This window comes from Cohnella mopanensis, from assembly GCF_022352055.1.
Lineage (GTDB): Bacteria > Bacillota > Bacilli > Paenibacillales > Paenibacillaceae > Cohnella > Cohnella mopanensis.
Genome location: NZ_JAKRWM010000014.1, coordinates 57,672 through 115,342 on the forward strand (window position 1 = coordinate 57,672; position 57,671 = coordinate 115,342).

Here is a 57,671-nt window from a genome sequence, read left to right on the forward strand (position 1 = left end):
GCCTGCTTATAATTTTGCGTAAATGCCTTCTCGACTAGAATAGGCTTATCGTGTTGCAAGCACTTCATCGCCCACTCATGGTGCTGTGCATGTGGAGTCGCAATATAAATCACATCAATGTCAGGATCTCTCATCAGCTCTTCATAAGAACCGTACGCTTTGTCTATTGACGGAAACTCGTGTTGAAACGCTATTGCTTTTATTAAGTCACGCGAACCAACGGCAGCAATGTTTCCGCCGGCTTTGATCACTTGCGCGGCAAAACAGCTTGCGATCCAGCCAGAACCAAGGATCCCCCACCTATGCGTATTAGGCATTTTTTCGTCTAGCTGAACAGGATAAGACCTAGCCGGCAAAAATTCTTTTTTTACGTTTTCCATAGGTTACAAAAACCCTTCCTGTAAAAAAGTTTCCTTAAACACGATTTATGCCGCTGTAATCAAGCATCTCTTTCGCCGAGCGACCAATTTTCAGCACTGTTTTCAACAACGCAAACCAAAATATCATCGCGCCTGATTCCAATGTCGACTAGCCTCTTTGTTAGTTCTTTATATGTTTTTTTCTTTTGCTCAAGCGAAAACATACGAACCATTGTAATTCTAATAATGATCAAATCTTGTCTATCGCGATTGTCATAAGTCGGCGAAAAAATAATCTCCCCCTCATCATGCGGTCTAAACACCTGGAATAGATCGGTCGTATCCATACCTAGACCCGCGACCAACGAATGATGAATGGCATTTGATATTTCTTTTCCTTTATCCGCAAACACCGACCTCATTAAGTCAACTTGAATCAACGGCATCATGATCCCCTGCTTTTCACTAGTAATCTGCTTTTGTTTCGATTATTTTATGGCACCGGCACTCATGCCTTTTTCAAAACTCTTCTGCATGAACAAATAAACAATGATAACGGGAATAGCGGTGAGTACGGCTGCCGCTAAGATCTTCGTCTGATCATTCGTAAACTCGCCTTGGAAGTATTGCGGAAGCAGCGTTACCGTCTGCATATCCGGGCTTTGCAAGAACAATAGCGGCAGGAGATAGGTGTTCCATGAGTTGATGAGCGTCAAAACAATAATCGATGCCGCAATTGGCCTTGTAAGTGGAAGGATGACATACCAGAATGTCGAAAAAACACTCGCACCGTCAATTCTTGCTGCCTCCATTAACTGGCTAGGAATGCCGCTGTTAAAATTTCTAGCAAGCAGAATGGTAAATGGCAGTTGCAATGCTGCAGTAGGTAAAATGACAGCCCAAAAGGTGTTAAACATATGCAACTTTTGAAACGTTACGAACAATGGAGATAACAAAATGACTTCAGGTAAAGTTAACGCAACAAGAATCAACCAGAAGAACACTTCTTTACCGAATATGCGTAATTTCGCGAAACCGAAGCCGGCTGTCATACTGAATATATAAACCAGCAAAATGACGCCAGTCGATATGATGAGCGAGTTTCTAAAATAGACTAGAACGACGCCCGTGTCCCAAACCGCCTTATAATTTAAAAATCCCGTTCCGCCGATAGAGCCAAGAAACATTTGAACAAGCGGAATCGCATAAGGTATCGTTAGTATAAGTAGAACGATTTGCAATACGACTTTGCTTTTTAAACTTCTCGTTTCGAACATCTCATTTCTCGCCTCCTTTATTAGCTCTATTTATAAGTATTGCACAGCAGATTGCGAGTAGAAGGAGCATGACGGATATTGCAGCCGCATAGCCAAGATGAGACTGCCTTATTCCCTGTTTGAAAATATACGTCCCTAAAAATTCCGTTGCGTGATTCGGCCCGCCGGTCGTAATCAGATAAGGAACATCAAATGTTTTCAAAGAACCTATGATCCCAAGCATGGCAAGAGAAACCGTCGTGCTTTTGCAGTTTGGCAATACGATGCTCAATAAAATTCTGAACTTACCTGCTCCATCTAAGTGCGACGCTTCAAGCATTTCTTTATCGATTTGGCTCATCGCCGCATAATATAGAATGAAACTCATTCCCGTGAACTGCCAAATCGTAACCATCATGAGAATGAAAAGCGCCGAATCCGGTCTTGCCAACCAATCAACGGTTATGCCTAAATGAAGCGTGTCGAATAGATCCTGCAGCATTCCCTGAGGCGAGAATAGCAATCTGAATACCGGTGCCATAGTCGCGGGCGCTAAGATCGTCGGTATAAAAATCAAGCACTTGTGCAATGTCGCCAACTTTACGTTTGAATGCAAAATGGCGGCAAATATAAAGCCTAAAAAGTTTTGAATTAAAAAGGTAACTAGGAAAAAAACAACCGTGTTTTTGATCGCTTTCCAGAAAATCCAGTCAGAAAGCGCTTTATCATAATTGCTCATCCCTACAGTTGTCTGAATGGGATCAAGCCCATTCCAATCTAAAGTAGACAATTTGAACGTATAAAATATCGAATAATAGATAAGCCCCGCAACAAAAACAAATGCTGGAAGAATCCACGGAAGTCCGTTCATCATCGTGGATCTCGATGTATTTTTCTTCTCCATGTTTACAGGTCTCCTAAACTCTAAATAATAGGGGCGCTAGCATAACTAGGCCCCTATCAGAATATGATCCCCTACTCGCTATCCGCTTGAGTCTTTGCAAGCTGAGCAGCGCCGTTGGAAGGAGTGATCGTTCCTCCTGCCACGCCGGCCAATACATCCGTCAACGCTTGGTTCATATCTGCGTTTATTCCTCCAAAACGAGGGTTATCGCCGCTATTCACTGCGTTTTTAAGATATTCTTTGATTGGTTCGTTTTGTTTTTCGGGATTTACGAGTTTTACATTGTCCCAATCCGGAGTTGCCGATTTTAGAGAAGGAACGACGTTTAAGGAATCCGCAATGATCTGTTGACCGCTCTGAGAGGTTCCAAGCCAAACAGCAAACGTAGTTGCAGCTTTAATATTGTTCGATTTGGCAGACACTGCAGTTGAATAGTCTAAATCGCCGAACATAGATCCCGTATTTCCTGTTCCTGCAATGTCGGGGAATTGAATTGGAATCATTGTGAACGGCTCTTCTTTGGAAGCTGCGGACTCAATAGCAGACTTCATCGCGTCTGGCAAAGCGTTAGATGTATACCAAGAGCCCATCATAACCATAGCAGCCTTCTGAGACATAAATAAATTGTTTGCCTCTGGATATTGTTGAAGACCAAGAGCACCCTTTTGCATAATTCCGTCATCGAACAACCCTTTCCATAGCTCTAATGCTTTGACGATCGAATCATCATCCCATTGAACTTCGCCTCTGGTTGCTTTCGTGAAATTACCAGGACTTACATTGTCAGCGATTGCATGAAAAGTATCGATGTTAAACGCACCTTGACCTGCTCCTTGCACAAAACCATAGATACCGTTTTTTTCGAAAATCTCGCAAGCTTTTTTCCACTCGTCAAGATTAGTAGGAATTTTTACGTTATATTTATCGAATAGATCTTGGTTGATCCACAGATTTCCAGAATATACCGTTCCGACGCCTAGTGCTTTCAACTGACCGTTGACAGTCATTGTGGTGATTGATGCCTCGTTGAGCTTGTCTTTATAGTCATCGCCTAACGCCTTTTTGACAGCGTCAGTCAAGTCAATGGCTTGCCCTCCGAAAACTTGGATGCCGCCATTTCCCGAACCCGCCGAAACCTCGAAAGCGTCGACGCCCTTGCCGTTTGCCAAAGCCGGCTTGAGAGCCGCGTCATAAGCGTCAATCGATGTTTGTTTCCATGTAACTTTGATGTCCGGATATTCTTTGTTAAATTCCGCAATGTATTTTTCATTCGTTGGGGAACCGGGCGTCCATCCCCACCACACGACTTCGCCTTTCATTTCAGATGAAGTATCTTCTGTCTTTTTACTGCTGCCACATCCTGTTAGCACAGCTGTCATCATTAGCATTAAAGCAAGTAAGCCGACAACTACCACTTTTGTTTTTTTCATTGTATTTCCCCCTTTTCATAATATACTTGCTATTAATGAACGCTTAGAGCGTCATTAGTGACTTTATGTACGCGACACTATTCAAATATTGTTCATCTGTATGAAGATGCTCTATGATAAACGGCATATTTTCATCAAAGGATAATCCTTTTTCGATTAGGTGCTTGGTATTTATTCCCCCGTTTTCGGCACTGGTTTCCCTAAAGAACAGCGTATATTCGTCCTCCATCTTGACACCTTTCAGATGGCAACTCTTTATATACTTGCCTAGTTTCTCGAAGCATTCGCATATAAATTCCTCATTGAAGAAATACCTTCTTGGTGTCGTTATCCAGTTAAAAATGTCCATATGAACCGCGAATCTATCTCTGCCCACAGACTCAAGCAACTCCAGATATTCGTCTGGTCCGGTCGGGAACATCCATGGCATGGACTCGATTGTAAAGTACGTATTTTTAGGGTTTACCTCATCGATGATCTCCTGAATCGTCTTTACAGCCAGTTCCCACGTTTCCTTCGTGAAATTATCTTTATAAGCACCGTCCCAGCGAGAGCCTCTGGCGCCAATAATATTCACACAACAGCTGGAACCTATCCGATCAGCAAGTTCAAGCTGTCCGACGGCGTACTTAATAGCCTTTTTACGTGCATCTTCATTTAAATCCAATGTATTGCGCCAAACCCCAACCTCTGCGATCACTAGGTTGTTTTTTTGGGCTTCTTTAACATACTCGTCAATAAGTGCATCGTCATTTTCGTAAGAGAGCGGGAAATTTACAGCTCCAAGTCCTAAGGCTTTATGTTTCATAGCCCATTCCTTTGGACTACTGTGGTTTAATGGCGAAGATGTCCCAAGTCTCATCTTACTTTTTGTAACTCTCAAGGATTTCAATGACACATTTTAGATCTGGAGCATCAAAATAATTATATTCACCGCTGCCATCGCCATAAACGCCCCTTTGAACCAGCTTTAAACCAGCGGCTTCAGCACTTGCAGTTGCAGTCTTTGAATCCTTAACTTGAAATGCAATGTGATGAATGCCCTCGCCCTTCTCCTCAAGATAGTTTCTCCATGTTGAAGGTTCATCGTTAGGCTGAATCAGTTCAAGCTGTAGTCCCGGACCGACGTCAAAGAAAGCCATCCAACAATATGCATTTGGAGCGGGTTCGCCCTTAAACTCTGTTCCTGTAACCGCATAGTCACCAATAGGTTGCGTCTCGGGAACGTCAACACCTAAAAACTCGGCCCACTTTTTCTTTGTTTCCTCTACATCCTTAACGATTAATCCAACCTGTGCCACCAAATTCGTTCCTAGTACTCCAGACATTTGAAGTCTCCTTTCAGGACTAAAATTCAATTTGTTTTTCTTGTCTATAAATTATCAATTTTACAGGCAACTCGCTCTTTGAAAATTGTTTATTACCTGTGCATATTTTGTTAGAATTTTTTCCCACTGAAAATACTACAACCCGTAAAAACGTTGATACGAGAGCATTTCGTCCGGTATGTATGCGTTTTCATTCTTTTAGCCTATCAAATGTTGCTCTTTTACATCGTAAATGATAGCCTAACCTTATCCAAAACTTCATCAACGTAACTAGGCAGGAGGGGGGCGACTATGCATTTGAATAATTATTTCGAGAGATTGAATTTCAATAATGGGAAGAAAATTAATGTATCAAAAAAAACTGATATCAATTTTTCCGGCAAGATGCATTGGCATCCTTTTATCGAGATCCTTGTAAGCCTTTACGATAATAATGAAGTAACGATTAATTACACCAAACATGTTCTTAAAACGAATGACCTGGTCATTATCTACCCTGGTGACTTGCACTCTTTTGATCATATAGATGAAAACGCTTTTATAATCGTCCAATTCCCTCTTGATTTACTGATGATCATGAGCGATTTTAATACAAACATATCAATCTTTTACCAGTACCATTGCATTAAATATGACCCCTCGAATATTGATGCCGATAGAATGATAATACTAATCAAACAATTGCCCGACCTATATGATTCCGACACTCTTTTTAATGAAGTGCGTATCTATTCGCTTCTTCTGGAGTTTTTTGTAATGCTCGGACGATACTGCGTCAATGCGAAGAAAGAAGGCTTCTCAGGTGATGCAAGCACAGATTATAAGGCTACTAAGTTAATGGCGGAGGCTTGCCTTTACATCTCGCAAAACTGCACTAGCCCCCTTACACTCGACGATGTTTCTCATCACATAGGGGTTAGCAAATACTATTTCTCGCGTATGTTCAATAAATTTACGAATATGACATTTATAGATTTCCTGACTACCGAACGAATCAAGAGGACGGAATCTTTGATTTTGAATCCAAACGCGCGTATAACTGATATTGCATTTGACTCGGGATTTTCAAGCGTCTCTTCGTTTAACCGTTGTTTTAAAAAAATAAAAGGGATTTCCCCTAGCGAATTTAGGGAAACGATGATTGATAACGCATTTCAGAGCCATCCATAAAAGTGGGGTTTAACCGGTTCGACGCGTTCCCATACTGAGTAGTAACTACGATTGGACAGAAATACGAAGTTTTTTATGGTGGGGGGCTTCCGAAGCCAATTCCTCAATTGGAGCGATTGGATTAGCTACAAAGAGAATCCGGTGGCAACTGGCGAGGAATAAGGCCGGAAAAGTTAATAGCGGTATGCAAATTCTAAATACAGAGCTGCTGAGGTATGACTTGATAAGCTCCCCTTCAAGCAGCAGGTTTATTTATTTCACCTGTCTACTTAAAGGGGAGCATATCAATATCACCATGCTCTGTTTTTCAATACGGTTGTTTCTCAATGTGGAGTCATGCCGATTACATAAATGTATCGTCTGAATAGGGACTATATGGGTGTGAGGAACGTACGGGAGTGTTGTGGGACATGAGGAATATCAGTCCATTATAACCACCAGCTACAATCGGCGCAGTAAAGCTTGTCCCACAAGAAGGACCTAGACTTCCATCACCAGTAAGTAATGGTGTCTCAATCGCATGCAGCGCAGGCGGATGCAATACATCAATTATCCGGCAATAACGAACTGACAATTAAAGACAACGTTTGCCTGTATACCGTATGCGCCGATTGTACATCTCCTAAGTGTCCTCCCATGTAAAGATGAATGACGCCATGGAGCGAAGCCCAAAATATACGGATAACTAATTCAGTGTCATACTGGCCGGGAATGAGACCTTGCTTCTGCGCATTGCTGATCACCGTCAATAATTGCCGCATGGCCGTTACGGTACCATTTAGGCTTTCCTCGTCAGGTTTGAAATCTGCGAATGCGCCTCCGAACATCAGTTTATAATAACTGGAGTAACGCTGCCCGAATTGCCAAAAGGCTTCGCCTAAATTGTGCAAATGCTGCTCCGGATCAGCAGCTTGCGGCGTCCCCTCGAATTCGTTAGCGAGAAGCTTACAACCGTCCAGATACAGCTGCTGAGCCAAGCCCTCTTTATTGACAAACAAGTTATAAATGATTTTTGTCGAGCAACCCATTTTCTGCGATACTTTGCGCACAGTAACGGCTTCCGGACCCTCTTCTTGCAAGAGCGTTGCCGCAGCGTCAACAACGAGCTTGCGGAGATTTTCAATATTTTGCAAGCGGACTTCTTGGTAGGTTTTCAACACTCGTGAGTTCGCATTGGAGGAGATATCTTGACCGCTCATAATCATCACCTTCGGTTATCAAGTTTTCGTCAGGAAACAAGGTTTCTGACGCTCTTGCAAGGAATTTTATACAGTTGTTAAGCGGTTGTCAATGAAACGGTAGATGTTCAAGGATATTCAAAGATCATATTGACTTTCTTGAAAAGCCGGGATACAATGAACCCGATCAGAAACACTGTTACCAAATGGCATGATGATTATCAAATTCCTTAAGAACCGGGAGTGACTTCTGTTCATTCGGTAACACTGTTTCTAAATTATAACATAGTATCTAAAGGGAGAGAAGCGATATGACTATTCAAGGTAAATGGGCGCTCATTACAGGAGCTTCTTCCGGTATTGGAGAGCAATTCGCGAGACAACTGGCCAAACAAGGCAGCCATTTAGTACTCGTGGCCCGTTCGAAGAGCAAGCTTGAGAGCTTGGCATCAGAGCTCAGTAAGAGGTATGGCATCAAAACTGAGGTTATCGCTATGGATCTTGCGAAAGAAGGCGCACCCAGCGAGTTATATCAGCAATGTCGACTTTTGAAAGTGGATATCGAACTCCTGGTCAACAATGCAGGCTTTGCTACGCATGGTTTGTTTGAACAAGTGTCAGGCGAGCGTCAACATGAAGAAGTGATGCTCAATGTCGCCGCTGTTGTAGATATGACCCACTTGTTCTTACCGGACATGTTGCACAGAAGCTCAGGTGTAGTTATCAATGTTGCATCAACCGCTGGATTTCAGCCACTTCCCTATATGGCGGTATATGGGGCAACGAAAGCTTTCGTCCTTTCATTTACTCAAGCGTTATGGTTTGAAAACCGCGACCGCGGCATCAAATTCTTCGCACTTTGTCCCGGCGCGACGGACACCAGTTTCTTTAATGTCGTAGGAGCGGAAGAAGCCTCCGTCGGAAAGAAAGACACACCAGAAAGAGTCGTAGAGGTTGCACTTCGCGCGTTGAAGGAAGGGAAAGTGTATGTTGTTCCCGGTGTGCAGAATTATCTCGGGGCGCAGTTATCGCGATTCATTACACGAAAGCAAAGTCTTCGGCTTGTTGGAAGTATGATTCGTCCGCGTGAAGGAAACAGCAGCAATAATAAGAATCCGGGTAATCAATCTGATCTTGCAAGGAGGGCAAATAAATGAAAGCTATACAACTGAGGAAAGCAATATTTCGGTAAAATCGCAGTCCAAATCTAATATTTCGCTAAAATGACAAAGGGGACACACTAATGCCTAATACACAAGTTCGCTCCGTTAAATCTACTGAAGGCGTGAATCGTCCGAAACGCTCACTATGTGCTAGGATATGCAGATGGGGGCTATCGCTGCTCGCGGTGCTCGTTCTAGGATTACTCGTTTTCTTACTTTTACCTTCACCGATCCAACCGGCAAAATGGTCCGCACCGAAGGCTCCCTCTTTTGAGGAAGCGGGTCCGTGGAAACAGAACAACAAACTCAGCTCGGCTCAGCTTGTTACTGATGCTCCTCAATTCCCGGAATTCATTACATTCGATAAAGAAGGGCAGCTATACACTGGAGATTCCAATGGGGAAATTTACAAGGTTGCTTTCGATGCAGAGGGAAACCCGCAAAAGGCGCAATTGTATGCAGACACCAAAGGAACGCCTAATGGGCTTATATTCGATGCCAATGGCAATTTGATCGTTACTGATGTCAAGAAGGGACTGCTATCTATAAACCCATCCGGGAGCATAGAGGTATTGGCCGATCAAGTGGACGGCAAGCCGATCTATTTAGCTAACGAGCTTGATATTGCTAAAGATGGCTCGATTTATTTCTCCGATACTTCGAATTATGGTAGCGTGACCTTCAAAGAAATGGCCGAGAACAAGCCGCATGGACGTTTGCTGAAGTACGATCCAAAGACTAAGCAAACGACTGTCCTGTTAGAAGGCCTTTACTTTGCAAACGGGGTTGCCTTGTCTGCGGATGAAGATTTTGTGCTTGTGGCGGAATCGTATCATTATCAGATAACTAGATACTGGCTGCAGGGTCCAAAGAAGGGGAAATCTGATATTTTTGCGGACAATCTCGCAGGCTTTCCAGACAACATTACGCGTGATGAGCAAGGTCATTTCTGGGTCGGTCTCTTCACGACTCGCATTTCTTTTGTAGATCAGATGCATAGCAACCCTTGGTTAGCCAGTAATATGGCCAAATTACCGCAGTCACTGCTTAGCGGCGCAAGCGCACCGGCGAAGCATGGGCTTGCTGTGGAGCTCAGTCCTCGGGGAGAGCTTATCGGAAGCTGGCATGATCCGGAAGGCAAACTGTATGGCATAACTACGGCTTTAAGCCATAACGGATATTTATATATAGGGACGGCACCTGGAGGTAGCAAGGGCATTTATCGCGTGCCTTTAACAAAATAAGGTTGGAATCCGGGAGGGTGCGAAATGAATCTGGATGATTTGGAGGGGATTTGCGTTACCACGATTCAACCCGGGGCAGTAGCGACGGAATTTTCTCAGGTGGCCGGAAGGAAGAAATTCGTGCGTTTACTTCGAACGTCTTGCCATTACATCCCGATGACGTTGCAGAGGCGGCCCTCTATGCACTGGAGCAGCCTGAGCATGTCAACATTCCAGAACTGACCATTATGCCTTCAAAGCAAGCCCAGCGGTTCACATAATTAACCAAGAAAGTAACGGACTGATGACAAAGCCTTGCGGGCTTCCGAGATAGGATTCGTAGAACTGACCATCTGACGTTTTAACTTGCAACTTCAATCAGGACTGTCGGAAAAGGGCACCCTTCTAAAGGGTGCCCTTTGAGTTCGCCTTACTTATGATAAGGTGAACCGTATCATAAGTAAGGCGTAAAATTGGGTTATGGGCATATATAACAAGGTTGATTGCGAGTGTGAAATATAGAATTGTAGAGTCTCCTGAGATTTTGAGCTTCAGGAGTATTTCTTGTATGATGCCGTAGACGGAAACATCCCCTTTCAGGTACTTGCTGTCATTCTTGAAGGTAGAGTAGAAGAAATCCGTCACAAACTCTTCGTTTGTGTTGTTCTCAATACCATCCTCCTCCATGACTTTCATCTTGTGAACGTAGGAAAAGGCAAGTAAGTCCTCAACGACCCCGAAAATCTGCACGCCAGCAATCGCTCAGCCAAGCTGCTTTTGTTCAGCCTAAATCATCGTACATTTCAGTTGCGGTCTTGTATTGTACGGCAAGGTCTAGGGGGCGGTTGAGGCGCACGTGCCACTGATAGTTGAGCTATCAGATCAAGCGAAAATTGATAGGTTACAACCGTTGACAGTGATAGTTTATTTTACCGACAATTAAACATATTTACCGGCGATGTGACAGGGCAGAACATATGCGCCTTGTTTGTCTTTGCCGAGAACAGGAATAGAGGTGGGATGCGGTACAATGGGAGGTTGGAACAGACGTTGCTGGGCGGCTCTCTCGACGCTTGTCATCCTTGCGTCGTCGGTGTTGTTGTCGGTCTCGGTCGCGTCAGCGGATGAGCACACAACGTTCAAGCAAGGGGATGGGTATGCTGCAGGGAAGTATGATATTCAAGGCGCTCAGCCAACGGCGGATAATTGGGAGCGGCGTTCTCGTTATGCCGCGGTTGCGGGTTCTCCCCCAAAGATGAAGTGGAAGCTGGCAACTGGCGATTGGGCGAGTTCGGCTCCTGTCATTGGCTCTGACGGGACGATCTATGTGAAGGATGAGAATTTTCCGGGCAAACCCAAAGTCTATGCCATTAGACCCGATGGGACTGTAAAGTGGAAATTTGAGGCACAAAGTAATGCTGCCTTTAGCGGTTCTCCGGTCATTGCAGCAGATGGAACGATCTATGTATCCTCTACCCATCTGTATGCGATTAATCCGGAAACGGGCGTGGAGAAGTGGAGGTTTAAGATCGGGCTTCAATTGTCCCCGCCTGCAATTGCTTCGGATGGCACCATCTATGTTGGGTCGAATGATGGGACCCTCTACGCAATCAATCAGACTAACGGAAAACTGAAGTGGTCGGTTGCCCCGTTTGGTGACGAGATCGTCGAGCTTAACCAGGTTACACCTATTGTGGGGAAAGACGGAACAATCTATATGTCTGCAAATTATGAATCCGATGTTGTACACTTCGTGATCGCGATCGATCCCGTTTCCAAGAAGTTGAAGTGGAAATTCAATGTGCTAGTAAGTATGTACGGTTCCCCTGTTATTGGCCCAGACGGTACGATCTACGCAACTTCGGGTGCGGGATATCTGTTCGCGATTCGTCCGAATGGTACCGAGAAATGGAGATTCAATACGGGTGAGTGGATAGGTTCTTCACCTGCCCTCGCTGAGGATGGGACGATCTATACGGGTACAAGCGGTGCCTATGTGTATGCGGTGAACCCGAACGGCAGCTTGAAGTGGAAGTTCGCCACCGATTCGAATCACGCGTTCGACCGCGCTCCGCTAGTCGATGCCAATGGGACGATCTATATGGCCACCTTGTTACCCAGTGAACACACGGCAGACGGCTATTTATACGCGATCAATCCGAACGGTAGTAAGAAATGGATTTTCAAAGTTTCGCATTCGAAAATCGGCGGCACCACGTTTGCCGACATCGCCGAGCCTGCGATTGGTGCGGACGGGACGATCTACTTCGGTGCGAATACGAAGGAATTCTACGCTATCCGCGCCAGCGCTCCTTTGCTCGAGATTGTGGAAGCTCAACCACCAGTAGCTACTGAGGGTCCGCCACAAGTGCCGTCTCCTGACCAGCCGGAGCTACCTGTGTTCAGCGACATCGCGGGGAATTGGGCAGAAAGCTCCATCATCAAGGCGGCAATGCAGCAGATCGTCACCGGCTTCCCTGATAACACTTATCGTCCGAATCAGGCGGTCACTCGAGCGCAATTTTCGGTGATGTTAATGCGTACGTTGGGCATAAAAGAATCGGATAAAGCTCTAAGCTTTGCAGATGCGGACGAAATTCCGGCGTGGGCGAAGCAGGCAGTTGCTACCGCTGCCCAGCAAGGATACGTCCAGGGCTACGAGAACGGAACGTTCCGTCCCGATGCGAAGATTACGCAGGTGGAGATGGCGTCTGTGGTTGCCAGAGTACTGAAGCTGGCGGTGGATAGCAATGTTGCTACGAGCTTCGCCGATGACACGGACATTCCAAAGTGGGCGAAGGGGACCGTGGAAGCCGCCAGACAGTACGGCGTCGTTACAGGTCGCAGCAACAACCGCTTTGAACCCCAAGCGGCTGTGACCCGAGCAGAAGCGGCCGTTATTCTATTGCGTCTTACCGACCATCTCGAATAAAGTCTAGATGAGGAGTTTATTCGGGAGGAGGGGGCAGATTGAAGCAGCTCAAAGACTGGATCAGGGAAAGGCAGACAAGTCATTTTATCGGAAGAACACGAGAGCTTCAATTGATGAAGGAACGGCTTGTACATTCGGATGAAGAATGGAGTCTTCTGCACTTTTACGGGCACTCGGGTGCGGGTAAGACTGTATTGTTGCAACGCTTCGAACAGATCACAGTCGAAGTGCCCGTCATCTATGTGAAGGGTCAATCCGGGTTCGATGCGCCGCATCTTTTCCTGCAACAGCTCGGAAGTCGGCTAAGGGATAAGTCTCTAGTCGAATCGCCGATATCGGAGACGGAAGTGACGAACGCCGTCAACGGTATAGCCGAGATAAGAGGCAGGCTGGTCATATTACTCGACGATTTGGATCAATGGATAACGATTGAAGAGTGGATGCAGGAAGAATGGCTTCCTTCGTTGTCGACGAAGGTTCGTATTTGCAGCACGGGTAGAGCGCCGCTCGTGAACGTGCGCCTGCCACTCTTGGAAGAGTTGATTATCAACGAGCCACTGCTACCATATGCCCCTTCACCGCTCAAACAGGAGGACGCCGAATCGACAGAATGCCTGGAAGCGGCGGCGATATTGAAATATTTTGACCACTCTTTGCTGGAAAACATCTTGAAACGATCGGTGCCGTCGCAGCAGTTCGAAGAACTTTGTCGTTCGCCACACGTTGCCCGAGCCGAGAAGTTAGGTTGGTATGTCGCGGACGACCTTCGTAGGAAATTGCGAATGAAATGCAAAACTGATTCTCCTGTCAAATATCTCATCTATAAGCAGAGAGCTGAAGTAGCGCTGAACAATCGGTTGCATCAACTTTTCCCTGAACAGCACTGGTTTAAATATGAGCTGGCCTGGCGCAAGTTCAGTTTGCTTGACAACGATTTCTTGCAGGGGATTCTATTTTGCGGCAACGACGAAGGATTTTTATCCCGGCCGGCTCATGCTTCCGAGCTGCCCGTCCTGGAGCGAATGTTATCCTACAATGTCGACACGCTTCTGCCCTATAAGATCGACGAGGTGCACATGCACAGCTATGTGACGAAAATATGGAATGTAGACCCTGGCGCTGTGCATGTTGTATATCGTTACGAAAGGTTGGTAGGGCTTTATTTCCTGATTCCATTAAATGAGGAGACGCGCGGGGTATTGGCTCACAATCCGATTACACAAAGTTTCATTGAGCTGGGATCGACCGAAGATGATGATTACTTTGTATATACGATTGCTAGCATCCCAGCGTTTGACTTCGCGATCTTTGGACATATCCTACGGAAGTTGTTATATACCGAAATCATCGGCAAATGTATGACGTTTTTGCTGCCGGCGCGGGATCAAGTGGAAGCCTTTAGCTTGATCGGATTCGAACATCTGGAATGGGCTAAGTACCAATCAAGCGGCGGCCTGACTATGTATTTTGCTCAAATGGATTTGCGCACGCCGATTCCATTCCCCATTCTATATTCGGAACAGGGGCTGTTGATCGAACCTTCGACGGATTCATCGGCGAAAATCGCGGAGGAACTTCCTTATCCTGTTCATCCGGATAGCGACTTGAAGACGTGGGAACCCCTTGTGAAGCATCTGTTGGACAATTACAAGGATATTCAGTCGCCTAAGATCAAGGAAGTCATTCTGCTCACGTACCGACGGTTGAAGTCAGGGTCGGACGCGGAGCAGACGCAAGCCCAAATCTTGCAACATCGCTACTTGCAGAAGAAAGGTTCGCACGAGAGCATCGCATCGCTGCTGTTCTTGCCGATCGCGACCTACTACCGCCATCTGCGGCGGTTGATTGTAACGATTGCGCAGTCGCTCCGTGCCGAGTTCTTTAAAGAGATGGAAGAGAAGTAGATTCAACTAGCAAGAAGCCATGTGTGAAATAGGCACGATTTGAACTTATGAGGAGAGACGAAGGATGAAAAAAACGATGTTTATCTCTACGGTGATGCTAGTGTCGTTCTTCTTCGGCACGATATCCAGTCATGCGGGACCTGTACTTGAGGAGATAAAGGCTTATCTGAATCACGAAATTACGTTTGTACTGAACGGTGCGAAGTGGCAGCCGGCGGATGCGAATGGCAAAAAAGTGGAGCCGATCACGTTCAACGGAACAACGTATGTCCCCCTTCGCGCGGTGTCTCAGGCGCTCGGGGTACCGGTTGAGTACGATGGCGTCAATAAGCAAATTATTCTTGGGGAGAAGAGAGATTCCGTTTCCTTCCTAAGCAATACGATTAGCCTTGATAAGAAATCGTATTACACTTCCTCGGTTACGCACAATGCATCCGAGTTGAAGTTAGGCGACAAGCAATATAAGGGGGCCTTCAAGTTAGAAGAAGTGAGTAGCAATCGGAAAAAGCTGACGATTGATTTCGGCAAGGCGTATGCGAAAGGACATATCGTCGCTACCGCAAACTTTAATGTCCATCACAACGAGATGAAGTTTAGGGTGCTGAATGACAATGACGAAGTGCTGTATGAAGGCACGTTGACGAAGGAGGCTCCGCTCGTCGAGGCTGATTTCAACATCACCGGGATGAATCGTTATTTGTCAGTGGATTTCGTAGCTACGGTTGGGGGAGATTCGGTGGGTTACGTTCTGCTGGATGATAGCTGGGTAAAATAATCGGCTGTTCAATATATTATAGGATGATCTGTGAGAGGACCACAACGTCGTCAATGCGGGTTCAAACACCCATCATTCGCTAGAAGTAGAATAGAGTTGCTTGAATTCGGCAGATACTGGTAAGACGGTACCTGCCGTTAGATGTAAAACCGTTTGATGCTTTGCGTGATTATCCTCTACTGTTCTAGTGGTTGAAGGGATATTTAGGATTGAACCTTCAGACAATATTGCTCCCAAGCGAGGCAGGCATAGATTCTGAGAATGGTGAAATTAGTACCATTAGTAAGTTACTACTCAGGCACATAACACATAGGGAGTAAATAGAGCGGTTTCACCGCTTTAAATCTCGAAAATGGGCGCCGATTGTGGAAATAAAGCGGAGTAGCCGCTTTACGACAGGTAGTGTGTATTTGGGGTTACTTCTAAGTGGCAAGACCTAAGTAGTAACCATTAGTAACCCTTCTCTATAACAACAAGGAGCCCTAGCGGGCTCCTTGTTCCGTTTTTATTCGGCTTGTTTAGGGCGCAGTGCCCCAAACCAAAGTTCCGTTTTGATACAGCGTGACATGATCCCAGTTCGCGTAAGCGGTTTTCGTTGGATCGTAGGAGTAGTCGTTGGCTTCGTTGAAGTTCGACCAGTCGGCTTTAGCCAAACGTAGCTGAATGTCGCCCGTTTGTCCGCCTGCCGCGATCGTACCTGCGCCTGCGGTGAAGCCGAGTTCGACATACGTGTCCGTATTGATGCCGGATGCGCTCACGAACGTCGTCGTAATGTTGCTTCCACCGATTTGCGCCCAATCGATGAAGGCGTTCAATGCAGCTGTTCCGTCTTTCGTGAAGTAGTAGCGGACTTTGATCGTGCTGAGGCTAACAGCGGATGTGCCCGTGTTCTTGATGTTTAAGTAAGGCTTAATTTGGTTGTCCGTGGCACTCGTGTCACCGACTTTGTATTGGATGACAAGGCTGCCCGTTCCGGTGCTACCGCCCGTCGGCGTCGCGCTTGCCTGCGAGGAGTTCGCGCTCTCGCCCGCGGTATTGGATGCGCTGACGACATAATAGTAGACCGTGCCGTTAGTCAGCCCCGTATTCGTGTAGCTCGTCGCCGTGACGCCGGACGCTACGTTCGTGTACGGACCGCCCGTCGTCGTTGCGCGTTTCACTGTGTAGCTCGTGGCTCCGGCCGAAGCCGTCCAGGAGAGCGACACTTGTGCGTTGCCCGTAGTTACCGTTAATCCCGCAGGTGCTGCAGGAATCGTAGTGCCTGCGATCGGCGTCGCGCTTGCTTGCGCGGAATTCGCGCTCTCGCCCGCGGTATTGGATGCGCTGACGACATAATAGTAGATCGTGCCGTTCGTCAGACCCGTATTCGTGTAGCTCGTGGCCGTGACGCCGGTCGCTACATTCGTGTACGGACCGCCCGCCGTCGTTGCGCGTTTCACCGTGTAGCTCGTGGCTCCGGCAGATGCCGTCCAGCTCAAGGACACTTGAGCGTTGCCCGCAGTTGCCGTCAATCCCGCAGGTGCTGCAGGAATCGTCGTGCCTGCGGTCGGCGTCGCACTCACTTGTGCGGAGTTCGCGCTGCTGCCGGCGCTATTGGATGCGCTGACGACATAATAGTAAGCCGTGCCGTTCGTCAGCCCCGTGTTCGTGTAGCTCGTCGCCGTGACGCCGGTCGCTACGTTCGTGTAAGGTCCGCCGCTCGTCGTTGCGCGTTTCACCGTGTAGCTCGTGGCTCCGGCGGATGCCGTCCAACTCAATGCAACTTGAGCGTTGCCCGCAGTTGCGGTCAAACCCGTTGGCGCTGCAGGAATCGTTGTGCCTGCTATCGGTGTCGCGCTTGCTTGCGAGGAATTCGCGCTCTCGCCCGCGCTATTAGATGCACTGACGACATAATAGTAGACCATGCCGTTGGTCAGCCCCGTATTCGTGTAGCTCGTCGCCGTGACGCCGGTCAACACGTTCGTGTACGGACCGCCCGCGGTCGTTGCGCGTTTCACCGTGTAGCTCGTGGCTCCGGCCGAAGCCGTCCAAGAGAGCGACACTTGTGCGTTGCCCGCAGTTGCCGTCAGCCCCGTCGGAGCTGCAGGTATGGTCGTGCCCGTTACCGGGCCGATGAGCTGCCATACTTCGTTCGTTCCGGGCGTCTGCCCTAGGGTATACCATCTCGCTTGCCAAATATTCCCGCTATAGACGACTTGTTCGCCGGTATTATAAGGGCGAATCGAGCTCCAATCGCGAATGGCGCCAAAGCGATTCGGATCGCCGGGGAAACCCGGAGCCGGCGTCGTCGGTTGCGAGAGATCGCGCGTCAGGTTTACGTCCATCGCTTGATAGAAGGCGTTGATCGTATCGAAGATATCCCATACCGCGACAATGACATGGTAGCCTTCCCGATCATTCGGGATGAAACAATCATTGGAGACATCCACCGGCGGAATAGCGCCGTTATCCTCATAGCGGCAGAACTTTTCAAGATCGGTGCGAGCCAGAGGCTTGTTCGGATCCCAGCCCGGCTTAGTGATGTAGTAGTCCCAATAGTTTGTGCTGTGGTTGGCGACCAATTTCCATTTGAAAGTATGAAGTCCGCCGCTCAGGTTGACTTTCGTCCAGCGGGTCATGGTTTGCGCATCGAGAGGCGGGTACTTGCCTCCGCCGGCAATCTGACCGTCCGGCACCCCGATTTCCGGGAAGTCCCCGCGTCCCTCTACGCTCCAAGGCTCGTACTGTACCGGACCGCAATCCGTGTTTAGCCCGCTCATACATAAATCCGCGCGACTATCTATCAATCTACCGTGCGCCGAAGCGCGGTCCGCGAACAGCAGCGAACAAACCAGAATTAGCAGCAGAGCGCCTGTCCCCATCAAGAGCATCATGATTCTGGATGGGGGTTGCTTCAATGTTTCTTGAACCGACATCAAAATCTCCTCCCTTATTCATAGATTTCAAAACAGTGGAAATAAGCATTTCCCAGAATGAAATCACCTCCTTCAGGTTAAATCTCCCATTTTAAATCAGAGATGGAAGAATTATGATAGCGAGAGTAATTCCATTTTACACCCCCCTACCGGTATGAAATGCTCTTTTGGTAACCAAATCTTTGCCCAAATGTGACCTGTTGGGAGTACGAAGCTAGTGTCTTATCACCTTTAATCCGTTTTTGAATAGCCTAAAGCCAACTCAATGTGGAAAATAAAGGATAAACAGGAAAGCTGTCGAATTAACTTAGTAGTTTGTCATGCTAATCCTGCACGCAACATTTCAATTATTCGGGGTGATCCATTTTGTCCAAATTGAGAATCGACTTGGATGCAGTGAAGCAAGTCAATGAGGAAGTTAAAAGTCGCAAATTAAAATTACTCGATGTCGCCAATCGGGTGTCAGCCTTGAGAGGAAACGTGGATTCCGCAGTCTCGGCCCGAAGGAACATCTACGCCAGACTAAACCAGACAAGCCTTAAGTTAAACGGAATCGACAAGAAGCTGTTGGATCTTATTACGGTGGTCCAAAACTCGCAAGGTGCGTACCAAGGTACGGAAAACGAACTTAAAACCAAAGCCTCGACGTTAATGAATCTCGACCGTCATGGCGTATCCGGAAGCAACGGCGAGGCCACATATCGTGCCGCTGCCAAGGCTAAAGAGGCCACACATCTTGCTGCTGCCAAGACTAATAATGAGGTTAAAATTTCAGCGGTCGCTAAGCCTAAAGACCGCCTTGTTAACGGGCTGCCCGTTACGCTACAATGCAACAAAAGTTGCCCGGCCTATACGATGACCAATTCAATTAACAGAGCTAAGCTGATTACCGGCTCCTTCGAAGGTCCAAATTATTATTCGAATATCACGGGAAACGCCGACAGACAAGGGTTGTCATTCGGCTTCCTCCAATTCAATTTCGGTCAGGGCACTCTGCAGCCGATTCTGCAAAAGATGTATAAGGAAAATCCTAAGGAGCTTGAAAAAATATTTGGCGATAATTATAGCGAACTAAAAAAAGTGCTGTCTATGAGCAAGGAAGATCAAATCAAGTGGGCGGACGGCATAAGCACCAAAGGCAAAGAGGGATTGGTGGAGCCATGGCAATCAATGTTTACCGAACTGGGTAAGAATGCTCATTGCCAAAGTTATCAGGAGGAAGCCGCCAAGGAATATGTCAATCGGGCGAAGAGCCTAGCTAAAAGTTACGGAATTACAACGGATCGCGGACTTGCCTTAATGTTCGACATCGCCGTTCAATCCTGGAGCATTAGGGATCCGAAAAACCTAATTAAGGATGCCATAAAAAAGGGGACTTCGGAAAAGGATCTTCTGGCGCTTATCGCCAAGGTCTCAGCGGGTAGTGACAAGGACAAATTGGCTCGCAGAACGGCAATCGTTACCGGAAAAGGCAACGTGCATAGCACTTCTTTCGACTTGGATGGGGACTACAAGTTAACCGACAAACCGATCAATTAACCTACTGGACAGAAAGGGTGTTCACGATCCAAAAGTCAGCTTGGATGTTACTGTCGTTGCTTGCTTGGCTTATTCTAACTTCTTGCGGAAATAAAAGCGTTGTGAACGAACCGACCCTGACTCCGACCCAGCAACAAGCAACAATAGAGACCCAGCCATCGGGAAGCCCGGTATCAAGCGAAGAGATGGTAAAAGTCGGTGAGGATAATGATCTTGCTATTGCAACGGAATTGAAAGCCCAAATCGTTGCGCAACTGAAGGTGTATGCGGACGAATCGGAAGAGGATCAAGCCAGGTATGATGCCACCGACCAAATGTTCTCGTTGTTGTTGAAGTATCTTACCCTCGCAGCTTCTTTGCAAGATGATCTTCAATGGACAGGGCTCGATATTACTATCATTCCCGATTCCGATTCAGGCAGATTGATTGAAGTGCTGGCGGATCCCTTCTTAGTGCATACAGCCGGCAGGGCGGATGGGCACTGGATGATTTATCAGTTCCAAGATCAAGATACCGTCCAATCAAGTTTGTTGTGGAGTAAAAACGGCTTAACATACGTTGATCATCTGCGAATCCAGGACAAATTGATTGTCGTAGGAAATCGAACATCTTCTTGGGGATCCGTGTTTGCAGGCTTGTGGCAGTTGAATAACGGCAACTGGGAAGGGATGCCGATTTCGGCCTTCCCGGATTTCGGCGGAATTCTATCTCAAACGGGCGATAGCAATCATTTGCTATATGGCGACTCGGGGGAGAGTCGGCTAGGTATTGAGTTAATAGATTTAATGGTGGACATTACGGATGACTCGGACATCCAGATCAAGCTTCATATCAATCTGGATAAAGGCGAGTTTATAAGCATGTGATTCGCGTCCGAGGAAGCTGCAGCCGAGAATATCATTCTCGGCAATTTTACTTTTGTTATTGACACCTCTTCCCTAGCACCTTACAATGTTCAAAGCGGTGAATATGATAATCATTCTCAACAATTGAAGTCGCGCCCATCGAATACTGGGCAGCGCGCACAATAGATGGGAATGGATTCATCGATAATGATATGAGCACTAGATGCTTAAAGGGAGAGTCATCGTATGAAAAAGCTGTTCATTCCGTTAACCCTGGTCCTTATTCTTGTACTTAGCGCTTGCGGAGGCAACTCTAAAAATAACGCCAACAATGCTAGCAGCAGTCCTTCTTCTGCCGCTCCATCGGAATCGGCATCTCCGTCGGCATCCGCTGCTGAGGATTCTGGCACGATTACCTACGAATCCGAGACTGGACCGGTCGAGGTTCCGAAAAATCCGAAGCGCGTCGTTGTTATTACCAGGTTCTTAACGGGTAACGTTATGCAGCTCGGCGTTCCATTGGTGGGCGTGGATGAAATGTCCAAAACCAATCCGAGATTCGTAGACGAATTGAAAGACGTAGAGACGGTTACGGACGAGAGCGTTGAGAAAATCATCGAGCTGGAGCCGGACCTCATTATCGGACTCTCGGACATTAAGAACATCGACAAGTTTAAGCAAATCGCGCCAACGGTTACTTTTACTTACGGTAAATTGGATTACTTAGCGCTTCAACTGGAAATGGGCAAATTGTTGAGCAAAGAAAAAGAAGCGCAAGCTTGGGTAGACGGTTTCCAAGCGAAGGTGAAAGAAGCCGGGGAAAAAATCAAAGCGAAAATCGGCGAAAACGCGACGGTCTCGGTTATCGAGACATTCAATAAGCAGCTCTATGTTTATGGCGATAACTTCGGACGCGGAACCGAAATCCTCTATGCGGGAGGATTCGGACTCGCGAAACCCCCGAAAGTTAGCGAAGCAACGAAAACAGACGGTTACTTTGCCGTGTCTTCCGAAGTACTGAAGGATTACTTCGGCGACTACGTGATTTTCAGCAAAGACGCGGATGAGGATAACTCGTTCCAGAATACCGAGATTTACAAGAATACGACGGCGGTCAAAAACAATCACGTGTACGAAGCGAACGCGAAGGCATTCTACTTTAACGATCCGCTAAGCTTGGAGTACCAGTTGGAATTCTTCACGAAAAGTTTTCTTGGCGAGTAAGAGTTGATCATCCCTTCTAAAGAAGAGCCGGAAGTCCCCGCAATCATCGGGAGCTTCCGGCTCTTTGCCATTTTTATCCTCATTAAAAGCAAGAAAACGACTCGATACTCCGAAGGTCAAAACCCGAGAACATCCAAAAGAAACCGTTCCAACGAAATCCCGAGATCGATGTCCGACCGACGAAGACGGGGTAAAACCAGAAGCCTGCTCCGTTGCGCGGCCAAATATACGTATAGCGAAACATGCAGCGGGATATTGCACCCGGATCAATGGCAAACGTCGATGTGAGAGGTTTCGGGGGAATCGTTTGAGGCGGCGGCGAAGAGGGGGGCTGTTGCCCGCCTTGCGGTCCGAAGGGCGGCGTAAAGGCCATGTTCATCACTCCTTAGTTAGTCGACTTTCCTCGCGTTAGAGTAGCGAGATAGTGAGAAGGTTAAACAAAACAAGAGGAAGCACGAAGTCGCTAACAGGGTTGGGGGGACCTGGGAAAAAGGCACGATTGTATCCCTCATTGGATAGGCATAAGTAAAGAATTCCTCTGTCGCAATGAACGATATGCCCTTCAAAGACGTCGCCGTGTACGGTCTCGACCTTAACCAGTCGATTGGCGTGGCCTGCGCACAACTTGTGAAGATGGTCGCCCACCGACTGCAACGTTTGCTGAACTTTGGAATCGCACTGATAGATTTGCGTTTGTTCAAGTGCCGTATTTTTCGAGTTCATCATGAGAACCTCCGTCATTTTCGAACATGGGTTAGTCTATGCGGGGGCCCAGTTCGACGTTACGCCATGAGGATAGAACAGTTTTAATCAACGATTGACTCTCTCGTTACGGAAGACTCTACAATTCAATTAAACCAATTGAGCTGGAGGGTTCTTCAATGAAAACAAACTCCTTCTATTTCATTGCCAATCCTAATGGTATTCCTCAGCCCCTGGCCCCGTTATTCGGCATGTTGCTGTTATGCGGGCTAGGGATAGCAATTCATCATTTCAAGAAGAAACAGCAAGTTAATATTGGAGGGAGATAAAATAATGAATCATACTTCGAAGACTCATGTGATATTCGGTACGGGACCCTTAGGAATGGCGTTGTTGCGCGAGTTGAAAAGGCGTGGGGAGCAAGACGTTCGGATGGTGAATCGCAGCGGTACGCTGCAGGGAGATGAGGAGGTTCAAGTGATCCGAGGAGATGCATCGCAGGTGTCTACTTCGAAAGAAATATGCAAAAATGCGTCTGTCGTATACCACTGCGCGCAGCCGGGTTACTTGAATTGGCCAACTCGATTTCCGGCCTTAACAACGGGCATAGTAGAGGGGGCAGCCGCTGCTAATGCCAAGCTCGTCTACGCGGATAATCTGTATATGTATGGTCAAGCGAGTACGCGGTTAAGCGAAAGTCTTCCCTACCGAGCTCAAGGGAACAAGGGCATCACTCGGGCCCGAATGGCGGAGGAAATCATGAATGCCCATAAATCCGGCAAGGTACGCGCGGCGATCGGGAGAGCATCCGATTATTACGGTCCCGGGGTATTGCAATCGTTTATGGGCGAGAGGGTATTCGGATTCGCCCTACAAGGAAAGCCGGTAGACGTGCTTGGTCATTTGGATATGCCGCATACGTACACCTATATAGACGATTTTGCCAGGGGGCTGGCTGCGTTAGGACTTGAGGATCGAGCAATGGGGGAAGTGTGGCACGTTCCAAGCGCGGAGACGATTACGACAAGACAGTTGCTGCAAATCGTATTCGAAGAGTTGGGCAAAACATGCAAAATAAAAACGACTCCGCGAAGCGTAGTTTCGATATTGGCGTTGTTTCATCCGATGATGAAGGAAATTAAAGAAATTTTGTATGAGTTTGAACAACCGTTTGTTGTCGATCACAGTAAATTTGTTCGAGAGTTCGGAAATTTCGCGACGACTTCGCACCAAGAAGCGGTTAAGCGCACGATCAACTGGTATAGAAAGATGGTACAATAAACATTAATGGAAGATTGTGGGTGATGCTAAACGGGGAGGGACTCAGTTGCAAGAGTATATTAAAATCGGACTTTTTTCGAAAATAGCGCAAGTAACGATACGAACGCTTAGACATTATGATGAGGTAGGCTTATTAAAGCCGGCGTATATCGAATCCAATACAAGCTATCGGTACTACGTATATGACCAGTTAATTCGGCTGAATCAAATACTGGTGTTGAAGGACGCTGGATTTTCGCTGGATCAAATCTCTTCCATGATCGATCAAGGCGTGACGATCGATGAAATGAAACGAATGATGAATCAGAGGAAACAGGAACTGACCATACAAATAAGCGATGCTACCCAACAATTAAAGAGTATTGATATAAGGTTGAACCAGCTTGAGAAGTTCGGCGAGAAGCCTGAGTATGAAGTCGTGTTGAAGCAAGTACCCGCGTTATCTATTGCAGCTATCCGTAGAATCGTACCGAAACCTCAGGATATGCCCGCCTACCGTTGCCGAATGTTCGATGAGCTTGATGAGTGGCTATCCCAAAGTAAGAGCGTCGTGCAGCAAGAATATGTATTCTATCACATGACTGAATTTATTGAAGAGAATTTTGACATCGAGGTTGCAGTTAGCCTTGGTTCCAATAAGGGAGTCCCAAACGGAAATGTCGTTATCTATGAGGTCCCCCAGGAGACCGTAGTTGCGAGCTTGATTTACAAAGGGCCCTTTATGGGGGCAGGTAAAGCCCTATTAGAGCTTTTTACTTGGTTAGGGGTAAACGGATATTCGGCGACAGGGCCAGTTAGAGAACTGCACTTGTTCGGTCGGGAAAATCACCATCGCGATTTCAACAATGTGCTCGTAGAGCTTCAAGTTCCTGTTTCCAAATAAGAGGCTAACTGCTATCGTAAGGAGGGAATGAAGTCGCTTTACTATTTTGCGGAGGTGGATCATGAAAGTACTATTTATTGGGGGAACGGGAACGATTAGCTCTGCAATCACTCAGCAGTTGTTGGAACAAGGAAACGAGCTTTACCTTCTGAATAGGGGTACCCGAAATGATGCCTTGCCAGCGGGCGTAACTATCCTTAAAGCAGATATTAACGACGAAGCTACAGTATCGAAGTTAATTGAAAACTTGGAGTTTGATGTCGTTGCCGATTTTATAGCGTTCGTACCGGCCCAATTGGAAAGAGACTATCGACTGTTCAACGGCAAAACGAAGCAGTTCCTATTTATTAGCTCGGCTTCCGCATACCAAACGCCATTGTCCGATTATAGAATTACGGAGGGAACTCCTTTATCTAACCCTTATTGGGAATATTCGAGAAACAAAATCGCTTGCGAAGATTACCTAATGAAACAGTATCGCGAGAATGGTTTCCCGGTTACGATCGTAAGGCCAAGCCATACCTATGACGAACGTTCCATCCCGCTTGGGGTACATGGAAAGGGATCGTGGCAGGTTGCCAAGCGTATGTTGGAGAACAAACCAGTGATTATTCATGGAGACGGGACTTCTCTATGGACTATGACGCACAATAGCGATTTTGCAAAAGGTTTTATTGGTCTAATGGGGAATATTCACGCGATCGGGGAGTCCGTTAATATTACTTCGGACGAGACCGTGACCTGGAATCAGATCTATGAGATCATTGCCGATGCGCTTGGAGTAAAGCTCAATGCCGTCCATGTTTCATCGGAATTTTTGGCAGCCTGCAGTAAAGAGGATTATAGAGGTGGATTGCTGGGAGATAAGGCTAACTCCGTCGTCTTCGATAATTCGAAGCTTAAGAGGCTCGTTCCCGGATTTGTCGCAACGACTCGACTGGACCAAGGGATTAAGCAAACGGTTAAATACATTCTAGCCCATCCTGAATATCAAAAAGAAGATAAGGAATTCGATATTTGGTGCGATAAGGTAATTGGCGCATTGGACGTTGCCTTGAAGACGATAAACGAGTAGGACCGAACTTGCGTGGATTGGAAAAGACCGTTTTTAGCCTGTGAAAGGGCTAGAAACGGTCTCTTTGTTAGCGGCAGCTAATTAATAAGCGCGTTTATATTGTTCCGGTAGGTTGTTCGGCTCATTGCGGAGCGTAAAGGCCGCATGCGTAGCCCAATACGGATCGCGCAGCATGCCCCGGGCAATCGCGACGAAGTCCGCGTCTTCGCTGCCGATAACGGATTCGGCAAGAGCAGGATCTTCGAGCATGCCGACTGCAATGACGGGGATATTCAAAGCCTCGCGGATTTTACGCGCGAACGGCACTTGATATCCCGGGTAATTGCCGGGTTTTCTCTCTCCGGCGGGTCCTTCTCCGCCCGAGCTAACATGGAAAGCATCTACGCCAGCAGCTTGGTAAGCTTTGGACAGTTCGATGGCATGATCAATGTCGTATCCGCCATCCGCATACTCCACAGCGGAGATGCGGAAGAGGAGGGGCATATTCGCGGGCATTTCTTTTTTGACCGCTTGAATGACTTCTACGCCGAAACGGGCAAGATCTTGGCCGTATTGATCATCGCGCTTGTTGGTGAGCGGCGACTGGAATTGGTGGATCAAATAGCCATGAGCTCCATGAAGCTCGATCGTATCTACGCCAGCTTTGACAGCACGACGGGCCGCATCGGCGAATTGTTGGACGACGTTCTGCACTTCGTCGGTCGTAAGGGCGCGCGGCATTTTGTACGTCGCTCCTGGAAAGGGTATCGCGGATGGGGCAACGGGTACTTCCGCGTCTTCCGCTTTGCGACCGGCATGTGCGATTTGAATCCCGATTTTGCCATTGTGAGAGTGTACGCCGTCAATAATTTTGGCGAATGCCGGAATGTGCTCATCCGACCACAATCCTAAGTCATAATCGGTAATCCGGCCATCGGGATCAACGTCCGTCATTTCCATGATGATAAGCCCCGTCCCGCCAATAGCGCGGCTGAGATAGTGAACATAATGCCACTCATTAGGCTTACCATCCTTAGCTTTCACAGAATACTGGCACATTGGCGCCATGACGACTCGATTATCGAGGTGCAAGCCTTTCAGATCATATGATGAAAATAGTTTCTGACGCATACGAATAACCTCCAAGTCTATATTAGCGCCTATCGGATTGCGGTTATTGCGGGTTCGTGGTCCAGATTCCGGCCGTTTTCATGAAGACGCGTTGCGGCAATTTCAATGCGGCCAAGATGAGCTCGGCTACATCTTCCGCTTGCATCATGCGATCCTCGTCGCCTATAGGTAGTCCGGCTTTAACGGCTAGCTCCGTATTCACGGTCGATGGCGTGAGGGCAGTAACGCGGATGTTCGATTTGCGAACCTCTTGCATGAGCGCTTCCGTTAATCCAAGCACGGCGAACTTCGATGCGCAATACGCGGAACCGGTCGCAAAACCGCGTTCTCCGGCGGTGGAAGCAATGTTGATGATACTTCCCCCATTTTGCTTCAACATCGTTGGCAGCGCGGCGCGGGTGACGTAATACGTACCCATCAGATTCGTTTGGATTATTTGTTCCCATTGCTCCGGAGCCATATCGACCAACTTGCCGAATTGGGCAGTTCCGGCATTATTAAGCAGAATATCAAGGGAGCCCAGCTCCCCGATCAATGTTTCTACTGCCTGTTCTGCTTCGCCACGGTTTGAAATATCCGCCGTAGCAATGCTCACTTTAATGCTATAGGTGCCCGTCAATTGCTGCTGAAGGGACTCAAGGTCTGCGCGGTTACGTGCCAGCAATCCAAGATTAACGCCCTCTTGGGCCAAGGCGATTGCGGTAGCTTTGCCGATTCCTTTGCCCGCACCTGTAATTAACGCGGTTTGATTGCGTAAATTCATATTTCTCTCTCCTTTGTAACGGATTGTCGCTCCGTTTATTATTGATGTTCAGAGTGCTTAGAGCAAGTACCCTACTTCAAAGTAACATAGTATCGTTAATTATCCTAAAGGCAACTAGCGATCAAGTGTTATAATCACCGTAGACTGTTGGACTTAGAAGGGTGATAGCGATGAGCGTAATTCGGTTGGAGAACGTCACTAAGAAGTATGAAGAGGCCATGATTTTTCGCGATATTTATTTTCGCTTGAGCCAAGGGGAACGTATCGGACTGATCGGAAGGAACGGTGCAGGTAAGTCGACGGTATTCAGGCTGATTCTGGGGAAAGAGGAGCCTACGTCCGGCAAAGTGGAAATCGATCCTCAGGTGAAGGTAGGGTACTTCTCTCAATTCTCGGAAATGACCGGAAGCCTGTCCGTCCAGCAAGAGCTGGAGATGTGCTTCGAGCAGGTGGCTCTTATCGAACGGGAGCTGCAGGAAGTCGGGGAAAAGCTTGGGACGGTTACCGATAACGGCGAGATGGACGCGCTGCTCGCGAGGCAGGCGGAGCTATTCGAGCAAATGGAGCATTTGGATGGCTGGAACGTCTCCGTCGAGATTAACACGGTTCTTACGAAATTGGGATTCAACGAGAGGTCGCGCCATCAACCCGTCGATGAATTGTCCGGGGGCTGGAGAAACCGTGCCGCGCTCGCCAAGATGTTAATTCAGGTACCCGATGTCGTCTTGCTCGACGAGCCGACGAATTACTTGGACATCGAAGGGATTGCTTGGTTGGAGCAATGGTTGTACCGGTTCAAAGGCGCTATGATCCTGGTGTCGCATGATCGGCAATTTATCGACAAAGTCGTCACGCGTACGATCGAGATCGAGAATTATCATTTTCAGGAATACGAAGGGAATTACACCGACTACGTCCGCAAGAAGAAGATGCGCAAGAAGGAGCTGGACCGTCAGTTCGAGTGGGAGGAAGAGCTTCTACTGATGGAGTCTGAAGCGATCGACAATCGCGCGAGCCGGAAATCCGGTTCCAAGGATCGTCTCTCCCGCCAATTGGCGGATAACAAGAAGCGGATAGAGCCGCATCCCGTGAACGTTCTGATCACCGATATTTACGAGAGATTGCGTTTCCCGGACAAGCTGTGCGAAGTGAAGAAGATCGGGCAGGCGTACGAAGATCGGACGATCTTCGAGAACATCAGCTTCGATATTCAGAAGGAAGATCGCCTAGTCATCGTCGGTCCCAACGGAAGCGGGAAATCTACGCTCATTAAGGTGCTTACGGGTCAGGAGAAGCCTCAATCCGGCGAGGTCGTCTGGGAGAAAGGCGTCAGCTACGCCTATTTCAACCGGATGTGGGAAGAGCTGAATCCTAAGGATACCGTTAGCCACGCGGTGAACACTTACGGATTGGGATTGGATGCCCCGCGGAAAAAGGTGAACAAATTCCTATCGATGCTGCAATTCTCGGAGATGGATCTAAGCAAGACGATTAGCAGCCTCTCCGGCGGACAGATGGCACGGGTTGCGCTGGCGAAATGCCTTCTCTCCGGTGCCGCAGTCATTATATTGGATGAGCCGACCAACCATCTGGACCTCACGAGCATTCAAGTCATGGAGCAAGCGTTGATCCATTTTCCGGGCGCCGTTGTTACGGTAAGCCATGATCGGTTCTTTATTGACAAAATAGGGACCAAAATACTGACGTTCGACCCCGTATCGGGAATAAGCGAGCAGAATCTGTAGAACAAAAATGCCGGGCCGCCCTTAGGAAGGGCGTACCCGGCTTTTCTATTAATCCTTTTTCTTATCGGGCACCAGCGTCCGCCAGCAAGCGTTCGATTTCCGCAAATCGTTGCCTTTTGGCATGTTCTAGCGGAGTTACTCCGTCGTTGTCGGCGATATTGACGTCCGCGCCGTGATCGATGAGCAATCGGACGATCTGCTGGTGTTTCGTTCCGCCGTTGCTTAAGATAACGGCTTCAAGCAAAGCCGTCCAGCCCAGATTGTTGATGTGGTTGACGTCCACGTCCGTTGTCGTGAGCAGCGTTCTTACGTTGTCTATATGGCCCTTCTCCGCGGCGGGAATGAGAGCGTTACCTCCATAACGATTGGTGAGCTTCGTGTCCGCCTTCGCCTCGATCAGCAGCTTTAAGATATCCAGAAGTCCTTCGGCCCCCGCATATAGGAACGGATTGTTTCTCTTATTGTCCTGCTTATTAATATCCGCTCCGGCTTCGATTAATAGACGAACCGCATCCGGTTTGTCGGCATAAGTCGCGGCCATAATAGCGGTTCTCCCCTGCGCATCTTGTGCGTTCAAGTCAGCCCCTTCTTCAACCAGCTTCCGGAGATTTACTGTGTCTCCTCGTTCGGCGGCTGCAATCAGTGGATTGTTCATGACGTTCACGTCCTTCTCTGTGGGATTCGTTTCCTGGAGCGGAGCCGAACATCCCGTAAATAAGAGAACGGCAGCCAAAAGCGCTGAATTCCATTTTTTCATAGATGCGGCTCCCTTCACAATGCTTTTCTCTATTATATAAGGTAATTGTTAAAGCCGAAGAAACGAATTCTTAAATCTATCTTAATCATCCGATCGAACAGGTAGGCCGCCGCCGGGCACGAAAAGTTTGACAAAGGCGTCTGCCGGGATGTAAACTTGCAAATCTGGACTTCGGAATTAAAGCGATGAGTTCCGGGTACTCTAGTTTCGTTTGAGGTGGCAGAATAAGTGGAAACGACTAAACCTGATCTTTCGGCGGTGCCGATCTGGAGATGCGTAAACAAGGAATGTAAGGCTTGGGTGCGGGAGGAGCTGGCTACTTCAGGTTCGCCTGAATGTCCTATATGCAAAGGGAACATGATTCGAGGCATTAAGCATTTGCCGAAGCTTATCAAGAAACATAAAGCCGAACCTAGGAAAAAAGAGGCCGATCAGTGGCTTCGATAAGAAGTGAATGGAAGATGGCCATCTTAGGATGGCCATTTTATTTTTGCCGAAATTCCAGAAAGTGTAGACATTCACCCAAGTCTCCTACGCTGAGTATCTTATTGTGGATAGCACTCTATTGAAGCGGGGGAATCGGTGTGGGGTACTATGTAACGGTAGAACAGGGTGTAAAAGTATTCGTAGAGGATGTTAACCCGAAGGGGAATAAGACAATCCTATTTATACATGGTTGGCCGTTAAGCCATAAGCAGTTCGAATATCAGTTTAATGTGCTTCCGGCGATGGGATATCGATGTATAGGCATGGACTGGAGAGGGTTCGGCAATTCGGATAAGCCGTTCAGCGGTTACAGCTTCGACAGATTGGCGGATGATGTCAAAGCCGTTGTAGCGGCCTTACAGTTAAAGGATTTCACGCTTGCGGGGCACTCCACCGGCGGGGCAATATCGATTCGGTACATGGCAAGACACCATGGCTATGGAGTATCCAAGCTTGTCCTTATCGACGCAGTTTCTTCGTCTAGCGTTCCTGCGGATGTCACGAATAACTTTATTGCGGGAACGCTCAATGATCGGCCTAAAATGCTGCAGGGAGTAACGGATCTCTTCTTCTTTCAGTATATTACGGGACCGTTCTCGGACTGGTTTTTTCAGATGGGGTTACAAGCGGCCGGCTGGGCGACCGCGGCGATCATGGTTACTTTAAGAGACGAGAGCGTGCGTGGCGATCTTGGCAAAATAACGGTACCTACGCTCCTTGTTCACGGCATCCATGATCAGATCGTTCCGTTCCCTCAAGCGCAGGAAGCCAATAAGCTAATAAAAAATTCGCTGCTTGTTCCTTTTCAGTATAGCGGCCATGGCTCTTTCTGGGAGGAACGCGACAAGTTTAATCAGCTACTGGTGCAGTTTACGAGCTGATCGTTAAAATTCGAGGACTTTCTTGTTGGCGAACGACGGCTGATGGGAAGCTTCGGTAGCCGATGCCGTAGATTTCATCCGCAAGTCTATAGACCGGATCACCGGAATGCTGTCGCGTTTAACGCGCGAATAACCTTCCGGTCGGAAGCGCGGCGGCAGTGCCGAATCCGGGTTATCTGCTTGTCCGAGCCCTCTCTTATCCAGTAACCCTAGCAGTTGGCTAACGAATATTTCTAGGGAATACTGAAGGTTTCGATTATCCAACGTGAATCGGAGGATAGGTCCATTCGATAACCCAACCGATAGGATCAGTCCTAGTCCTTGCTTGCCGTGAGTTAGAATTCCTAGACGGTCGATATCTCCCAGAAGGATTTCGATTCGTTCGCCTTCATTCGGATTTAGCATGCGCACGACGATCAAACGGTCGGACATCAAAAGAAGAACTTTGTCCCCATCGTTCACGGCTGCCCAACTCGAAAATCCTTTGTATGCGTACACTACCGCGTCGGTTGAACGAATAATTCCAAGATCCTCTAATTCGAATAAGAATATATTGTCCACGGGAACTTGAGATTGTTGCCCACGCGGTTTAACGAACAATTGAATTACAACGATCAGGAATAGGAGAGTGACGAGCGGACTGTTCCTTTTACTCCCGTGATTATCAGGAGGCCATATTAAAACCCAGACAAAAGTAAGAAAGAGAATGATTTGTATGACGGTTAAGGCGTTGATTTTCTTAAGGTAGGCGGATCGATAGTACCAGAAGCCTTTACCGGGACGGAAGGGCCGCAAGGCAATGAATTGGAGTCGCATGACGATGAGCGCGGCAATACAATAAGCCATCGAGAAACTCAACAAAACAATCATTTGCCAGTTGCTATTACCTATGGCTACAAACATTGCGAATCCGCAAATGAGTATGCCAACCCAGATAATCAATATTTTATGCCAATGCTTCAATGTAATCGGGTCTGGCATCATAGACGCTCCTTCAGTGGACAACATTATATTAAGTAATATTTACCATATTAAGGTTTGCATGTTGAAAGTATAACAAAACTTAATAGTCGCGGAATACACTTTTTTGGCCTTCGCATGCCATGTGCGAATAGAATCGTGCGATCAAGGCACTAAAAGTGCCTTGACCGAGCCACGACCGCCGCGAATGGAGCACGGAGGCCAAAAAAGTGCCTTGGCCGAGCCATGACCGCCGCGAATGGAGCACGAAGGCCAAAAAAGTGCCTTGACCGAGCCACGACCGCCGCGAATGGAGCAAGAAGGCCAAAAAAGTGCCTTGACCGAGCCGCTACCGCCGCGAATGGAACACGAAGGCCAAAACAGTGCCTTGGCCGAGCCACGACCGCCGCGAATGGAGCACGGAGGCCAAAAAAGTGCCTTGGCCGAGCCACGACCGCCGCGAATGGAGCAAGAAGGCCAAAAAAGTGCCTTGACCGAGCCGCAACCGCCGCGAATGGAACACGAAGGCCAAAAAAGTGCCTTGGCCGAGCCACAACCTCCGCGCATGGAGCAAGAAGGCCAAAAAAGTGCCTTGGCCGAGCCACAACCGCCGCGAATGGAGCATGAAGGCCAAAAAAGTGCCTTGGCCGAGCCACGACCGCCGCGAATGGAGCAAGAAGGCCAAAAAAGTGCCTTGATTGAGCCACGACCGCAGCGAATGGAGCACGAAGGCCAAAAAAGTGCCTTGGCCGAGCCACACGACCGCCGCGAATGGAGCAAGAAGGCCAAAAAAGTGCCTTGGCCGAGCCACGACCGCCGCGAATGGAGCACGGAGGCCAAAAAAGTGCCATGATTGAGCCACGACCGCAGCGAATGGAGCACGAAGGCCAAAAAAGTGCCATGATTGAGCCACGACCGCAGCGAATGGAGCACGAAGGCCAAAAAAGTGCCTTGGCCGAGCCACGACCGCCGCGAATGGAGCACGAAGGCCAAAAAAGTGCCCTCGTTCCCCCTTCAAGAGCTGGAAAGAGAAAACGGTGCAAGGTGTGAACCTCTACTGTACCGGATGAAAAGAACTCCTTGGCAGCCGTGACGTTGAACCCTGGACATCGCGCTCCTTAGGGAGGGTTTGGAAAGAGAACATAATCATGAAAGCTACAAAGTCCCCGCCTTGTAATCAAGGACGGGGACTTTAAGGTTAGCCCATATGAAGACCTTCGAGCGCTTGATCCGTTGCTGGAGCTTGCGCGCCTTGATCGGCCGATGGTTTCTTCCCTCGCCGCAGCAACACTCCCAGCAGGATGCCGCACAAGGCGACGATCAACATGACCCGGAACGTATAATCGAAAGCTTTCGGCGCGAGTGCGATCATCGCTTGCACGTTGTCGGGGGCGACGCCTTCGGCGGTGGTAATGGTTTTCAGGCGGGAGGTCAGAATGGTTACGACCCCGGCGACCGACAGCGAGCTGATGACTTGCTGCATGGCATTGGTCAGGGAGGTGACCCGGCTGACCAACTCGCGCGGTGCTTTGTTGATCAGATGCGAGTTCAAAGGCATCATCATGAGTCCCATCCCGCCGCCGGCCATAATAAGCGGAAGCAGCAGATCCGAGCGCGTCGTCGCCATGTCCATCTGGGCGTATTGGTAGATTGCCCCGGATACGAGTCCAAGTCCGATTACGACCAGCCAGCGCACCCCGATCCGGTCGAACAGGTAACCCCCGATCGGCATCATGAATGCCGACGCCAGCGCCTGCGGGAATAGCGTAAGACCGGTGTCGAAAGCCCCGAAGCCTCTGGCCTGCTGCAGGAATTGAGGCAAGAGGAAAATCGCGCCGAACAGGGAGAACTGAACGACCCATTGTGCCACGATGGCTAACGAGAAGTCTCTCGAACGGAAAACGCGGAGCTCTAGAAGCGGAATCTTCGCGCGTAGTTCGATGACAATGAACGCGATCAGGGCGATTATGCCGATAGTAAGGCCCGATATCGTTTGAACGGAAGTCCAATCGTGAGCCCCGGAACTTACGCCGTACGACAGCGAGGCGAACGCGATCGGTCCCGTAATCATCCCCGGCAAGTCGAAGCCGGCCACCTTCTGCCGGCCGATCTTCGGCAATTTCCAGAGGCCGAACAGAACGCTGAGAATGCCGACGGGTATGTTGATCAGGAAAATCCACCGCCAGGAGTGATATTCTACGAGCCATCCGGATACGAGCGATCCGACCGAGGGAGCGAGCAAAATCGGGATGCCGAGCATTCCCATGACGATGCCAATCTTATTCGGAGGGGTAAGCCTATATACGTAAGCCATCGATACCGGCATGACGAATCCGCCGCCAAGCCCTTGGATAATCCGAAATACGATCAGCCATTCCGCGCTGTTCGGGGTAGCGCACAGCAGCGAGCCGAGCGTGAACAAGACGACGGAGGTGATGAATACGTTTTTCGCGCCGAACCGATCCGACAACCAACCGGCCAGCGGAATTACGGCGGCGGTCGCCAGCATGTATCCGGTGACGACCCATTCCAAGGTAGGGAGATTAGTATGGAATTCCCCCACCAACTTGGACAAGGCGACATTCATGGCGGTCGTATCGAGAATGACCATGAAACAGCCCAGAATTAGGGCAAACAAAGGGATGAGGATACTGATCATCCGAAATTCCGACGGGGAACCGCCGGTTGTACTGACTTGCTCCATCTCTTCCACTCCTTCCACGTCGACTCCCGAATGCGCAGCCATCTTTGTTTATTTTCTTCCAGGAAGGGACGCATCGACGATCGATTGTGTGTTATATTTAGGGTGCGGACAATTGTCCGCCACTAAAATATAACGGACAATTGTCCGCGCAGTCAACAAAAAATGGAATTTTTTCCGCGAAAGGAGACTTGACGTGGAATTTACAGATAAAACCGATAGAAAAACGAACTCCGGCACGGAGTATCACCGCCGCATTCTCGAGGCGGCCGCTAGATTGCTGGAACGGAACGGCATCGATTCGGTCAACATGTATCAAATCGCGCAAGAAGCCGGGATCGGGCAAGGGACGCTATATAGGCGATACGAGCATCCGGGGGAGATCTATTCCGACCTTCTCAGGACAAGCTTGGAGCAATTCATAGATAAGCTGGAGGCGCAGCGCGGTTTGGAAAACTCGTCCGTCTCTGCCCTCGATCATCTTCGCGACGCGGTTGCCCAAATGGTCGATTACATTGACGATCATGTCGATCTGCTGGCCTCCATCAACTGTATGTATGCGGGGAAGAAGAACTTCATGCCCTATAAACGCCCAGTCATGGGCAGGCTGCGCGACCTGGTCGCCGCTTATCTGAATCTCGCCGCGGATCAAGGGGAAACCCGGATGATCGACGTCACGCTGACGACCAGCTTTTTATTGTCCGCGCTCGCTCCCGAACAATATATGTACCATCGCGACACGCTTGGCTATACCAAGGAGCAATATTTGGCCGAGTTTATTCGTTTGTTCATAGACGGTACGCGCAAATAGCAGGAACGGCAGGCCGGGCTCGGTCACGGTTAGCGCATCAACTGCTCCAGCTTCGATCTCGTAGACGTACCCGGGGCGGGCGTGTAGATGCTACATCTTAAATCCGCATCTCCATGAACTTGCAACGACGTGAGCTGAAATAGCATCTTTCTTGCTTTGGCATGCCGGAATTCAGGCAGCACCTCGGGCGCAGAGCTCACCTTGCTCTGCTCCCATAACCGATTGAAATCAGGGTGGGTTGCTTTCATTTCCTCTACGAACTCCTCGTACCATTCGTCCTCGACATATTGCCCGTAATACGCCCGGAAGATAGCCAGAAATCCGCTAGCGAATTGCTCCCAATTCACGGCTAGTCGTTGCAATTCTTTTCTCGTAAATAACAGACGTATCATGTTTCGCTCCTCCGGAGGAATAAGCTCGAAGTCCAGGAACACATGGGCAGCCGCTTCGTTCCAGCCGACGATATGGCATTTGCGATCGGAAATAATCGTAGGGCAGTATGTTAATTCTTGAAGAATGATTCTTAGAGACGGGTTAATTTGAGGAAGCTCTTCCCGATGGATGCCTGCGCCTGAGGTGGTCTCCAAGGCTAGGGAAAACAAGTATTTACGCTCATCTACGGTCAGTTGCAGCGCCTTGGCCACGTTATCCAAGACGGAGGACGATGCCTTGATATCCCTGCCTTGCTCCAACCAGGTGTACCAGGTATGGCTAACACCGGCTAGCTGCGCGACTTCCTCTCTTCTCAGCCCGGGCGTCCTTCTTCGGCTACCTTCCGGGAGACCGACCGACTGGGGGGTGAGCTTGGCCCGCTGAGCTTTTAAGAATTGGGACAATGCTTGAAGCCTTGTTTGTGAATTCATAGTTAACCGTCCCTTTCAAGGGAATATCGTATTACTATTTATAATAGGATAATCCACAACTTGTAATAGGATAATTGGCGTGACATGATGATTATAGGGTTTTATTCAAGCACGTTCAAGGAGGCACTAGCTATGGAAAGAGAAAGAGTCGTCATTACGGGTATGGGCGCGATAACGCCGCTTGGAAACAATGTGGATACCTTCTGGACTCGGCTGATGCGCGGGGACTCAGGGGTATCCGCCATAGATGCTTTCGACACGGATCGTTTCAAGGTGAAAATAGCGGGAGTCGTGCGGGACTTTGATGCCAAAGAGCTGTTAGGGCCCAAAGAGGCACGCCGCATGGACCGGTTCAGCCAGTTTGCCATAGCAGCTACGGACCAAGCGGTGCTCGACTCGGGGATCGATCTTGAGCAAATAAACAAAGAACGAATGGGCGTCTACGTTGGCTCTGGAATCGGCGGCATTCAGACTTTAATGGATCAGTATAACGTGTTAGACCGACGGGGACCGGAGAGGGTAAGCCCAACCCTTGTTCCGATGATGATATCCAATATGGCGGCGGCGTCGATTAGCATTAGATTGGGTACACTAGGCTCCACGCTATCCCCGGTAACGGCATGTTCGATCGGCAATACAGCGATAGGAGAAGCATTCTATCACATTCAATCCGGAAGGGCAGATATCGTGATCGCGGGAGGAACGGATGCGGCGGTTTCCGAAATCTCGCTGGCCAGCTTCTCGAACGCAACGGCTTTGTCGATGAGGAACGATGAGCCAGCGCGGGCTAGTCGGCCGTTCGATGCCGGCAGAGACGGCTTCGTCATCGCGGAAGGAGCGGGAATCCTCGTTATGGAATCGTTGTCTCATGCATTGAGACGTAAGGCTAGAATACATGCGGAGGTTATTGGCTACGGAGCTAGTTCCGATGCGTATCATATGGTGGCTACTCATCCCGAAGGCGATGGGGCATACCGCGCAATGAGATTGGCGCTTCAAGACGCTCGAATCCTCCCGAGCGAAGTGGACGTCATCAGCGCGCACGCCACGAGCACCGAGCTTGGAGACAAGTCGGAAACGGCAGCGATCAAGAAAATGTTCGGAGAAGAGGCCTATCGCATTCCTGTTACGGCCAATAAGTCCATGACAGGGCATATGTTCGGAGCTGCGGGTGGTGTTGAAGCGATTGCTTTGGTGAAAAGTTTGCAGAGCGGTACCATCCCTCCGACCATTAATCAAGAGGAGCGCGGGGAAGGCTGCGATCTGGATTATGTTCCGAATGTAGCCCGCGCGGCCGATCTCAAGATCGGGATGTCCAACTCTTTCGGATTTGGTGGTCATAACGCGGTTATCGTACTTAAGAAATATAACCAATAACAGCCCTGCAACTATTGGGAGAAGGGGAACAACATCGCTTAAGCCAGTGTCTATTGCGAAAGACCGGGAACCGCCTCTCTGGAGGTTCCCGGTCTTTTGTTTTATAAATATTCAGCTTTTGGTTGTTGCAATATACAGTTCAACTGTATATAGTATAACTATACAGTTACGCGATATAAAGTCGAGCTGAACAAAGAGGGGGGACGGCATGAGCAGAGATAAGAACCTGCCGCTCACGGAGACGGTTTACTATATTCTTCTGGCTTTAGTGGAACCGGCACACGGATATTTGATTATGCAGAAGGTGGAGGAGTTGAGCGGGGGCCAAGTTCGCATGGCAGCAGGAACGCTGTATGGGGCGATTGAAAACTTGCTGAAACAGAACCTTCTGCAGCCAGTCAGAAGCGAGGATAGCCGACGCAAGGTTTATGTCATAACGGACAAGGGCAAAGAAATTTTGCGGCTCGACTATGAAAGAATGAAGCACATGATTGCAGCTACACAAGCAAACTTTGAATAAGAAATGGGGGAACGGGATGAGGAAGTGGAAATGGTTTCATAACTTCGACAAGGAAGAAAAGTGGTTGAATGAACTGGCAAGCCAAGGGTACATGCTTGTCAGAAAGTCAATCGGATACGAATTCCAACGCGTCAAACCGGAAAAGGCGATTATCCGAATCGATTATCGCACCTTCAAGAATCGGGAGGACTTCGAGGACTATCGCGCTTTGTTCGAAGATAGCGGCTGGCAACACATTGCAGGAACCAGAAGCTCGGGACATCAGTATTTTAAGAAAAGAGAGGAATCCGGCAACGAGGATATTTTTTCGGATGTGGATTCCAAAGCCGCCCGATACAAAAGGATGGCCCAAATGTGGTTATCCCTTGCCTCCATCTTCCTCCCTTTATTTGCAGTACTCGTTTCAACAGGCGCTATTGACGCGGAAGTTTTTTTGAATCCGAAAGCCTTGTATTATACGCCGGGTTTATGGGAAAAAGCCGGAACGGATTTCTGGGGTGCCTTTCTTTTTGAAACGCCGTTTGCTTTATTAAGAGGGTTCTTGTGGATTCTTCTCCCTCTTACCCTTGTTTTATATGTTGTTTTTGCGTTCAAAGCGAATAGGCGTTATCGGAATGACACGGACCAATGACTCGGACGGGAAAGCGAGGGCGGCAACTCGGTATGGGCATCGCCCTTGGCCGAATTGAGCTGGGCTTGCGTGAGAAAGATGCTATCGGTCAGATCGGCTCCGCTGAGATCCGCGTCCCGGAAGTCCGCCCCGATGAGGTCTGCCGCTCTCATGTTGGCGCCCCTAAGGTCGGCGGCAATGAGATAGGCGCCTCTTAAGTTGGCGTAACGAAGGTCTGCGCCTTTGAGGTTGGCGCCGATGAGATCGGCTCCGCGGCCAATCTTCTTCGGTTGCTTCAGAGGGCCCTTGTGCCGGCGGCGGGCCTCATTCCTTACGAGTTCGCTAGTCTGCAAGAGCAGAACGTTGACATCCGCCCGGTGCGCTGCTACGTCCAGTTTCAATAGAGCATCTGGGTTGAGTTGCGTAAGCCGTTTCGTCTCGGCGTATGCCGAACCGAGCGCATCGTGGATCGTGCGGGCGGCAGGCAAAGTTTGCGCATCGGTTAAGTACCAGAGCAACTCTTGGAGCTGTCGCATGATCGGCAACGCTTCGAACATCGCTTTAGCCGTTTCGGGGGCTTGCCGCCAGTCGCGTCCGCCGAACGTATATTGGGAAAGCAGTTGCCCTGCGCCGAAGCAATCATAGACGGTGCAACCGCGAAAGCCCTGTTCCCTTAGGGTAGTATGAATTCCGCAACGGAAATCCGTTTGCAGATTGTGGCATGCCTGTCCGCCGTTTTTATCCATGGCAAAGTCTACCGAAGCGGCGAAAGGCAACGCCACGCAGCATAGTCCGAAGCAGTTATCGCAGTCGGCTTGCAAGCTAAGACGGATGCTGTCGTGCGCAGCTCCTGAATGATACTCGGTCATCGTGACGTAATCTCCTTCTACTTCCTCGATCTCCTAATTTTTTATAGTTTAACATAACAAGAGCTCTTATCCCACGCCTTCTGGCGAGGATAAGAGCTCTTTATTCAGAGTACCTGTTCCAGGAATCGCGCGGCGCGTTCGCTCTGCGGCTGGTTGAAGAACAGTTCGGGAGTCGCCCGTTCGACGAGTTTCCCGTCATCGAGGAAATAGATCGTGTCTGCGGCTTCCCGCGCGAATTTCATCTCATGGGTAACGATAAGCATCGTCATTCCGCTATCGGCGAGCCCGCGAATGACGTTCAGAACCTCTTTAACCATCTCGGGGTCTAGCGCCGAAGTCGGCTCGTCGAAGAGCAGAATATCTGGCTCCATCGCCAAGCTGCGCGCAATGGCGACGCGCTGTTTCTGACCGCCCGAGAGCCGGGACGGATAGCTGTCTGCTTTGTCGGATAGGCCGACCCGGGCGAGCAGCTCATGCGCTTTCGCCCGCGCGGCTTCCACGGTCATACCTTTAACCTCGATAGGCGCGAACGTAATATTGTCGAGCACGGTCATGTGGGGAAACAGATGAAAGTGCTGGAACACCATACCGATCCGCTGACGAATACGTGCTACGTCGCTCTTTGGATTCGTCAATTCCATTCCGTCGATGGTGATCGTACCCGAGGTTGGAGTTTCGAGTAGGTTGAGGCAACGCAGAAAGGTGGACTTGCCCGAACCGGATGGTCCGATCAAGGCGACGACCTCTCCTTTATCGACTTGAGTTGAGATGCCCTTAAGCACCTGATTTTTGCCAAAGGCTTTCGTTAGGTTCGTTACGTTAATCACTTCGACGCAACCTCCTTTCCAGCATGCGAGCAAGAGATGTAAGGATGAGCACTAGCACGTAATAGATAGCCGCGACTAGCAGCAATGCCTCGAAGGAGCGGAACGTGCTGGCTCTGACGAAATCGGCACGGCGCATTAATTCGGTGACTCCGATGACGGAGACGAGCGAAGATTCCTTAAGCAAGGCGACGAACTCATTCACCAGCGCGGGCAAAATATGACGGAGTGCCTGGGGGAAGATAATGCGCACCATCATTTTCCGATAAGGAACCCCGAGGGCGATTGCAGCTTCCCGTTGCCCTTTGTCGACCGCCATAATCCCGCCGCGAATCGTCTCGGACAAGTAGGCGGCGGAATTCAGCCCGAACGCAAGACCCGCCGCGAGCAACGCAGGGATATCGAAGTCGAATAGCTGCGGAGTCGCATAGTAGATAAGCGTAAGCTGTACGAGCAATGGAGTTCCGCGGAATATCGAGGTATAGGCGGTGGCGAACCATTGCAACGGCCGAATGCCCGAGATCTTGAAGAGAGAGAGGATCGTTCCCCAGATTAACCCGAGCAAGGCCGAGACGAGAGTGAACAGCAACGTGACGTAGATCCCCTTCAGAATATAAGGCACGTATCCGTCCAACACTCGAAAATCAATGTTCAGAAATGCGGAGCGTTCGTTCTCGCCCGCATCCTTCTCTTCGAACCACTTGTCGATGATGTTCTGCAGCTCGCCGTTTTCCTTCATCTGATTCAGCGCGCGATTGAAGTCGTCGACTAGCTTGGTCTGTTTAGGAAAGGCAATGGCATAACCGTTGTCTTCTTCCGTAGCCGGCACGAAGCTCATCGTGAGATCCGGGTTTGCCCGGATCATTTCAACCGCGACGGCATCTTCGACGATGGCGGCATCGATTCGTCCGGAATTCAATTCTTGAATGAGGTCGGCGATTTTATTGAGCTTCTTAAGCTTAGCGCCTTCGATAGTTGCCGCGTACTGATCTTGAATAGATCCAAGTTGTGTCCCGACGAGCTTGCCCGCAAGCTGCTCTACGGTATCGTAAGCCTTTTTCTTCTGCGAGATGATCGTATTACGCGCCGTGTAATAGCTATCGGAGAATGTGACGCTCTTCTTGCGCTCTTCGGTTACCGACATCCCGGACATGACAAAATCGACGCGATTCGTCTGAAGGGCCGCGATCAAGCCATTAAAGTCCATGCCGGAGATTTCCAACTGATAGCCGAGTTCGCTTGCGATGGCTTTGGCAATGTCGACATCCATTCCGACAATGTCGCCGTTGCTTTTCGCATCTACGCTTTCGTAAGGGGGATAATCGGGAGAAGTCCCCATGACGAGTTTCTTAACGGTTGGTTCGCTTGCTGCATAAGCCATATTGGCAGGCGTCCCAGGGGTTGCCGAACCGAGAGATAGCAGCAGGAACGCGAAGATGATGAGCGAAACATGTACGATTCGTATCCTATTTCTTTTCATAAGTCCCTCTTTCTTGTGCAGATGTATCATTGATTAGCCTAAAGTAGTATAAGCCGTTCGCTAGGGGATGGAAAGAAACGAAGTTAAGTTTATTATTGCCAATTGTTACCTCGCGTATTTAAATCCAACCAATCGTGATACGATAGGAGTCTATCGCTAAGTCATGTAGCCAAAGTTTATCCTCATTTTCCATGGGCCATAATGGGGAATGGAACGACCAAGCGACAAAAAACCACCTGCGGCGAAGAGCTTAGGGGTGTATGCAGAGGAATGAACGAATTGAAAATTCCAGACAACGAGATCGTACAAAATATTCTTACGAACGTAGTATCGATGGAGCTGAGAGTGAAGAAGTCGGAGGTCAAAGAGACGATTGAATTAATGGAAGGATTCGGGCTGAAGTATAAAAATTCGTGGACTTCAATGGAATTAGCCGATCATACGGTGATCGATTTCTGGAGGAAAGACCTCATTAAGACCTCGATTTCCAAAGAATAAAGAAAAAAATATAGTGGATGATTGGAATAACCCCCGTATCTATGGAGGGGTTATTTTCGTTATAAAACAAAGTAGATGTAAGACAAAAAAAGGATGTTATCGCGAATTCGATTCGTGATTGCATCCTTTTTGCCTTGCCGATCTGATTCCCAACCTTCAGAGTTCGGCTGGCGAGCTTGCGTTCAGTCGGTATTCGGACGGGGTGAGTCCGGTTTTTTTGCGGAAGATTTGGGAAAAGTGACGTACGTCCGGATAGCCGACGCGCTCCGAGATATCGGTTATTTTTAATTCGGAGGCCTTCAGCAACTCCATCGACCGGTCCAGCCGCAGCTGAGTGACGTAATCCTTGAAGCCTGTGCCGGTCTTCTGCTTGAAGAGCTGGCTGAAGTAAACCGGGTTGAGATAGACGATGGACGCTACCTTCTCCAAGCTCAATTCTTCGTGAAAACGGGTTTTGATATACTGGATAGCGACCGCGATCGACTGATCGCCGCTACTTGCATAATGATCGTACATTTGGGTGGCGGCAGCGTTACGCATGCTTTGTACCTTGGAAGGCACTACGGCAAAGTCCGCGATCCGATCCGTATGTAGAACCTGAAACGGAACTTTGACATACCTTTTCAAGTGGCTGCGCAATTGTTCCACTAGACCGTTTAATTTGCTCTCGTCGTTCAAAGTGACCAACCCGATTAAGCTTCGGGCATCAATGCTTGCGACGAAACCTTTCCCCCAAGATTCGATCAACTCGGACAGAACGTTCTCCACGATAAAATGCTCGAGATTCACGTCGCGATCGCTTTCCATTCGAACCATGACGAGATGGAAGTGCGGGTGGTTTTCCGTGAAAGGCTGGAGATCGATGCCCCGCAGGTCTAACCCGGCCGCCCAACGGGAGAACACGGCTTCCCTCAGGAACCGCAGATTGGCCTTCAAGAGATGGGCATCCTTGGACCACTCGTGCTCCTTAGCGATTTCTCCTCCCAATTTACCAATCATGTCTATGAGAATATCTTTGCCGATCGGTTTGAGCAAATAATCTTTCGCCCCCAAGCGAACGGCCTCTTGGGCATACTTAAATTCGGAATAAGCAGAGATCACGACCCATTTGACGTGGGCATGTTTCTTGCGGGAAACTTCCATGAGCTCAAGTCCTGTCATCCCGGGCATGAGCACGTCGGTAAGCACGACGTTGATCGGCTTATTGCGGAGCAAATGGACGGCCTCTTGCGGATTGGCGGCCAGATAGACCCGGTGTTCCGGGAAGCTTCTGCTGATCGTCCGTTCGATTCCGCTGCGAATGATTTCTTCGTCGTCGACGACGAGAATGTTCACGTTAATGTCTCCTCTCGGGGGGGATAGGAATCGTCAGGATGACAGTCGTTCCGAGATTGAGCTCACTTTCTATACGAATGCCGTAGCCTTCGCCGAACATCAAGCGAATGCGACGGTGGACGTTCTCTAGACCGATCCCGCCTCTGCCGGAAGCAATTTCGGCTAAGGCATCCCGGCCATGATCGGAAGCGGCCGAATCGTTTAGCGTTTGGGTTAGTGAGAGTAGCGTGTCCGCATCGATTCCGACTCCGTTATCTTGCACGCTAATCGATAAACTTCCATTATTTTCTTCCGAACGAATGCGCAGCATGCCGGACTGATTCAAGGGCTCTAATCCGTATTTCACTGCGTTCTCAATAATGGGTTGCAAGATCATCTTAGGAACCTCGATGTCTAGCCAGCGCTCGTCCACTTCAATAACCGTCTGCACGCGGCCTCCTAGCCGGACCTCGATAATCGACAAATAGTGGCGCAATTGATCGAGTTCCCGGCGAAGCGGCACGCTGGAGGCTTCTTTCCAATCGCTGCTATAGCGGAAGAGTTGGGACAAGGAGAGAATCACCTTGCCTAGCCGATCGTTCTCCCGTTCGTCCAGCATCCAGTAAATCATGTCCAACGTATTGAACAGGAAATGAGGATTAACCTGGGATTGCAGCGCTTGAAGCTGGGCGTGCTTCTCGCTTAGCGAGGCTAACTTGATGCGTTCGATGAGATCATCCATCTGATGAACCATTCGGTTAAAGGATCCAACTAGAACGTTAAGTTCTTGGTAGGATTGCACGTGAACTTGGCCCTTGAAGTTACCGAGCTCGACCTGCTTCATCTGCTGGATAAGCCTTTTGAATGGTGAAGAGAAGGAGCGCGCGATGAATGTCGCAAGCGCGATAGCCGCTACCACGAGAATGATGATGACGCTCAGCAGAAAACGTTGCGTTTCTTTAAGCTCGAGCTTTAGATCTTCTTTAGGCGTAATGCCGATGACCGTCCAGTCCGCCGTGCGGATCCGGGCTGCGGTAATCAAGGCATCCTCTCGCTCGCTAAGGATGACTTGATCATCCTTTAATGGGCCGGGCCATCCGGGAGGGACCGTATCCATGACATCCTGGGTCGGATTCGTCCGGATAATATCGTCCCCATCCTGCCCCCGGATGATAACACTACTCCCCGGCCCTAAGCTTGCGTTGGAAAGCGCGGATACGATCGAATCCGCATCCGTCTCGATCAAGACGATGCCAATACGCTTCAATGCGGTAAACTCGAACAACTGACGTCCGAATGCGAATACGGGACGGTTAATATTGCCGCTCATGAGAGAATCGGGGTACACGCCAAGCCATTTCATTTCCCCCGTAGACTGCTTCAGCTCAGTGAACCATTCTTCTTGCGGGTACTCGCGAACGGCGGCTCCTACCGAGCGGTCGAAGCTAAATACTTTGCCTCGATAGGTCACGATATGGATGCCGACGATATCGTTCCGGGAATAGAAGATCGCTCCTAAGATGTCCGTAATTCGCCGTTCGAGATTGACGCCTTCGACCGTACGGTCGGAAGACGGGTTCTGCAGCAGCTTCATCAGCTCGCCGTTGCTGTTCAGGGATTTCGTTACGGAATCGTACCCTTTAAGCATAAGTTCGAACAAACCGACAGTTTGAGAAATATTTTTCTCCGCGATGACTCCGACTTTATCCCGGATCTGATCGGTCGCCCGCTGGTAATAAACCAAGCTGACGATAAGAAGCAAGCCCAGCATGCAGAATAGGAAGATCAGGAAGATACGGCTGCGGATCGTTCGAAAGTGCATCATGTCGATGTTAAATTATCCTTTCACGGCGCCGGCTACCATTCCTTTCGTTATTTTCTCGCTTAGCAAGAAATAAATCAGGATGACCGGCAGAGCTCCGAGCACGAGGAAGGCCCCGATCGCTCCGTAGTTGACCGAATATTGGCTGACAAAACTGTTGACCCCGAATGGAAGCGTCTTGAGCTTCTCGGATGAAATGAAAGTAGCCGCAAGGATATACTCGTTCCAGATATTAATAAATGCCAGAATACATACGGTCACGATCGGGGGAACCGTGATCGGAAGAACGATGGAAGTGAATATCCGGTAAACGCTTGCACCATCCATAATACCCGATTCTTCGATCTCTTGGGGGATCGTTTTCATAAAACCGCTAAGAATGAAGACGGCAATTGGCGTTTGGAAGGCGATATAAGGCAATATCAGCGACAAGCGCGTGTTCAGAATGTCCAAATTTTTGAAAATGAGCATAAGAGGAAGCAAAGTTGCTTGCAACGGAACCATCATCCCGAGCAAGAAGGCGAGAAGCACGAGTTGGCCGTATTTCCAACGGAATCGGGAGATCGCGTAGGCTGCCAACGATGCCAGAAGAATGACGCTAATCATTGTGACGGAAGTCACGAGAACGCTGTTGGACAGATACCGCCAGTAATTGCCGCTTTCGATGGCGGACGTGTAGTTGCTCCATTGCCATACGGCAGGAAGAGAGAAGAAACTGCCGGACAGGATTTCTTCATTCGTCTTGAACGAATAGATGAGTAGCCACAAGAGAGGATAGAGCTGCGTGACGAGCAGAATGCCGAATATAACGAATACGATGGTCTTAGTGATGGAAAAGCCTCTACGCCGGGCATGGGCCGCAGGCTTGATGACCTTCGCGGTTGTGGATGGGCTCATAAGGCGCGCCTCCTTTTTACGAGAATCGTTTGTCTAACCGGTTGAATAGGAAGTTGATGATTACGGTTGCCAGAAGGCAGACGACGACCAAGAATGAAGCGATGGCACTACCGTATCCGTACTTCATCGACAGGAACGACATATTGTACATAACGCTCGCTATAACATCGGTTGCATGTGCAGGACCGCCGCCCGTCATGACCATGATGAGGTCGAACGACTGGAGAGAACCGATGAAGGAGAGCACGACGGATATTTTGAAAATCGGAACGATCAAAGGCAACGTGATATATCGATCGGCCTTGAAGCCTTCGGCGCCGTCAATCTTGGCGGCTTCGTAAATATCGGCCGGAATGTTCTGAATTCCGGTGAATTGGATGAGGATATGGTAACCCAAATACTGCCATAGACCGACAATAATGATCGCGTAGATGGCGATTTTCGGTTCGGTTAACCAGGAATGCGTCCATGAATCCAATCCGAGTTTGACCAGGATTTGGTTGATCATTCCTCCCATCGATGCCGGATTGTATATCGTCTTCCATAACTGGCCGATTACGGCCACGGATAGGATTACCGGAAGAAAATAGCTCGACACGAGGAAACTGGTTCTACGGACGTAACGACTGATCAGAATCGCCACGAATAAGGCAAGAGGCAATTGCACGAGCATCGAGAATCCCGCCAACAGGAATGTTCGGCCAACTGCGGGCCAGAATACGGGATCGTCTGTGAACATCTTAGTAAAATTGGCAAGTCCGATGAATTTGGATGTGCCGATACCGTTCCACTGCAACATTCCGTTGTATACGGAAACGATGATCGGAAGGAACACGAGACAGACATACAGGAGCAAGCACGGAAGCACGAATGCCGCGATCGTCCAGCCGGATACTTTTAACACTTTCAAGGCTTTCGCCTCCTTCGAGCTTTCTCATTATGATGACGAAAGGGGGGCCGCTGGGCGCCCCCTCCGTAACAATATATCCACGGATGTTATTGTTTGTTTTCTTCGTAGCCTTTTTGATGTTCTTTGGCCACCGCAGCGGAATCTTTCTTCGCAACGAACAGGTTTTGGATACTGGACAGATGCACTTGAGCCGTTCCTGGATTCATCGTATTGTCGAACGCCAGGTCTCCGCCTTTGACATCTTTGAACATGTTCATAACTTCCATGGCCATATCGGAGTAACCCGCAGCTTTGAAGTCGCCTTCAACGGTTTGAGCAAGGCCGATAGCTCCTTTTTGCTCAAACATTTCTTTCGGGTAGTTCACCATGAAGTAGTTCAAGAAATCGAGTGTTTCAGCCAAGTGCTTGCTGGATTTGGATACCGCGAATGCGCTACCAGGAGCAAGCATGAATTGGTTCGGGTCGCCTTTGCCGCCAACCGTAGGGAATTTGAATACTCCGACGTTGCCGTCTTTGCTTACATCAGACGTTTCGATACCGCCGGTAGCCCAGCTTCCCATGAAGTACATTGCCGCTTTGCCTGTTTTGAACAAGTTCTCGCCCGCGTTGTAATCGAACGACGTTGCGCCTTCTTGGAACGCGCCTGCTTGAACCAGCGATTGGAACGCATCAACCGCTTGCGTGAATGCCGGATCTTCGAAAGTTCTCTTGCCGTCGACGACGTCTTTCAGGAAGCCAGGGCCACCGTTCGTGCGGAGCAAGACGTTCATGAACAAGAACGAACCGGTCCAGGAATCTTTCTCGCCGATGGCGATCGGTGTAATGCCTTTGGCTTTAAGAGTTTTGACGGCGTCGATCATTTCCTCGAATGTCGTAGGAACTTTAGCGCCAGCTTTCTCGAACAACGATTTGTTGTAGTAGATGAGTGCGATGTTGTTACCGTCCGGCAAAGCGTACAAGTTGCCGTTGAAAGTGTAGTAATCAAGAATTCCTTCTGTGAACGTGCCTTTCAGGCCGTTTTGCTCGACCATCTCGTTAAGAGGCGCGAACAGGTCGGCATCTACGAACGGTTGCATTTGCGCAGCCGGATTGACGATCGTGATATCAGGCATTTCTTTGGAAGCCGCTTGCGTTTTGAATTTCAGCTTTTGCTGGTCGGTGTTCAGGGAGTCGAGCTCGACTTTGACGTTCGTGTGCTCGGCTTCGTACTGGGAAACGACTTTGCGAAGCATTTTGTATTTCGGATCGGTCGGGTCTGGGTAGATGTTCTGGAAGGTGATCGTTACCTTGTCCTTGCTAGTAGGGCTGGCAACGCTTGTTTCGGCAGCAGGGCTAGACGGATCAGCCGCAGCTCCTTTGCTTTCTTTGTTTCCATTGTTTGTGCTTCCGCATGCAGCTAAGCTTACTGCAAGCAAACCTGTCATGACCGTACTAAGCACTCTTTTGCTTGTCTTATTCATCTGTATATCCCCCTTGAGGTTGGAATGTCCTCATTATCCGTCGAAACGGGATTGCGAACAATGAAGTTACTTAGGAGAAGATGTTTACTTTTTAAAGGTCGTTATCCAGCGGGGGGTCTGGATCCATGCTCTCATTCCCTTGTGATCTCCAATCGGAGCGGGGAATATGCCTTAATATAGTAAAACAACTCAGCTCTAATATAACGCGCGGTCGCTAGCGGCTTTAACGGCTTCTGCGCGATGCCGAACCCCCAATTTTGCATAGAGCGTAGACACATAGTTTTTAACTGTACCTTCGCTTAGACGAAGATCCGCTGCGATTTCTTTATTCGTGGCCCCGGAACATAATTTTCTTAAGATGTCGATATCTCTAGAGGTTAATGTCTCTTGCGCATTATTCGAATGAGAGGCCGCCAAGCGAGTGCGGAATTGGATTTCCGGGGCGTATTTCCTCCAATCGGAGGCCCATAGCGAAGGGATCCAATCCTGCCGAACGATACTCCTAATCGCCGTAATGAGCAGATCAGGCGGAATTTCCTTCATGAAGCAGGCCGTCGCCCCCGCGTTCATAGCGTCGATAAGCCATTCTTCGTGATGAAAGGTCGTTAATACGATCATCTGCGGCTTGGGCGGCATGTCCCTTATTCGGCGCATGGCGGTAACGCCATCCATGTCCGGCATTCGCAGGTCCATTAAGATGAGATTCGCCGGGACGCGTTCCATCAATGCGACGGCTTCCGTACCTGTCGCGGCCGTCCAAGCCACTTCCATGTCCGGCTCTAAAGCCAGTACGATGGCCAAGCTCTCCCGTATTAAAGCTTGATCCTCGGCAATGCCTATTCTGATCATTGGGTAAGCTCCTTCATTTTAGAGCGATAAGGAAGGGTGACAGAGACGATTGTTCCTGTTCCTTGTAACCCGGCTCCTGTCATTTTCAACGATCCCCCGTTTGTGTGCACAAGCTCTTTCATCGTCTTGATGCCAATTCCGTATGCGGACGTGGTTTGGGATAGAGAATCGATGCCTTTTCCATTGTCCCTGATCGTAAGAACGATTTCTTCCTCCCCTGATTCCAGGGTCACATTAACCGCCTCGGCTTCGCCGTGGCGAACGGCATTCGTCATAGACTCTATAACCGTTCGGGCGATCGTCTCGGCTGTCGGGGCGGGATACTCTAACCGATGCCAATCGATCGAAGGAGATACGTTAAGCGATATGGACATCTTCGTCACTTGGCTGAAGCGATGTATGGATTGTTCCATGAATCTCATCCATTCGGCGGGCGATTGCCTTCCATCGTTCCATTGCATGACGGCGTTTCTCATTTCTTGCAAACCTTCCATTGAGGCTTCCCTGGCTTTCGTAATAAACTCCACCCTCTTGTCTCCTTCCAGCCTTAATGCGACATCCAATGCCCGGGTAATGGCCGTCCAATACTGGCCGGTTCGGTCGTGGAGCTGTCCGGCGATGCGCATCCGTTCTTCTTCTTTCACCCTCAATTCTTGCTCGAAAGCGGATATCGCGGTCAGGCGTCTAGCTTGTTCTCTCTCTCTTAAGAGGGAACCTAGAACGAAGGCGTATAAGCCTGCGATAAATAGCAGCGAAAGTTGAAGGTAAGGGGTGGAATGAAACAAGCGGTGAAGCCCAAGGATAGCGGTCATCTCCAGCAACGTGATCCATAAGCAATCTTGCCATTTCAGATGAATGCATGAACGTACGAGAGGGGAAATAAGCACGAATAGGACTATGCCGTCTTGCAGGACTAACGCCCAGATCGTGATGAGCGCGGTCTCTGCTAGGATACCTATCTTTAACGTTGGCGATGGGGAGTCCGGTGTTTTCCATTGGTCGCCCACGCACCAGGCCATAATGCCGACGCTAATCGTCCAATCCATGAATGACCACTGTCCGGCTTGTATGTAAGCACCGATCCAAACGGCAGCATAACCTGCCAATCGTAATAAAATAAACGTCAATCTCAATAGAATTCCTCCCGAATATGGCGAAGAGATGACCTTGGTCAGTATCCATGTGACTATCGCAACCGCTAACATAATCGTATCACATGGAACGATAATCCATAATCGACATTTTTAACAGGAGGGATTAATGATGTTAGCCGGACATTATTCCGTTAGCTATTTGCTTAAGAAGGCGGATTCCGAGATTAAGTTATGGCAGTTGTTCTTGGCCGTTCAGTGGTTGGATGTCGTGTGGAGCCTATTCATCCTATTTGGAATCGAGAAAGCGGACACGCAACATTCTCTCCCCGCCAGCCCGATTCATTTAACGTATATGCCTTACACGCACGGGTTTCTCTCATCATTGCTGTGGTCGGGAGCAGCTTACTTAGGCTACAGAGTATTTTACAGGGGAAAAGGGAGTGGGAAAGGGAGTAGGAAATCCGCGCTCGTAATCGCGTCGGCTGTTTTTTCACACTGGGTGCTGGACTTGATTGTGCATGATCACGATTTACCATTGCTGGGCGATCGTTATAAAGTGGGATTCGGTGTTTACCATAGTATTTTCTGGAGCTTGTTCATCGAATTCGGCTTGTTGTTGATCGGACTATTTATCTATATGAGGTCTACGGAGGGGAAGGGCTCCTTCTTAGGTAAATACGGAATGGGATTTGTTTTTGTTATTTTGTTGCTATTTAACGTAGTTTCCATATGGGGGCCTCATCCGCCTAACGAGAAAGTCGTGGCCGTATTCAATTTCTGTTATTATGTCGGTTTTACTTGGGTGATCTCGCGGCTGGAACGTCGAAGAGCGTTATCTAGGTTATGACAGCTCTACTTGATTCACAAATCGGATATGGGATGGTGGGGGCAAATTTCCCCCGTTAGATCATCGAATAACGGCACCGTGTGCCGCTATTCGAAATTCGCGCCATCGCCGGAATAGTCCGACGGCCCGGCTGAACTAGCACGCTGGGTAAAATCGCAACTCAGCTGTTTTTCTTCTCCATAGCGGCTTTAAGCAATTCCCCAAGGTTGGAGCCCAAGGGCTCCTCTTGTTTTTTGGAATATTGACTAACCAGCTTCTGTTGCTCGCGTTTATTCATATGCTTGCTATCCTTATTTACCATCTCCGTAATTCCGCAGGGTAAGCACTGAACGTACTTGCCGGCTTTGCCCTCTTTCATCTCCATCTTCTTATGGCATTGAGGGCAGCGACGATTGGAGAGCTGCTTGTCGTCCGAACGGCGGTAACCGCAGTCTTCGCTCGGGCAGACGAGGATAAGCCCGCGCTTCGATTTCTTCTCGAGCAGCCGGGTTCCGCAATCCGGGCAGTGGCTGCTCGATACGTTATGCGGAACATAGGAAGCTTCGCTCTTCTTGACGCCGGATACCAGTTCTCTCGCCATCTCCCGGATGCCGTTAAGGAAGGGCTCCGGCTTGCCTTGTCCGCGCGCGATCCGTTCCAGCTCCGACTCCCAGCGGGCCGTCAGCTCCGGCGTTCGCAAGTCGGCGGGAGCCAGTTCGATCAGTTGCTTGCCCTTGCCCGTCGGGTGCAGCAGATTGCTCTGCCGCTCGATCGTATCGGAGCTGACCAATTTCTCGATGATGTCGGCGCGAGTCGCTGGCGTTCCGAGTCCGTGCTTCTCCATCTGCGTCAGCAGAGCGGCTTCGGTGTACCGTTTCGGAGGCATCGTTCTTCCGTTCTGGATACGGCATTGCTTCACCTCAAGCGATTCGCCCTCGCGCAGCTCCGGCAGCATTGCCGCGCTATCTTCCGCGTCTTCCTCGGAGTCCTCTTCCTCCATTGATTGACCGTCATAGACGGCTCGCCAACCGTTGTCCTTGATCGTCGTGCCTTTGGCGGACAATGTCTCACCCGAGACCTCAATGGTGACGGCGACCTGATCGAAGCGTGCCGGAGCGTAGAATAGGCTGATGAAGCGTTTTACGATCAGATCGTATAGCCTGCGTTCTTCCGTAGTAAGCAGATTCAGATGTACGGCTTGCTCCGTTGGAATGATGGCGTGATGGTCGGTAACCTTGCTATCGTCCACGACCCGCTTGCTCAGAGGCAAAGCTCCGCGCAGTAGAGGCCTTGCCAGCGGTGCATAGGGGCCGACAGCAATGCTCGACAGCCTTTCCTTCAGCGTATCCGCCATGTCCGAGGTCAGATAACGCGAATCCGTTCGCGGGTAAGTAACCAGCTTATGCTGTTCATAGAGCCGTTGCAGGACGTTGGAGGTTTGTTTGGCCGAAAACCCTAGCATGCGATTAGCATCCCTTTGTAATTCGGTCAAATCGTAGGCGAGGGGATGCGGTACGGATTTCTCGCTTTTCTTGAGCTTGGAAATACGGCCGGTGCCGCCTGCAAGCTTCTCCTGCAACTGCTTGGCCTTGTCCGCGTCGAAGATTCGCGAATCCCCGTTCGCGCTCCGCCATAGCGCTTCGAACTTGCCGAAGCTTACGCGCAAGAGACTGTATTCCTCCGAACGGAAAGCGATAATTTCTTTCTCCCGTTGCATGATCATGCCGAGTGATGGCGTCTGCACGCGTCCGGCGGACAGAGGGGAACCGAATTTGCAAGTTAAAGCGCGCGTTACGTTAAGCCCGATCATCCAATCGGCTTCGGCGCGGCAACGAGCCGATTGGTACAACCGCTCGAATTGGCTGCCCGGCTTGAGCGATGCGAAGCCTTCCTTGATCGCTTTATCGGTCTGGGAGGAGATCCATAGCCGTTGGAACGGCTTCGTCCACTTGGCCATGTCGATAATCCATCTGGCTAACAGTTCGCCTTCCCGCGCGGCGTCGGTCGCGACGATCAGTTCGCCGATATCCGGTCTGCGTAGAAGTTGCTGCACCGCTTTGTACTGATGGCTGCTTTCCCGCAGCACCTTCAGCTTCATGCGGTCGGGCAGAATCGGCAGATCCTCCAGAGCCCAAGTCCCTAGCTTCTTGTCGTAATCCTCGGGTTCGGATAATCCGACCAGATGGCCAAGCGCCCAAGTCACGACGTACTTGGGTCCTTCTATATAGCTTTTATTCTTATTGTGGCTCCCCATCACGCGAGCGATTTCCCGCGCGACGGATGGCTTCTCCGCTAAGACTAATGTTTTCATTGGATTAATTGTTCACTCCTGCACTTATATTCATCGATGGATGTTCTTTTTCGTTCGTGAATCATGAGGTGAGTATATTACCGGATGGTTATAGTATAACATCTAGATGAAGGGGGCTGAATCATTTGAGCGAAAGCAATCGGGGTAAGAATAGGGAGTATTACGCGGTTATTTTTACTAGCCAACGCACAGACGGAGAAAACGGGTACGGAGAAGTGGCTGACGAGATGGTAAGATTGGCTGCAGAGCAACCCGGCTTCATAGACGTTGAAAGCGTCCGAAACTCTTCCGGGTTCGGCATTACGATTTCTTATTGGGAGAGCTTAGAGGCGATAAGCAACTGGAAGCGGGTCGAAGCCCACAAGGCTGCCCAAGAGCAGGGAAAGCAAGCGTGGTATGAGCATTATCATGTAAAAATTTGCAAAGTCGAACGAGAATATTCGATGAGAAAATGAGTGGTACGCAAGCAAAAATCACCTTGACCGGGTGGTTTTTTTATTAGGCGCGACAACTTTGTAGAAAAATGTCGCATATAGATGATATGATATCCCCATTACTGAAAAGGAAATTATTAGGGGGTAATAGGGGTGCCGAAAATTCGTAATAGAGTGCTGATTCTATTCATAACGCTATGTTTGGGTTTAACGAGTATCGCCGGAGCTGCGTATGGCCAGGAAACGATAGGCAAGCCTGGTATCGCGACCGTGCTGGAAGACGGAACACCGATGCTGGAGGATGGCTCAATTTGGTTGACTAATAAAGGGGTCCCTTTGCAGAAAAGTTTGAATCTCGTGAGCGTTACCGGAAATAGCAACGCAGGATATGGGATCAACAAGGATGGCAAACTCGTTCGTTGGTCCGGGGGGCAGGAGCCTAGCGTGATTCCCGACATAAGTAACGTGAAGCAAGTCAGCGGCGAGTATTGGTTGCTGTCCGACGGAACGTTATGGACGATGGACCGGGGCGGGAAGAAGGAGCTAGCAAGCTTCAAAGGGACTCGATTGTTCGATGCGTATGATGACGTTATCGCTGCAGTATCGGATTCTGGAGAGATCAAGAGATACGAGAGTACGTATACGGATCCGGTATTGGTGGCTAGGATTTCGGATGCGGCCTCTATTCGCAAGCTTAAAGTCAGAGATAATCAAGTCGCCCTGCTGTATGAGGACGGGAGAGTTATTCTATATGACGCTTATCATTTCGATAACGATATGAAATCCATTCCGGAGACATTGGCTACGGACGGCGTAGATATTGGATTTAACGAAGATACGACGTTGGTTGTCGTTAAGAAAAACGGCACCGCGTGGAACAACGGAACGGGATTAAACGATAACAAATTCAAGCTTAACCCGATAGAAGGTATAGAACAGATTAAACAAATTATAGCGGCGCAAGGGGTTCCGGATTTCTATGCTCAACAAACGAACGGAGCTTGGGTGATCTATAAGTCAGGAAAATCCTCGCCTCTGAACGCGCCTAGCATTGAGCGACTGTCATTCGACGTCTCCAGCTTAAGCCCGACCGTGGGTGGTCAAATCAAAGGAGACGTATCGCTTGTGTATAATACCGGAGCGACGGCCAAGCTTCCTTGGGAACTGGTTAAAGTGAGTATTGATAAGCCGTATTTGTTGCAGTCTCTTGGGAACGGCAGCTTTAAGTCTCTGGCCGTGGGAGAAGCGACCATTACGGTTGAAGCTAGCGGGCTTAAACAATCATTGAAGGTTGCTTCCAGCTTAAAGAATCCTCTTCAGAACGCGAAGCAAGTAAAGGGGATTACGTATTTGCCGTTAAAATCCGTTATCCAAGCGTTGGGCGGTTCGGTTAGCTACAACTCCTCGGCCAAAACTTATAGCGTTAAGATAGGGACGAATTCAATTGTCTTAACCAAAGGAAGCGCGAAAGCGCAAATAAACGGAAAGTCCGTCACGATGAAAGGAGCCCCCATCGAGAACAACGGGGAGCTGCTATTCCCGGCGGAAATCCTTAGCCAGACGTTGGGAGCCCAGCTCAAGTGGGATTCCGCGAAGCAGCAGATGAACGTTTCTATCGGAGCAGGGAAATTCATCGTTCAAGCGAAGCAGCAAGCCGCAACGTCGCCTTCGACTTCGGGTTCCGGCAAGATGTACGAGGTAGCGGCTACTGGCAATATGGCAGGTTGGAAGATACTGAAGGGACACCGCTACGAGAAGTCTCTTAAGATTTATTTTAACTATAAGAACGGGATCACCTCAACGAAAATCGAAGATATTCGTCCCGTCGACTTGAGTAAGAAAGTGACTTGGATAGACGACTCCGGCAAGAAGAGAACGAATACGGTTGGAGAGATTTATGAAATCTTCCAAGTATTCAGCGGGCAATATACGGACGATTGGTTTACCAAGAAATTCGGGACGTTATACGCGGATTGGCTGCTCTCCTCTACCGTCGACGCTACGCAGCTCGTAGAAGAATACCTTCAAAGCACCGGTCAGATGGAGAAAAACCAGTATCCAGTTACATTGACGCCAGACGCACAATTTGAATAATCGATTAGACAAGGAGCGGGGATTCCCTGCTCTTTTTTTGTACGCATAAACACTATTAGTTTGTCTAGAACCTCAAGATAGCAATCGATAAGAAACCGTGACATCAGGAACAAGCTATGATGCACGTAACTTGCGGCGAAATCTTCGACTGACGTATAATGGGTTATGTTTCCAATTATAGAGATTAGCGAAGGTGATAAGGTGAGAAAATTATTAAGTTTTATCGTCAGCATTATCGTGTTAGTAAGCACTTTTAACTTTGCAGGCTCAACCTCATCCGCTACATCTCCAGCAGCTATTACAGGTAAATTGTCAGAAA

The 57,671-nt window shown here is 49.2% G+C and carries 56 protein-coding genes (2 of these 56 cut by a window edge); 27 read left to right on the forward strand and 29 right to left on the reverse strand.

Annotation, left to right across the window (positions count from 1 at the left end; all coding sequences use genetic code 11):
- The 7 genes from L3D05_RS19590 to L3D05_RS19620 all read right to left on the reverse strand — a co-directional run.
- On the reverse strand, window positions 1-380 hold the beginning of the coding sequence (locus L3D05_RS19590) for a Gfo/Idh/MocA family protein (RefSeq protein ID WP_239618015.1). 709 nt of this gene lie to the left of the window's left edge; only the first 380 of its 1,089 coding nucleotides appear in the window; its start codon is at window positions 378-380; the stop codon falls past the left edge of the window.
- A gap of 59 nt (window positions 381-439) precedes the next feature.
- Entirely contained in the window at window positions 440-799 is a 360-nt protein-coding gene (locus L3D05_RS19595) for a tautomerase family protein (RefSeq protein ID WP_239618016.1), read from the reverse strand.
- 48 nt (window positions 800-847) lie between these two features.
- Entirely contained in the window at window positions 848-1,636 is a 789-nt protein-coding gene (locus L3D05_RS19600) for a carbohydrate ABC transporter permease (RefSeq protein ID WP_239618017.1), read from the reverse strand.
- Window position 1,637: 1 nt separating this feature from the next.
- Window positions 1,638-2,519, reverse strand: a complete 882-nt coding sequence (locus L3D05_RS19605; RefSeq protein WP_239618018.1) for a carbohydrate ABC transporter permease — start codon at window positions 2,517-2,519, stop codon at window positions 1,638-1,640.
- A gap of 71 nt (window positions 2,520-2,590) precedes the next feature.
- Window positions 2,591-3,949, reverse strand: coding sequence for an ABC transporter substrate-binding protein (locus L3D05_RS19610; RefSeq protein WP_239618019.1), 1,359 nt, complete (start codon window positions 3,947-3,949; stop codon window positions 2,591-2,593).
- A 43-nt stretch (window positions 3,950-3,992) separates the two neighbouring features.
- Window positions 3,993-4,757 (reverse strand): sugar phosphate isomerase/epimerase family protein, encoded by a 765-nt coding sequence (locus L3D05_RS19615; RefSeq protein ID WP_239618020.1) that lies wholly within the window; start codon window positions 4,755-4,757, stop codon window positions 3,993-3,995.
- Between the two features lie 55 nt (window positions 4,758-4,812).
- The gene (locus L3D05_RS19620; protein WP_239618021.1) at window positions 4,813-5,277 is read right to left on the reverse strand and encodes a VOC family protein; all 465 of its coding nucleotides are present in this window, start codon (window positions 5,275-5,277) and stop codon (window positions 4,813-4,815) included.
- A 291-nt stretch (window positions 5,278-5,568) separates the two neighbouring features.
- Between L3D05_RS19620 and L3D05_RS19625 the strand changes: the two genes are divergently transcribed.
- Complete coding sequence (locus tag L3D05_RS19625; protein ID WP_239618022.1) at window positions 5,569-6,447, forward strand: helix-turn-helix domain-containing protein; 879 nt, start codon at window positions 5,569-5,571, stop codon at window positions 6,445-6,447.
- A 545-nt stretch (window positions 6,448-6,992) separates the two neighbouring features.
- Here L3D05_RS19625 and L3D05_RS19630 read toward each other — a convergent pair.
- Entirely contained in the window at window positions 6,993-7,646 is a 654-nt protein-coding gene (locus tag L3D05_RS19630) for a TetR/AcrR family transcriptional regulator (RefSeq protein ID WP_239618023.1), read from the reverse strand.
- Between the two features lie 290 nt (window positions 7,647-7,936).
- On the opposite strand from L3D05_RS19630, the gene L3D05_RS19635 reads away from it, so the two are divergent.
- From L3D05_RS19635 to L3D05_RS19645, 3 genes are all read left to right on the forward strand, one after another.
- On the forward strand, window positions 7,937-8,782 hold the full coding sequence (locus L3D05_RS19635; protein ID WP_239618024.1) for an SDR family NAD(P)-dependent oxidoreductase: 846 nt from the start codon (window positions 7,937-7,939) through the stop codon (window positions 8,780-8,782).
- A gap of 86 nt (window positions 8,783-8,868) precedes the next feature.
- Entirely contained in the window at window positions 8,869-10,032 is a 1,164-nt protein-coding gene (locus tag L3D05_RS19640) for an SMP-30/gluconolactonase/LRE family protein (protein WP_239618025.1), read from the forward strand.
- Window positions 10,033-10,082: 50 nt separating this feature from the next.
- Window positions 10,083-10,292 (forward strand): Rossmann-fold NAD(P)-binding domain-containing protein, encoded by a 210-nt coding sequence (locus tag L3D05_RS19645; RefSeq protein WP_239618026.1) that lies wholly within the window; start codon window positions 10,083-10,085, stop codon window positions 10,290-10,292.
- A 124-nt stretch (window positions 10,293-10,416) separates the two neighbouring features.
- On the opposite strand, the gene L3D05_RS19650 is transcribed toward L3D05_RS19645, so the two are convergent.
- Window positions 10,417-10,761: a hypothetical protein gene (locus L3D05_RS19650; RefSeq protein WP_239618027.1), complete on the reverse strand. Its 345-nt coding sequence runs from the start codon at window positions 10,759-10,761 to the stop codon at window positions 10,417-10,419.
- A gap of 280 nt (window positions 10,762-11,041) precedes the next feature.
- Between L3D05_RS19650 and L3D05_RS19655 the strand changes: the two genes are divergently transcribed.
- The 3 genes from L3D05_RS19655 (at window position 11,042) to L3D05_RS19665 (ending at window position 15,622) form a co-directional block, all read left to right on the forward strand.
- On the forward strand, window positions 11,042-12,943 hold the full coding sequence (locus L3D05_RS19655; RefSeq protein WP_239618028.1) for an S-layer homology domain-containing protein: 1,902 nt from the start codon (window positions 11,042-11,044) through the stop codon (window positions 12,941-12,943).
- Window positions 12,944-12,981: 38 nt separating this feature from the next.
- Window positions 12,982-14,847: a P-loop NTPase family protein gene (locus L3D05_RS19660; RefSeq protein WP_239618029.1), complete on the forward strand. Its 1,866-nt coding sequence runs from the start codon at window positions 12,982-12,984 to the stop codon at window positions 14,845-14,847.
- A gap of 64 nt (window positions 14,848-14,911) precedes the next feature.
- Complete coding sequence (locus tag L3D05_RS19665) at window positions 14,912-15,622, forward strand: stalk domain-containing protein (RefSeq protein ID WP_239618030.1); 711 nt, start codon at window positions 14,912-14,914, stop codon at window positions 15,620-15,622.
- A gap of 518 nt (window positions 15,623-16,140) precedes the next feature.
- Here the strand turns inward: L3D05_RS19665 and L3D05_RS19670 are convergent.
- Window positions 16,141-18,537 (reverse strand): cellulose binding domain-containing protein, encoded by a 2,397-nt coding sequence (locus L3D05_RS19670; RefSeq protein WP_239618031.1) that lies wholly within the window; start codon window positions 18,535-18,537, stop codon window positions 16,141-16,143.
- Between the two features lie 366 nt (window positions 18,538-18,903).
- Between L3D05_RS19670 and L3D05_RS19675 the strand changes: the two genes are divergently transcribed.
- The 3 genes from L3D05_RS19675 to L3D05_RS19685 all read left to right on the forward strand — a co-directional run bounded on the left by L3D05_RS19675 (window position 18,904) and on the right by L3D05_RS19685 (window position 22,145).
- Window positions 18,904-20,076, forward strand: coding sequence for a lysozyme family protein (locus L3D05_RS19675; RefSeq protein WP_239618032.1), 1,173 nt, complete (start codon window positions 18,904-18,906; stop codon window positions 20,074-20,076).
- Between the two features lie 101 nt (window positions 20,077-20,177).
- On the forward strand, window positions 20,178-20,942 hold the full coding sequence (locus tag L3D05_RS19680; RefSeq protein ID WP_239618033.1) for a hypothetical protein: 765 nt from the start codon (window positions 20,178-20,180) through the stop codon (window positions 20,940-20,942).
- A 225-nt stretch (window positions 20,943-21,167) separates the two neighbouring features.
- Complete coding sequence (locus L3D05_RS19685; protein ID WP_239618034.1) at window positions 21,168-22,145, forward strand: iron-hydroxamate ABC transporter substrate-binding protein; 978 nt, start codon at window positions 21,168-21,170, stop codon at window positions 22,143-22,145.
- An 82-nt stretch (window positions 22,146-22,227) separates the two neighbouring features.
- Here L3D05_RS19685 and L3D05_RS19690 read toward each other — a convergent pair whose 3' ends face one another.
- Together L3D05_RS19690 and L3D05_RS19695 are read right to left on the reverse strand one after the other, a co-directional pair.
- Complete coding sequence (locus L3D05_RS19690; RefSeq protein WP_239618035.1) at window positions 22,228-22,518, reverse strand: transporter; 291 nt, start codon at window positions 22,516-22,518, stop codon at window positions 22,228-22,230.
- A gap of 35 nt (window positions 22,519-22,553) precedes the next feature.
- A complete protein-coding gene (locus tag L3D05_RS19695) occupies window positions 22,554-22,871 on the reverse strand; it encodes a hypothetical protein (protein ID WP_239618036.1) in 318 nt (105 codons plus the stop codon).
- Window positions 22,872-23,026: 155 nt separating this feature from the next.
- Here L3D05_RS19695 and L3D05_RS19700 point away from each other — a divergent pair, with 155 nt between their 5' ends.
- From L3D05_RS19700 to L3D05_RS19715, 4 genes are all read left to right on the forward strand, one after another.
- Entirely contained in the window at window positions 23,027-23,176 is a 150-nt protein-coding gene (locus tag L3D05_RS19700) for a hypothetical protein (protein WP_239618037.1), read from the forward strand.
- A gap of 4 nt (window positions 23,177-23,180) precedes the next feature.
- Window positions 23,181-24,128 carry an SDR family oxidoreductase gene (locus L3D05_RS19705; protein ID WP_239618038.1) on the forward strand — a complete coding sequence of 316 codons (948 nt, stop codon included), beginning with the start codon at window positions 23,181-23,183 and terminating at the stop codon, window positions 24,126-24,128.
- 46 nt (window positions 24,129-24,174) lie between these two features.
- Window positions 24,175-25,011 (forward strand): MerR family transcriptional regulator, encoded by an 837-nt coding sequence (locus L3D05_RS19710; protein WP_239618039.1) that lies wholly within the window; start codon window positions 24,175-24,177, stop codon window positions 25,009-25,011.
- Window positions 25,012-25,072: 61 nt separating this feature from the next.
- The gene (locus L3D05_RS19715) at window positions 25,073-26,086 is read left to right on the forward strand and encodes an SDR family oxidoreductase (protein ID WP_239618040.1); all 1,014 of its coding nucleotides are present in this window, start codon (window positions 25,073-25,075) and stop codon (window positions 26,084-26,086) included.
- 81 nt (window positions 26,087-26,167) lie between these two features.
- Here the strand turns inward: L3D05_RS19715 and L3D05_RS19720 are convergent, their stop codons facing one another.
- Together L3D05_RS19720 and L3D05_RS19725 are read right to left on the reverse strand one after the other, a co-directional pair.
- Window positions 26,168-27,196, reverse strand: a complete 1,029-nt coding sequence (locus L3D05_RS19720; protein WP_239618041.1) for an NADH:flavin oxidoreductase/NADH oxidase — start codon at window positions 27,194-27,196, stop codon at window positions 26,168-26,170.
- A gap of 43 nt (window positions 27,197-27,239) precedes the next feature.
- On the reverse strand, window positions 27,240-27,959 hold the full coding sequence (locus L3D05_RS19725) for a 3-ketoacyl-ACP reductase (protein ID WP_239618042.1): 720 nt from the start codon (window positions 27,957-27,959) through the stop codon (window positions 27,240-27,242).
- Window positions 27,960-28,129: 170 nt separating this feature from the next.
- Here L3D05_RS19725 and L3D05_RS19730 point away from each other — a divergent pair, with 170 nt between their 5' ends.
- Complete coding sequence (locus L3D05_RS19730) at window positions 28,130-29,704, forward strand: ABC-F family ATP-binding cassette domain-containing protein (RefSeq protein WP_239618043.1); 1,575 nt, start codon at window positions 28,130-28,132, stop codon at window positions 29,702-29,704.
- Between the two features lie 61 nt (window positions 29,705-29,765).
- Here L3D05_RS19730 and L3D05_RS19735 read toward each other — a convergent pair whose 3' ends face one another.
- Window positions 29,766-30,461, reverse strand: a complete 696-nt coding sequence (locus L3D05_RS19735) for an ankyrin repeat domain-containing protein (protein ID WP_239618044.1) — start codon at window positions 30,459-30,461, stop codon at window positions 29,766-29,768.
- A gap of 228 nt (window positions 30,462-30,689) precedes the next feature.
- On the opposite strand from L3D05_RS19735, the gene L3D05_RS19740 reads away from it, so the two are divergent.
- Together L3D05_RS19740 and L3D05_RS19745 are read left to right on the forward strand one after the other, a co-directional pair.
- Window positions 30,690-30,908, forward strand: a complete 219-nt coding sequence (locus L3D05_RS19740; RefSeq protein ID WP_239618045.1) for a cold-inducible protein YdjO-related protein — start codon at window positions 30,690-30,692, stop codon at window positions 30,906-30,908.
- 137 nt (window positions 30,909-31,045) lie between these two features.
- Window positions 31,046-31,828 carry an alpha/beta fold hydrolase gene (locus L3D05_RS19745; RefSeq protein WP_239618046.1) on the forward strand — a complete coding sequence of 261 codons (783 nt, stop codon included), beginning with the start codon at window positions 31,046-31,048 and terminating at the stop codon, window positions 31,826-31,828.
- A gap of 3 nt (window positions 31,829-31,831) precedes the next feature.
- Here L3D05_RS19745 and L3D05_RS19750 read toward each other — a convergent pair whose 3' ends face one another.
- Window positions 31,832-32,809, reverse strand: a complete 978-nt coding sequence (locus tag L3D05_RS19750; RefSeq protein WP_239618047.1) for a hypothetical protein — start codon at window positions 32,807-32,809, stop codon at window positions 31,832-31,834.
- Between the two features lie 265 nt (window positions 32,810-33,074).
- Here L3D05_RS19750 and L3D05_RS19755 point away from each other — a divergent pair, with 265 nt between their 5' ends.
- Window positions 33,075-33,641 carry a hypothetical protein gene (locus tag L3D05_RS19755; protein ID WP_239618048.1) on the forward strand — a complete coding sequence of 189 codons (567 nt, stop codon included), beginning with the start codon at window positions 33,075-33,077 and terminating at the stop codon, window positions 33,639-33,641.
- A gap of 345 nt (window positions 33,642-33,986) precedes the next feature.
- On the opposite strand, the gene L3D05_RS19760 is transcribed toward L3D05_RS19755, so the two are convergent.
- Entirely contained in the window at window positions 33,987-35,534 is a 1,548-nt protein-coding gene (locus L3D05_RS19760; RefSeq protein WP_239618049.1) for an MDR family MFS transporter, read from the reverse strand.
- A gap of 151 nt (window positions 35,535-35,685) precedes the next feature.
- Between L3D05_RS19760 and L3D05_RS19765 the strand changes: the two genes are divergently transcribed.
- Window positions 35,686-36,300 (forward strand): TetR/AcrR family transcriptional regulator, encoded by a 615-nt coding sequence (locus L3D05_RS19765; protein WP_239618050.1) that lies wholly within the window; start codon window positions 35,686-35,688, stop codon window positions 36,298-36,300.
- Window positions 36,301-36,329: 29 nt separating this feature from the next.
- On the opposite strand, the gene L3D05_RS19770 is transcribed toward L3D05_RS19765, so the two are convergent.
- A complete protein-coding gene (locus tag L3D05_RS19770; protein ID WP_239618051.1) occupies window positions 36,330-37,163 on the reverse strand; it encodes a helix-turn-helix transcriptional regulator in 834 nt (277 codons plus the stop codon).
- Between the two features lie 132 nt (window positions 37,164-37,295).
- Between L3D05_RS19770 and fabF the strand changes: the two genes are divergently transcribed.
- The 3 genes from fabF to L3D05_RS19785 all read left to right on the forward strand — a co-directional run bounded on the left by fabF (window position 37,296) and on the right by L3D05_RS19785 (window position 39,691).
- Window positions 37,296-38,540 carry a beta-ketoacyl-ACP synthase II gene (gene fabF / locus L3D05_RS19775; protein ID WP_239618052.1) on the forward strand — a complete coding sequence of 415 codons (1,245 nt, stop codon included), beginning with the start codon at window positions 37,296-37,298 and terminating at the stop codon, window positions 38,538-38,540.
- Window positions 38,541-38,748: 208 nt separating this feature from the next.
- Complete coding sequence (locus tag L3D05_RS19780) at window positions 38,749-39,060, forward strand: PadR family transcriptional regulator (RefSeq protein ID WP_239618053.1); 312 nt, start codon at window positions 38,749-38,751, stop codon at window positions 39,058-39,060.
- A gap of 16 nt (window positions 39,061-39,076) precedes the next feature.
- Window positions 39,077-39,691: a DUF2812 domain-containing protein gene (locus tag L3D05_RS19785; RefSeq protein WP_239618054.1), complete on the forward strand. Its 615-nt coding sequence runs from the start codon at window positions 39,077-39,079 to the stop codon at window positions 39,689-39,691.
- Here the strand turns inward: L3D05_RS19785 and L3D05_RS19790 are convergent.
- The 3 genes from L3D05_RS19790 to L3D05_RS19800 form a co-directional block, all read right to left on the reverse strand.
- Window positions 39,667-40,539, reverse strand: coding sequence for a pentapeptide repeat-containing protein (locus L3D05_RS19790; protein WP_239618055.1), 873 nt, complete (start codon window positions 40,537-40,539; stop codon window positions 39,667-39,669). The two genes, L3D05_RS19785 and L3D05_RS19790, sit on opposite strands and share 25 nt — an antisense overlap.
- A gap of 104 nt (window positions 40,540-40,643) precedes the next feature.
- Window positions 40,644-41,366, reverse strand: a complete 723-nt coding sequence (locus L3D05_RS19795; protein ID WP_239618056.1) for an amino acid ABC transporter ATP-binding protein — start codon at window positions 41,364-41,366, stop codon at window positions 40,644-40,646.
- Window positions 41,359-42,843 carry an ABC transporter permease subunit gene (locus L3D05_RS19800; RefSeq protein WP_239618057.1) on the reverse strand — a complete coding sequence of 495 codons (1,485 nt, stop codon included), beginning with the start codon at window positions 42,841-42,843 and terminating at the stop codon, window positions 41,359-41,361. The genes L3D05_RS19795 and L3D05_RS19800 overlap by 8 nt, the downstream gene beginning before the upstream one ends.
- Window positions 42,844-43,113: 270 nt before the next feature.
- Between L3D05_RS19800 and L3D05_RS19805 the strand changes: the two genes are divergently transcribed.
- Entirely contained in the window at window positions 43,114-43,341 is a 228-nt protein-coding gene (locus L3D05_RS19805) for a hypothetical protein (protein ID WP_239618058.1), read from the forward strand.
- Between the two features lie 156 nt (window positions 43,342-43,497).
- On the opposite strand, the gene L3D05_RS19810 is transcribed toward L3D05_RS19805, so the two are convergent.
- The 7 genes from L3D05_RS19810 to L3D05_RS19840 form a co-directional block, all read right to left on the reverse strand.
- Window positions 43,498-44,676: a response regulator gene (locus L3D05_RS19810; RefSeq protein ID WP_239618059.1), complete on the reverse strand. Its 1,179-nt coding sequence runs from the start codon at window positions 44,674-44,676 to the stop codon at window positions 43,498-43,500.
- Window position 44,677: 1 nt separating this feature from the next.
- Window positions 44,678-46,480 (reverse strand): sensor histidine kinase, encoded by a 1,803-nt coding sequence (locus L3D05_RS19815; protein ID WP_239618060.1) that lies wholly within the window; start codon window positions 46,478-46,480, stop codon window positions 44,678-44,680.
- 12 nt (window positions 46,481-46,492) lie between these two features.
- The gene (locus tag L3D05_RS19820; protein ID WP_239618061.1) at window positions 46,493-47,374 is read right to left on the reverse strand and encodes a carbohydrate ABC transporter permease; all 882 of its coding nucleotides are present in this window, start codon (window positions 47,372-47,374) and stop codon (window positions 46,493-46,495) included.
- A 16-nt stretch (window positions 47,375-47,390) separates the two neighbouring features.
- Window positions 47,391-48,284, reverse strand: a complete 894-nt coding sequence (locus L3D05_RS19825; RefSeq protein ID WP_239618062.1) for a carbohydrate ABC transporter permease — start codon at window positions 48,282-48,284, stop codon at window positions 47,391-47,393.
- A gap of 86 nt (window positions 48,285-48,370) precedes the next feature.
- Window positions 48,371-49,744: an extracellular solute-binding protein gene (locus L3D05_RS19830; RefSeq protein WP_239618063.1), complete on the reverse strand. Its 1,374-nt coding sequence runs from the start codon at window positions 49,742-49,744 to the stop codon at window positions 48,371-48,373.
- Between the two features lie 195 nt (window positions 49,745-49,939).
- On the reverse strand, window positions 49,940-50,593 hold the full coding sequence (locus L3D05_RS19835; RefSeq protein ID WP_239618064.1) for a response regulator transcription factor: 654 nt from the start codon (window positions 50,591-50,593) through the stop codon (window positions 49,940-49,942).
- Entirely contained in the window at window positions 50,590-51,726 is a 1,137-nt protein-coding gene (locus L3D05_RS19840; RefSeq protein ID WP_239618065.1) for a sensor histidine kinase, read from the reverse strand. Before L3D05_RS19840 ends, L3D05_RS19835 begins: the two co-directional genes overlap by 4 nt.
- Before the next feature lie 130 nt (window positions 51,727-51,856).
- Here L3D05_RS19840 and L3D05_RS19845 point away from each other — a divergent pair, with 130 nt between their 5' ends.
- Complete coding sequence (locus L3D05_RS19845; RefSeq protein ID WP_239618066.1) at window positions 51,857-52,534, forward strand: hypothetical protein; 678 nt, start codon at window positions 51,857-51,859, stop codon at window positions 52,532-52,534.
- Window positions 52,535-52,694: 160 nt separating this feature from the next.
- On the opposite strand, the gene L3D05_RS19850 is transcribed toward L3D05_RS19845, so the two are convergent.
- Window positions 52,695-54,824: a DNA topoisomerase III gene (locus tag L3D05_RS19850; protein ID WP_239618067.1), complete on the reverse strand. Its 2,130-nt coding sequence runs from the start codon at window positions 54,822-54,824 to the stop codon at window positions 52,695-52,697.
- A 125-nt stretch (window positions 54,825-54,949) separates the two neighbouring features.
- Between L3D05_RS19850 and L3D05_RS19855 the strand changes: the two genes are divergently transcribed.
- From L3D05_RS19855 to L3D05_RS19865, 3 genes are all read left to right on the forward strand, one after another.
- Window positions 54,950-55,279 (forward strand): antibiotic biosynthesis monooxygenase family protein, encoded by a 330-nt coding sequence (locus L3D05_RS19855; protein ID WP_439647964.1) that lies wholly within the window; start codon window positions 54,950-54,952, stop codon window positions 55,277-55,279.
- Window positions 55,280-55,411: 132 nt separating this feature from the next.
- Window positions 55,412-57,352, forward strand: a complete 1,941-nt coding sequence (locus L3D05_RS19860) for a copper amine oxidase N-terminal domain-containing protein (RefSeq protein WP_239618068.1) — start codon at window positions 55,412-55,414, stop codon at window positions 57,350-57,352.
- 201 nt (window positions 57,353-57,553) lie between these two features.
- A protein-coding gene (locus L3D05_RS19865) for a hypothetical protein (protein ID WP_239618069.1) crosses the window boundary here: on the forward strand, window positions 57,554-57,671 show its start. It continues 716 nt past the right edge of the window; only the first 118 of its 834 coding nucleotides appear in the window; it begins with the start codon at window positions 57,554-57,556; its stop codon lies beyond the right edge, outside the window.

Coding starts and splice junctions, on each gene's coding strand:
- L3D05_RS19760 (WP_239618049.1), bottom strand. CDS start 35,534: ATGGCTGCGCATTCGGGAGTCGACGTGGAAGGAGTGGAAGAGATGGAG.
- L3D05_RS19700 (WP_239618037.1), top strand. CDS start 23,027: ATGAAAACAAACTCCTTCTATTTCATTGCCAATCCTAATGGTATTCCT.
- L3D05_RS19750 (WP_239618047.1), bottom strand. CDS start 32,809: ATGCCAGACCCGATTACATTGAAGCATTGGCATAAAATATTGATTATC.
- L3D05_RS19600 (WP_239618017.1), bottom strand. CDS start 1,636: ATGTTCGAAACGAGAAGTTTAAAAAGCAAAGTCGTATTGCAAATCGTT.
- fabF (WP_239618052.1), top strand. CDS start 37,296: ATGGAAAGAGAAAGAGTCGTCATTACGGGTATGGGCGCGATAACGCCG.
- L3D05_RS19780 (WP_239618053.1), top strand. CDS start 38,749: ATGAGCAGAGATAAGAACCTGCCGCTCACGGAGACGGTTTACTATATT.
- L3D05_RS19720 (WP_239618041.1), bottom strand. CDS start 27,196: ATGCGTCAGAAACTATTTTCATCATATGATCTGAAAGGCTTGCACCTC.
- L3D05_RS19640 (WP_239618025.1), top strand. CDS start 8,869: ATGCCTAATACACAAGTTCGCTCCGTTAAATCTACTGAAGGCGTGAAT.
- L3D05_RS19830 (WP_239618063.1), bottom strand. CDS start 49,744: ATGAATAAGACAAGCAAAAGAGTGCTTAGTACGGTCATGACAGGTTTG.
- L3D05_RS19785 (WP_239618054.1), top strand. CDS start 39,077: ATGAGGAAGTGGAAATGGTTTCATAACTTCGACAAGGAAGAAAAGTGG.
- L3D05_RS19615 (WP_239618020.1), bottom strand. CDS start 4,757: ATGAAACATAAAGCCTTAGGACTTGGAGCTGTAAATTTCCCGCTCTCT.
- L3D05_RS19685 (WP_239618034.1), top strand. CDS start 21,168: ATGAAAAAGCTGTTCATTCCGTTAACCCTGGTCCTTATTCTTGTACTT.
- L3D05_RS19820 (WP_239618061.1), bottom strand. CDS start 47,374: ATGAGCCCATCCACAACCGCGAAGGTCATCAAGCCTGCGGCCCATGCC.
- L3D05_RS19605 (WP_239618018.1), bottom strand. CDS start 2,519: ATGGAGAAGAAAAATACATCGAGATCCACGATGATGAACGGACTTCCG.
- L3D05_RS19835 (WP_239618064.1), bottom strand. CDS start 50,593: ATGATCAGAATAGGCATTGCCGAGGATCAAGCTTTAATACGGGAGAGC.
- L3D05_RS19730 (WP_239618043.1), top strand. CDS start 28,130: ATGAGCGTAATTCGGTTGGAGAACGTCACTAAGAAGTATGAAGAGGCC.
- L3D05_RS19635 (WP_239618024.1), top strand. CDS start 7,937: ATGACTATTCAAGGTAAATGGGCGCTCATTACAGGAGCTTCTTCCGGT.
- L3D05_RS19735 (WP_239618044.1), bottom strand. CDS start 30,461: ATGAAAAAATGGAATTCAGCGCTTTTGGCTGCCGTTCTCTTATTTACG.
- L3D05_RS19695 (WP_239618036.1), bottom strand. CDS start 22,871: ATGATGAACTCGAAAAATACGGCACTTGAACAAACGCAAATCTATCAG.
- L3D05_RS19630 (WP_239618023.1), bottom strand. CDS start 7,646: ATGAGCGGTCAAGATATCTCCTCCAATGCGAACTCACGAGTGTTGAAA.
- L3D05_RS19690 (WP_239618035.1), bottom strand. CDS start 22,518: ATGGCCTTTACGCCGCCCTTCGGACCGCAAGGCGGGCAACAGCCCCCC.
- L3D05_RS19845 (WP_239618066.1), top strand. CDS start 51,857: ATGTTAGCCGGACATTATTCCGTTAGCTATTTGCTTAAGAAGGCGGAT.
- L3D05_RS19790 (WP_239618055.1), bottom strand. CDS start 40,539: ATGACCGAGTATCATTCAGGAGCTGCGCACGACAGCATCCGTCTTAGC.
- L3D05_RS19815 (WP_239618060.1), bottom strand. CDS start 46,480: ATGATGCACTTTCGAACGATCCGCAGCCGTATCTTCCTGATCTTCCTA.
- L3D05_RS19850 (WP_239618067.1), bottom strand. CDS start 54,824: ATGAAAACATTAGTCTTAGCGGAGAAGCCATCCGTCGCGCGGGAAATC.
- L3D05_RS19655 (WP_239618028.1), top strand. CDS start 11,042: ATGGGAGGTTGGAACAGACGTTGCTGGGCGGCTCTCTCGACGCTTGTC.
- L3D05_RS19725 (WP_239618042.1), bottom strand. CDS start 27,959: ATGAATTTACGCAATCAAACCGCGTTAATTACAGGTGCGGGCAAAGGA.
- L3D05_RS19805 (WP_239618058.1), top strand. CDS start 43,114: ATGAACGAATTGAAAATTCCAGACAACGAGATCGTACAAAATATTCTT.
- L3D05_RS19705 (WP_239618038.1), top strand. CDS start 23,181: ATGAATCATACTTCGAAGACTCATGTGATATTCGGTACGGGACCCTTA.
- L3D05_RS19715 (WP_239618040.1), top strand. CDS start 25,073: ATGAAAGTACTATTTATTGGGGGAACGGGAACGATTAGCTCTGCAATC.
- L3D05_RS19665 (WP_239618030.1), top strand. CDS start 14,912: ATGAAAAAAACGATGTTTATCTCTACGGTGATGCTAGTGTCGTTCTTC.
- L3D05_RS19620 (WP_239618021.1), bottom strand. CDS start 5,277: ATGTCTGGAGTACTAGGAACGAATTTGGTGGCACAGGTTGGATTAATC.
- L3D05_RS19800 (WP_239618057.1), bottom strand. CDS start 42,843: ATGAAAAGAAATAGGATACGAATCGTACATGTTTCGCTCATCATCTTC.
- L3D05_RS19770 (WP_239618051.1), bottom strand. CDS start 37,163: ATGAATTCACAAACAAGGCTTCAAGCATTGTCCCAATTCTTAAAAGCT.
- L3D05_RS19670 (WP_239618031.1), bottom strand. CDS start 18,537: ATGTCGGTTCAAGAAACATTGAAGCAACCCCCATCCAGAATCATGATG.
- L3D05_RS19610 (WP_239618019.1), bottom strand. CDS start 3,949: ATGAAAAAAACAAAAGTGGTAGTTGTCGGCTTACTTGCTTTAATGCTA.
- L3D05_RS19625 (WP_239618022.1), top strand. CDS start 5,569: ATGCATTTGAATAATTATTTCGAGAGATTGAATTTCAATAATGGGAAG.